The 57671-nt window shown below is 71.6% G+C and carries 46 protein-coding genes, 3 tRNA genes and 1 pseudogene (1 of these 50 running past the window's edge); 20 read left to right on the top strand and 30 right to left on the bottom strand.

Features of this window, described 5'->3' with window-relative positions:
* Nucleotides 1-776 carry the 3' portion of an isoprenyl transferase gene (locus K7G59_RS22250; protein ID WP_225836903.1) on the top strand. 76 nt of this gene lie to the left of the window's left edge, so only the last 776 of its 852 coding nucleotides appear in the window; the start codon falls outside the window, past its left edge; it ends in the stop codon at nt 774-776.
* 21 nt (nt 777-797) lie between these two features.
* Nucleotides 798-1334, top strand: a complete 537-nt coding sequence (locus K7G59_RS22245; RefSeq protein WP_225836901.1) for a YcxB family protein — start codon at nt 798-800, stop codon at nt 1332-1334.
* A gap of 3 nt (nt 1335-1337) precedes the next feature.
* Here K7G59_RS22245 and K7G59_RS22240 read toward each other — a convergent pair whose 3' ends face one another.
* The 4 genes from K7G59_RS22240 to K7G59_RS22225 form a co-directional block, all read right to left on the bottom strand.
* Nucleotides 1338-1754 (bottom strand): Fur family transcriptional regulator, encoded by a 417-nt coding sequence (locus tag K7G59_RS22240; protein ID WP_225836899.1) that lies wholly within the window; start codon nt 1752-1754, stop codon nt 1338-1340.
* 63 nt (nt 1755-1817) lie between these two features.
* Complete coding sequence (locus K7G59_RS22235) at nt 1818-2720, bottom strand: metal ABC transporter permease (protein WP_225836896.1); 903 nt, start codon at nt 2718-2720, stop codon at nt 1818-1820.
* A 16-nt stretch (nt 2721-2736) separates the two neighbouring features.
* Nucleotides 2737-3525 (bottom strand): metal ABC transporter ATP-binding protein, encoded by a 789-nt coding sequence (locus K7G59_RS22230; protein ID WP_225836894.1) that lies wholly within the window; start codon nt 3523-3525, stop codon nt 2737-2739.
* Between the two features lie 11 nt (nt 3526-3536).
* The gene (locus K7G59_RS22225) at nt 3537-4520 is read right to left on the bottom strand and encodes a metal ABC transporter substrate-binding protein (RefSeq protein WP_225836892.1); all 984 of its coding nucleotides are present in this window, start codon (nt 4518-4520) and stop codon (nt 3537-3539) included.
* Between the two features lie 186 nt (nt 4521-4706).
* Between K7G59_RS22225 and K7G59_RS22220 the strand changes: the two genes are divergently transcribed.
* The 3 genes from K7G59_RS22220 to K7G59_RS22210 all read left to right on the top strand — a co-directional run bounded on the left by K7G59_RS22220 (nt 4707) and on the right by K7G59_RS22210 (nt 7853).
* Complete coding sequence (locus K7G59_RS22220) at nt 4707-6089, top strand: glycine--tRNA ligase (protein ID WP_225836890.1); 1383 nt, start codon at nt 4707-4709, stop codon at nt 6087-6089.
* Between the two features lie 133 nt (nt 6090-6222).
* The gene (locus K7G59_RS22215) at nt 6223-7233 is read left to right on the top strand and encodes an aldo/keto reductase (RefSeq protein ID WP_225836876.1); all 1011 of its coding nucleotides are present in this window, start codon (nt 6223-6225) and stop codon (nt 7231-7233) included.
* Nucleotides 7234-7259: 26 nt separating this feature from the next.
* Nucleotides 7260-7853 carry a TetR/AcrR family transcriptional regulator gene (locus tag K7G59_RS22210; RefSeq protein WP_225836874.1) on the top strand — a complete coding sequence of 198 codons (594 nt, stop codon included), beginning with the start codon at nt 7260-7262 and terminating at the stop codon, nt 7851-7853.
* Here K7G59_RS22210 and K7G59_RS22205 read toward each other — a convergent pair.
* Nucleotides 7844-8986 carry a hypothetical protein gene (locus tag K7G59_RS22205; protein WP_225836872.1) on the bottom strand — a complete coding sequence of 381 codons (1143 nt, stop codon included), beginning with the start codon at nt 8984-8986 and terminating at the stop codon, nt 7844-7846. The two genes, K7G59_RS22210 and K7G59_RS22205, sit on opposite strands and share 10 nt — an antisense overlap.
* A 187-nt stretch (nt 8987-9173) precedes the next feature.
* Nucleotides 9174-10610: an MFS transporter gene (locus K7G59_RS22200; RefSeq protein ID WP_225836870.1), complete on the bottom strand. Its 1437-nt coding sequence runs from the start codon at nt 10608-10610 to the stop codon at nt 9174-9176.
* A gap of 101 nt (nt 10611-10711) precedes the next feature.
* Between K7G59_RS22200 and K7G59_RS22195 the strand changes: the two genes are divergently transcribed.
* Complete coding sequence (locus tag K7G59_RS22195) at nt 10712-11581, top strand: helix-turn-helix transcriptional regulator (RefSeq protein ID WP_225836867.1); 870 nt, start codon at nt 10712-10714, stop codon at nt 11579-11581.
* A 37-nt stretch (nt 11582-11618) separates the two neighbouring features.
* Here K7G59_RS22195 and K7G59_RS22190 read toward each other — a convergent pair whose 3' ends face one another.
* Complete coding sequence (locus K7G59_RS22190) at nt 11619-13070, bottom strand: MFS transporter (RefSeq protein WP_225836864.1); 1452 nt, start codon at nt 13068-13070, stop codon at nt 11619-11621.
* Nucleotides 13071-13151: 81 nt separating this feature from the next.
* On the opposite strand from K7G59_RS22190, the gene dusB reads away from it, so the two are divergent.
* On the top strand, nt 13152-14294 hold the full coding sequence (dusB, locus tag K7G59_RS22185) for a tRNA dihydrouridine synthase DusB (RefSeq protein WP_225836862.1): 1143 nt from the start codon (nt 13152-13154) through the stop codon (nt 14292-14294).
* A 13-nt stretch (nt 14295-14307) separates the two neighbouring features.
* Here the strand turns inward: dusB and K7G59_RS22180 are convergent, their stop codons facing one another.
* From K7G59_RS22180 to K7G59_RS22170, 3 genes are all read right to left on the bottom strand, one after another.
* Nucleotides 14308-15888, bottom strand: a complete 1581-nt coding sequence (locus tag K7G59_RS22180) for a sulfatase-like hydrolase/transferase (RefSeq protein WP_308295075.1) — start codon at nt 15886-15888, stop codon at nt 14308-14310.
* 999 nt (nt 15889-16887) lie between these two features.
* Nucleotides 16888-18825, bottom strand: coding sequence for a glycogen debranching N-terminal domain-containing protein (locus K7G59_RS22175; RefSeq protein WP_225836859.1), 1938 nt, complete (start codon nt 18823-18825; stop codon nt 16888-16890).
* Nucleotides 18822-20321 carry a hypothetical protein gene (locus K7G59_RS22170; protein ID WP_225837060.1) on the bottom strand — a complete coding sequence of 500 codons (1500 nt, stop codon included), beginning with the start codon at nt 20319-20321 and terminating at the stop codon, nt 18822-18824. Before K7G59_RS22170 ends, K7G59_RS22175 begins: the two co-directional genes overlap by 4 nt.
* Nucleotides 20322-20441: 120 nt before the next feature.
* Here K7G59_RS22170 and K7G59_RS22165 point away from each other — a divergent pair, with 120 nt between their 5' ends.
* Both K7G59_RS22165 and ppdK read left to right on the top strand, forming a co-directional pair.
* Nucleotides 20442-21662 (top strand): ROK family transcriptional regulator, encoded by a 1221-nt coding sequence (locus K7G59_RS22165; RefSeq protein ID WP_225836857.1) that lies wholly within the window; start codon nt 20442-20444, stop codon nt 21660-21662.
* A gap of 440 nt (nt 21663-22102) precedes the next feature.
* Nucleotides 22103-24823, top strand: coding sequence for a pyruvate, phosphate dikinase (ppdK, locus tag K7G59_RS22160; protein WP_225836856.1), 2721 nt, complete (start codon nt 22103-22105; stop codon nt 24821-24823).
* Between the two features lie 119 nt (nt 24824-24942).
* On the opposite strand, the gene K7G59_RS22155 is transcribed toward ppdK, so the two are convergent.
* The 4 genes from K7G59_RS22155 to K7G59_RS22140 all read right to left on the bottom strand — a co-directional run bounded on the left by K7G59_RS22155 (nt 24943) and on the right by K7G59_RS22140 (nt 30159).
* Nucleotides 24943-25518, bottom strand: a complete 576-nt coding sequence (locus K7G59_RS22155; RefSeq protein ID WP_225836854.1) for a DUF4232 domain-containing protein — start codon at nt 25516-25518, stop codon at nt 24943-24945.
* A gap of 413 nt (nt 25519-25931) precedes the next feature.
* Nucleotides 25932-26291, bottom strand: coding sequence for a nitrite reductase small subunit NirD (gene nirD / locus K7G59_RS22150; protein ID WP_225836853.1), 360 nt, complete (start codon nt 26289-26291; stop codon nt 25932-25934).
* A complete protein-coding gene (gene nirB, locus K7G59_RS22145) occupies nt 26288-28945 on the bottom strand; it encodes a nitrite reductase large subunit NirB (RefSeq protein ID WP_225836851.1) in 2658 nt (885 codons plus the stop codon). Before nirB ends, nirD begins: the two co-directional genes overlap by 4 nt.
* The gene (locus tag K7G59_RS22140) at nt 28945-30159 is read right to left on the bottom strand and encodes an NAD(P)/FAD-dependent oxidoreductase (RefSeq protein WP_225836849.1); all 1215 of its coding nucleotides are present in this window, start codon (nt 30157-30159) and stop codon (nt 28945-28947) included. Before K7G59_RS22140 ends, nirB begins: the two co-directional genes overlap by 1 nt.
* A 185-nt stretch (nt 30160-30344) precedes the next feature.
* Here K7G59_RS22140 and K7G59_RS22135 point away from each other — a divergent pair, with 185 nt between their 5' ends.
* Entirely contained in the window at nt 30345-30488 is a 144-nt protein-coding gene (locus K7G59_RS22135; RefSeq protein ID WP_225836846.1) for a hypothetical protein, read from the top strand.
* A gap of 104 nt (nt 30489-30592) precedes the next feature.
* Here the strand turns inward: K7G59_RS22135 and K7G59_RS22130 are convergent, their stop codons facing one another.
* The 3 genes from K7G59_RS22130 to K7G59_RS22120 all read right to left on the bottom strand — a co-directional run bounded on the left by K7G59_RS22130 (nt 30593) and on the right by K7G59_RS22120 (nt 32896).
* Nucleotides 30593-31213 (bottom strand): class F sortase, encoded by a 621-nt coding sequence (locus K7G59_RS22130; RefSeq protein ID WP_225836845.1) that lies wholly within the window; start codon nt 31211-31213, stop codon nt 30593-30595.
* Between the two features lie 111 nt (nt 31214-31324).
* The gene (locus tag K7G59_RS22125; RefSeq protein WP_225836844.1) at nt 31325-31846 is read right to left on the bottom strand and encodes a hypothetical protein; all 522 of its coding nucleotides are present in this window, start codon (nt 31844-31846) and stop codon (nt 31325-31327) included.
* A gap of 471 nt (nt 31847-32317) precedes the next feature.
* Nucleotides 32318-32896 (bottom strand): rhodanese-like domain-containing protein, encoded by a 579-nt coding sequence (locus K7G59_RS22120; RefSeq protein WP_225836842.1) that lies wholly within the window; start codon nt 32894-32896, stop codon nt 32318-32320.
* 81 nt (nt 32897-32977) lie between these two features.
* Here K7G59_RS22120 and K7G59_RS22115 point away from each other — a divergent pair, with 81 nt between their 5' ends.
* Nucleotides 32978-33265: a metal-sensitive transcriptional regulator gene (locus K7G59_RS22115; RefSeq protein WP_225836841.1), complete on the top strand. Its 288-nt coding sequence runs from the start codon at nt 32978-32980 to the stop codon at nt 33263-33265.
* A 49-nt stretch (nt 33266-33314) separates the two neighbouring features.
* Here K7G59_RS22115 and K7G59_RS22110 read toward each other — a convergent pair whose 3' ends face one another.
* From K7G59_RS22110 to K7G59_RS22085, 6 genes are all read right to left on the bottom strand, one after another.
* Nucleotides 33315-34064 carry a sulfite exporter TauE/SafE family protein gene (locus K7G59_RS22110; protein WP_225836839.1) on the bottom strand — a complete coding sequence of 250 codons (750 nt, stop codon included), beginning with the start codon at nt 34062-34064 and terminating at the stop codon, nt 33315-33317.
* Nucleotides 34061-34426, bottom strand: a complete 366-nt coding sequence (locus K7G59_RS22105) for a rhodanese-like domain-containing protein (RefSeq protein ID WP_225836837.1) — start codon at nt 34424-34426, stop codon at nt 34061-34063. Before K7G59_RS22105 ends, K7G59_RS22110 begins: the two co-directional genes overlap by 4 nt.
* Nucleotides 34427-34470: 44 nt before the next feature.
* On the bottom strand, nt 34471-35829 hold the full coding sequence (locus tag K7G59_RS22100) for an MBL fold metallo-hydrolase (RefSeq protein ID WP_225836836.1): 1359 nt from the start codon (nt 35827-35829) through the stop codon (nt 34471-34473).
* Nucleotides 35830-36176: 347 nt separating this feature from the next.
* A complete protein-coding gene (locus K7G59_RS22095; RefSeq protein WP_225836834.1) occupies nt 36177-36464 on the bottom strand; it encodes a metal-sensitive transcriptional regulator in 288 nt (95 codons plus the stop codon).
* A gap of 158 nt (nt 36465-36622) precedes the next feature.
* Entirely contained in the window at nt 36623-38008 is a 1386-nt protein-coding gene (locus K7G59_RS22090; protein WP_225836831.1) for a rhodanese-like domain-containing protein, read from the bottom strand.
* Nucleotides 38009-38133: 125 nt separating this feature from the next.
* Complete coding sequence (locus K7G59_RS22085) at nt 38134-39363, bottom strand: FAD/NAD(P)-binding oxidoreductase (protein ID WP_225836830.1); 1230 nt, start codon at nt 39361-39363, stop codon at nt 38134-38136.
* Between the two features lie 346 nt (nt 39364-39709).
* Between K7G59_RS22085 and K7G59_RS22080 the strand changes: the two genes are divergently transcribed.
* A complete protein-coding gene (locus K7G59_RS22080; protein WP_263976637.1) occupies nt 39710-40120 on the top strand; it encodes a gamma-glutamylcyclotransferase family protein in 411 nt (136 codons plus the stop codon).
* A gap of 13 nt (nt 40121-40133) precedes the next feature.
* Here the strand turns inward: K7G59_RS22080 and K7G59_RS22075 are convergent, their stop codons facing one another.
* Together K7G59_RS22075 and K7G59_RS22070 are read right to left on the bottom strand one after the other, a co-directional pair.
* Entirely contained in the window at nt 40134-42296 is a 2163-nt protein-coding gene (locus tag K7G59_RS22075) for a molybdopterin oxidoreductase family protein (protein ID WP_225836824.1), read from the bottom strand.
* Nucleotides 42297-42394: 98 nt separating this feature from the next.
* A complete protein-coding gene (locus tag K7G59_RS22070; protein WP_225836822.1) occupies nt 42395-43072 on the bottom strand; it encodes a vancomycin high temperature exclusion protein in 678 nt (225 codons plus the stop codon).
* Nucleotides 43073-43380: 308 nt separating this feature from the next.
* Between K7G59_RS22070 and K7G59_RS22065 the strand changes: the two genes are divergently transcribed.
* From K7G59_RS22065 to K7G59_RS22045, 5 genes are all read left to right on the top strand, one after another.
* Entirely contained in the window at nt 43381-44124 is a 744-nt protein-coding gene (locus K7G59_RS22065; RefSeq protein ID WP_225836821.1) for a sirohydrochlorin chelatase, read from the top strand.
* A 60-nt stretch (nt 44125-44184) separates the two neighbouring features.
* Entirely contained in the window at nt 44185-45471 is a 1287-nt protein-coding gene (locus K7G59_RS22060) for a deoxyguanosinetriphosphate triphosphohydrolase (protein ID WP_225836820.1), read from the top strand.
* A gap of 184 nt (nt 45472-45655) precedes the next feature.
* Nucleotides 45656-46921 carry an FAD-dependent oxidoreductase gene (locus tag K7G59_RS22055; RefSeq protein WP_225836819.1) on the top strand — a complete coding sequence of 422 codons (1266 nt, stop codon included), beginning with the start codon at nt 45656-45658 and terminating at the stop codon, nt 46919-46921.
* A gap of 38 nt (nt 46922-46959) precedes the next feature.
* Complete coding sequence (gene dnaG, locus K7G59_RS22050) at nt 46960-48861, top strand: DNA primase (RefSeq protein WP_225836818.1); 1902 nt, start codon at nt 46960-46962, stop codon at nt 48859-48861.
* Between the two features lie 65 nt (nt 48862-48926).
* Entirely contained in the window at nt 48927-50165 is a 1239-nt protein-coding gene (locus K7G59_RS22045) for an RNA polymerase sigma factor (protein ID WP_225836817.1), read from the top strand.
* 107 nt (nt 50166-50272) lie between these two features.
* Here the strand turns inward: K7G59_RS22045 and K7G59_RS22040 are convergent, their stop codons facing one another.
* The 4 genes from K7G59_RS22040 to K7G59_RS22025 form a co-directional block, all read right to left on the bottom strand.
* A complete protein-coding gene (locus tag K7G59_RS22040; protein WP_225836816.1) occupies nt 50273-52201 on the bottom strand; it encodes an ABC transporter ATP-binding protein in 1929 nt (642 codons plus the stop codon).
* On the bottom strand, nt 52201-53934 hold the full coding sequence (locus tag K7G59_RS22035; RefSeq protein WP_225836814.1) for an ABC transporter ATP-binding protein: 1734 nt from the start codon (nt 53932-53934) through the stop codon (nt 52201-52203). The genes K7G59_RS22040 and K7G59_RS22035 overlap by 1 nt, the downstream gene beginning before the upstream one ends.
* A 299-nt stretch (nt 53935-54233) precedes the next feature.
* On the bottom strand, nt 54234-55673 hold the full coding sequence (locus tag K7G59_RS22030) for an FGGY family carbohydrate kinase (protein WP_225836812.1): 1440 nt from the start codon (nt 55671-55673) through the stop codon (nt 54234-54236).
* An 85-nt stretch (nt 55674-55758) separates the two neighbouring features.
* Nucleotides 55759-56064 carry a YtxH domain-containing protein gene (locus tag K7G59_RS22025; RefSeq protein WP_225836810.1) on the bottom strand — a complete coding sequence of 102 codons (306 nt, stop codon included), beginning with the start codon at nt 56062-56064 and terminating at the stop codon, nt 55759-55761.
* 157 nt (nt 56065-56221) lie between these two features.
* On the opposite strand from K7G59_RS22025, the gene K7G59_RS22020 reads away from it, so the two are divergent.
* The 3 genes from K7G59_RS22020 (at nt 56222) to K7G59_RS22010 (ending at nt 56627) form a co-directional block, all read left to right on the top strand.
* A tRNA-Asn gene (locus tag K7G59_RS22020) sits at nt 56222-56294 on the top strand.
* A gap of 6 nt (nt 56295-56300) precedes the next feature.
* Nucleotides 56301-56373, top strand: a tRNA-Asn gene (locus K7G59_RS22015).
* A 177-nt stretch (nt 56374-56550) separates the two neighbouring features.
* Nucleotides 56551-56627 (top strand) — tRNA-Ile (locus K7G59_RS22010).
* Nucleotides 56628-57301: 674 nt separating this feature from the next.
* Here the strand turns inward: K7G59_RS22010 and K7G59_RS22005 are convergent.
* A pseudogene (locus tag K7G59_RS22005) lies at nt 57302-57671 on the bottom strand (peptidoglycan-binding protein LysM); the annotation flags it as partial.

Raw genomic sequence — 57671 nt, 5'->3', positions numbered from 1 at the left:
CGCCGAAGCTCCCCGGCGAGCTGGTCCCGGAGCACGTCGCGATCGTCATGGACGGCAACGGACGCTGGGCCAAGGAGCGCGGCCTGCCGCGTACGGAGGGGCACAAGGTCGGCGCCGAGAAGGTACTGGACGTGCTCCAGGGCGCGGTCGAGATCGGTGTCCGGAACATCTCCCTCTACGCCTTCTCCACCGAGAACTGGAAGCGCTCGCCCGAAGAGGTCCGCTTCCTGATGAACTTCAACCGCGACTTCATCCGCAAGACCCGTGACCAGCTCGACGAACTCGGCATCCGGGTGCGCTGGGTGGGCCGTATGCCGAAGCTGTGGAAGTCGGTCGCCAAGGAACTCCAGGTCGCCCAGGAGCAGACCAAGGGCAACGACCTGCTCACCCTGTACTTCTGCATGAACTACGGCGGGCGTGCCGAACTCGCCGACGCCGCCAAGGCCCTCGCCGAGGACGTGAAGGCGGGGCGTCTCGACCCCGCGAAGGTCAGCGAGAAGACCATCCAGAAGTACCTGTACTACCCGGACATGCCGGACGTCGACCTGTTCCTGCGCCCCAGCGGTGAACAGCGCACCTCCAACTACCTGCTCTGGCAGAGCGCGTACGCCGAGATGGTCTTCCAGGACGTGCTGTGGCCGGACTTCGACCGCCGCGACCTGTGGCGGGCCTGCATCGAGTTCGCCTCCCGCGACCGGCGGTTCGGCGGGGCCGTCCCGAACGAGGAACTGCTGGCGATGGAGGCGGCGATGAAGGGCGACGACGCCTCCTCGTGAGCGCCTGTACTATCCCGCCTCATGGTCATGGACATGGGGCGGGACGCCGAGCAGGGCGTGGTCGAGCTGGTGTATCAGCCGGTCTTGGGCGATTTCACGGGGGCGCTGCGGGAACGCAACCGGGTGCGGCGCCGGGGGTGGATGCGGAACTGGACCGTCGGTCTCGCGGTGTTCGCCTTCGTGCTGAGGGCCGCGCTCTCGGTGGCGGGGAGGGAGAAGCCTGACTGGTTCCTGCTGATCTGGTTGCCCGTGGCCGCGGTCCTGCTGCTCCTCACGCCCCGACTCCAGGCCCGCGCGTTCCTCAAGCTCGCCGCCCGCAACGGCACCTACCGCGCGACCGTGACGGACGCCGGGCTGACGGTCACCACCGACAACAGCACGACGTCGGTCAAGTGGGCTGCGCAGCCGCGTTATCGGGAGACCAAGGACGCGTTCTTCACCTACGCCGACGACAAGAACGCCAGCTGCTTCACCTTGCTGCCCAAGCGCGGCCTGGCGAATCCCGCCGACGCGGACCGCCTGCGGGAGATCCTCGACCGCAACCTCACCCGCGCCTGAGCGTCAGTTCCCGGCGGCGGCGCACTCCGCGCAGGTCCCGAAGATCTCCACGGTGTGGGCCACGTTGACGTACCCGTGCTCCGCCGCGATGGCCTCGGCCCACTTCTCCACGGCCGGGCCCGCCACCTCGACCGCCTTGCCGCAGGAGCGGCAGACCAGGTGGTGATGGTGCTCGCCGCTGGAGCAGCGGCGGTAGACCGACTCGCCGTCGGAGGTGCGCAGGACGTCGACCTCGCCGGCCTCGGCGAGCGACTGGAGGGTGCGGTAGACGGTGGTGAGGCCGACCGAGTCGCCCTTGTGCTTGAGCATGTCGTGCAGTTCCTGCGCGCTGCGGAACTCGTCGACCTCGTCGAGGGCCGCCGCCACAGCGGCACGCTGCCGGGTCGCGCGCCCCTTCACAGGCGGTCCAGCGGTCGTCACCGTTGTCTCCTCACGTCTCGCGTCTGCCCGGACGGTCATTGTGCCAGTCCGGGCCGCGCACGGTCAGACGCCGACCTCGTCCGCGGCCTTCCGCGTGACCGGAACCGAGCATTCGGCGGGGTCGCCCGGCGGCTGGGCCGATGCCGCCGCGCGGGCGCGTCGCCGGGCCAGGGGTGCGGCCACGGCGGTGAGCGCGATGAACGCGGCGATGGTCAGCAGCACGATCGTCGCGCCGGGCGGGACGTCCTGGTAGTAGGAGGTGACCGTGCCGCTGATCGCCACGGTCACGCCGATGGCGACGGCGATCGCGAACGTCGCGGCGAAGCTGCGGGTGAGCTGCTGGGCGGCGGCGACCGGCACGACCATGAGCGCGGAGACGAGGATCAGGCCGACCACCCGCATGGCGACGGTGACGGTGACCGCCGCCGTGACGGCCGTGAGCAGGTTCAGGGCGCGCACCGGAAGCCCGGTGACCCGCGCGAACTCCTCGTCCTGGCTGACCGCGAACAGCTGGCGGCGCAGCCCGAGGGTCACCAGGGCCGCGAACGCGGCCAGCACCATGATGGCGTTCACATCGGACGGGGAGACCGTCGACAGTGAGCCGAACAGATACGAGAACAGGTTGGCGGTGGAGCCGCCCGGGGTGATGTTGACGAGCATCACGCCGCCGGCCATGCCGCCGTAGAAGAGCATCGCCAGGGCGATGTCGCCGCGTGTCTTGGCGTACCAGCGGACCAGCTCCATCAGCACGGCGCCGAGCGCGGAGACGGCCGTGGCCGTCCACACCGGTGAGGCGTGCAGGAGGAAGCCGAGGCCGACGCCGGTCATCGCGACGTGCCCGATGCCGTCGCCCATCAGGGGCTGGCGGCGCTGGACGAGGTAGATGCCGATCGCGGGGGCGGTGATGCCGACCAGGACGGCCGCGACGAGCGCCCGTTGCATGAAGTCGTAGTGCAGGAATTCCATCAGCTCAAGCGTCCCGTCAGCTCAGCAGTCCCGTGCGGGACGGTTCGGCGCCCGCGGGTGCGTGCGGGTGTACGTGGTCGTGGCCGGGCAGGGCGTGCTGGCCGACCGCCTTCGGGGGCGGGCCGTCGTGCACCACGCAGCCGTCGCGCAGGACGACCGCCCGGTCGATCAGGGGCTCCAGGGGACCGAGTTCGTGCAGGACCAGCAGGACCGTCGTACCGGCGGCGACCTGCTGGCGCAGGGTCCGGGCGAGGACCTCCTGGCTGGCCAGGTCGACGCCGGCCATCGGCTCGTCCATGATCAGCAGCTCGGGTTCGGAGACCAGGGCGCGGGCGATCAGGACGCGCTGGTGCTGGCCCCCGGACAGGGCGGTCACCGAGTCCTTGGCGCGGTCCGCCATGCCGACCAGTTCCAGGGCCCGGGCCACGGCCTCGCGGTCCGCCCTGCGGAAGAGGCCGAAGCGGGTGCGGGACAGGCGGCCCGTGGAGACGATCTCGGCCACCGTGGTGGGGACCCCGCCCGCGGCGGTGGTGCGCTGCGGTACGTAGCCCACGCGCGCCCAGTCGCGGAAGGAGCGGCGCGGGGTTCCGAACAGCTCGATCGTGCCGCCGCTGACGGGTACTTGCCCGATGATGCTGCGTACGGCGGTCGACTTGCCGGAGCCGTTCGCGCCGAGGAGGGCGACGACCTCGCCGCGGTGCACGGTGACGTCGATGCCGCGCAGTACGGGACGCGCGCCGAGTTCGGCGGTCACCGAGCGCATGGCTATGACGGACTCGTCGGTCCTGAGGGACTCGCTGCTCATGTCGGCTCCCGTCACCTTGCGCCCAGAGCCTGCTGGAGCGCCTTGAGGTTGGCTTCCTGGACGGAGAAGTAGTCGGTGCCCCGGGACTTGTCCGTGATGCCCTCGATCGGGTCGAGGACGTCCGTGTGCAGGTCCGCGTCGCCCGCGACGGTCTTCGCGGTCTTGTCGCTGACCAGCGTTTCGTAGAAGACGGTGGTGACGCCGTCGGCCCTGGCCAGCTTCTCCAGGTCCTTCACGCGCGCGGCGCTGGGCTCCGACTCGGGGTCGAGGCCGCTGATGGCCTCCTCGGTGAGGCCGTAGCGCTCGGCGAGGTAGCCGAAGGCGGCGTGCGTGGTGATGAAGACCTTGGTCTTCGTGTGCGCGAGGCCGTCCCTGAACCTGGTGTCCAGGTCGTTCAGCTGCTTGACGAGGGCCGCGGTGTTCTTCCTGTAGTCGGCGGCGTGCTTGGGGTCGGCCTTCGCGAAGGCCTTGCCGACGCCCTCGGCGACCTGGGCGTAGCGCACCGGGTCGAGCCAGAGGTGCGGGTCCTTGGCACCGGAGTCCTGGCCGGAGTTCTCGCCGGGCTCCTCGTGCTGATCGGTGTCGTGGGCTGCCGCGTGGCCGCCGACCTCGTTGCCGTGCTGCTCCAGCGTGGTCAGGGAGGCCGCGTCGATCTTCGTCCTGACCGGGGACTGGGCCACCGCGTCGTCGACGGCGGGCTGGAGGTTCTTCAGGTACAGGACGGCGTCGGAGTCCTCCAGCCGGCCGATCTGCCGGGGGCTCAGCTCCAGGTCGTGCGGTTCCTGGTCGGGGGAGGTGAAGGTGGTGACGTGGACGTGGCTGCCGCCGATCCGCTCGGCGAGGAAGGCCATCGGGTAGAACGACGCGACGACGTCGAACTTGCCGGTGTTGCCGGCCGCCGCGCTCTCGAGGGAGCAGCCGGAGAGGGCGCCGAGGCCCAGCGCGGTGGCGAGCGCGATCGCGGACCCGGATATGAGTCGTCGACGTCTGTTCATGACAGTCATTTTCAACAAACATGGAAACCGTTGTCAACAAGCTGCCTCGCGGCGGAGCCCCGGCCGCCTGCGACAGGGCCACTGTCAGGGGGCCGATTTGGCCGAGGGGGAGCCTGCGCCGGTAACCTGAATCATTCGCTGGAAGCATCTCGCTTCAACGCCCGTCGTCGTAATGAAGAGAGCACCGTGGCCGCCGACAAGATCGACACCATCGTCAGCCTGAGCAAGCGCCGTGGCTTCGTTTTCCCGTGCAGTGAGATCTACGGCGGACAGCGTGCCGCCTGGGACTACGGACCGCTGGGTGTCGAGCTCAAGGAGAACATCAAGCGCCAGTGGTGGCGCTACATGGTGACGTCGCGCGAGGACGTGGTCGGTATCGACTCGTCCGTCATCCTGGCCTCCGAGGTCTGGGTCGCATCCGGCCACGTCGCCACCTTCACCGACCCGCTGACCGAGTGCACCTCGTGTCACAAGCGGTTCCGCGCCGACCACCTCGAAGAGGCCTACGAGGAGAAGAAGGGCCACGCCCCGGCGAACGGCCTGGCCGACATCAACTGCCCGAACTGCGGCAACAAGGGCCAGTTCACCGAGCCCAAGCAGTTCTCCGGTCTCCTCTCCACCCACCTCGGCCCCACCCAGGACACCGGCTCGGTCGCCTACCTGCGCCCCGAGACCGCCCAGGGCATCTTCACCAACTTCGCCCAGGTGCAGACCACCTCGCGCCGCAAGCCGCCGTTCGGCATCGCCCAGATGGGCAAGTCGTTCCGCAACGAGATCACGCCGGGCAACTTCATCTTCCGTACCCGTGAGTTCGAGCAGATGGAGATGGAGTTCTTCGTCAAGCCGGGCGAGGACGAGCAGTGGCACGAGTACTGGATGGAGCAGCGCTGGAACTGGTACCGCGGCCTGGGTCTCCGTGAGGAGAACATGCGCTGGTACGAGCACCCGAAGGAGAAGCTCTCCCACTACTCCAAGCGCACCGCCGACATCGAGTACCGCTTCCAGTTCGGCGGCAGCGAGTGGGGCGAGCTGGAGGGCGTCGCCAACCGGACCGACTACGACCTCGGCGCCCATGCCAAGGCTTCCGGCCAGGACCTGTCGTACTTCGACCAGGAGGCCGGTGAGCGCTGGACGCCGTACGTCATCGAGCCGGCGGCCGGTGTCGGCCGTACGATGCTCGCCTTCCTGCTCGACGCGTACGTCGAGGACGAGGCGCCGAACGCCAAGGGCAAGATGGAGAAGCGCACGGTCCTGCGCCTCGACCACCGTCTGGCCCCGGTGAAGGTCGCGGTTCTGCCGCTGTCGCGCAACCCCGAGCTGTCCCCGAAGGCCAAGGGCCTCGCGCAGGCGCTGCGGCAGAACTGGAACATCGAGTTCGACGACGCCGGTGCCATCGGCCGCCGTTACCGGCGCCAGGACGAGATCGGTACGCCGTACTGCGTGACCGTCGACTTCGACACGCTCGAGGACAACGCGGTCACCGTGCGTGAGCGGGACTCGATGAAGCAGGAGCGGGTGTCCCTCGACCAGATCGAGGGCTACCTCGCCGGGCGTCTGCTCGGCTGCTGAGGTTCGCCGCACCCGGCTTTTCCGCCCGCCCCCCGTCCGACCCGATCGGATGGGGGGCGGGCTTTTTCCGGCTTGCGACAAGTATGGAATGACAGATATTGAAATCTGTCAGCTGTCATGACAGGGTGGAGCCATGACGATGCGAACCCGAACCCTTGGAACCACCGGCCCCCAGGTCTCCGCCCTCGGTCTCGGCTGCATGGGCATGTCCGCCCTGTACGGCGACGCCGACCGCGCGGAGTCCATCGCCACCGTTCACGCGGCGCTGGACGCGGGCGTGACCCTGCTGGACACCGGCGACTTCTACGGCATGGGCCACAACGAGCTGCTGATCGGCGAGGCCCTGCGCACCGCGCCCGCCGCGCACCGGGAGAAGGCGCTGGTCAGCGTCAAGTTCGGCGCCCTGCGCGACCCGGAGGGCAACTGGGTCGGCCACGACGGCCGTCCCGCCGCCGTGAAGAACTTCGCCGCCTACTCCCTCCAGCGCCTGGGCGTGGACCACATCGACGTCTACCGGATCGCCCGCCTCGACCCGGACGTGCCGATCGAGGAGACCGTCGGCGCGATCGCGGAACTGATCGAGAAGGGGTACGTCCGCCACGTCGGCCTCAGCGAGGTCGGCGCCGACACCATCCGCCGGGCCGCCGCCACGGCACCCGTCGCGGACCTCCAGATCGAGTACTCGCTGATCTCCCGTGGCATCGAGGAGGAGATCCTGCCGGTCACCCGTGAGCTGGGCATCGGCATCACCGCGTACGGCGTGCTGTCCCGCGGGCTGATCTCCGGCCACTTCAGCCGGGACCGGCAGCTCGGCGCGGGGGACTTCCGGGCCCACTCGCCGCGCTTCCAGGGCGAGAACCTCCAGCACAACCTGGACCTCGTCGAGGCCCTGCGCAAGATCGCCGGGCAGAAGGGCGTGACGGTCGCGCAGACCGCCATCGCCTGGGTGCTCTCCCGCGGCGAGGACATCGTCCCGCTCGTCGGCGCCCGCACCCGCGAGCGGCTGGCCGAGTCGCTCGGCGCGCTGGACGTCACCCTCGACGAGGCCGACCTGGCCGCCATCGAGGAGGCGGTCCCGGCGGACGCCGCGGCCGGGGAGCGCTACCCGAGCCAGCAGATGGCCAGCCTCGACAGCGAACGCTGACCGCGCCGCCGGGTACGGTCTAGGACATGGCACCACCCACCGAGACCCTGACCGCCGAGCGCATCCTCGAAGCGACCGAGGAGGTGCTGCGCCGCCACGGCCCGGCCAAGGCCACCGTGGTCGACGTCGCCCGCGCGCTCGGCGTCAGCCACGGCAGCGTCTACCGGCACTTCCGCACCAAGGCGGACCTGCGGGCGGCGGTCACCAAGCGGTGGCTGGACCGGACATCGGACCGGCTCGCCGTCATCGTCGCCGAGGAGAGCGCCCCGCAGGACCGGCTGCGGGCATGGCTGGCAGCCCTGTTCGAGGCCAAGCGGCACAAGGCGGGCGACGACCCCGAGCTGTTCGCCACCTACACGGTGCTCACCGATGAACTCGGCGGCGTGGTCTTCGAGCACATAACCGACCTCACCGCACAGCTCACCGACATCATCGAGGCCGGCGTCGGGTCGGGTGCCTTTCACGTGTCCGACCCGGCCGCCGCCGCCCGCGCCGTCTTCCAGGCCACCGGCCGCTTCCACGACCCCTGCTACGCCCGCGAGTGGCAACGGCCCGGTGTGGAGGAGGAGTTCACCGCGGTGGTCGATCTGATCGTGCGGGGCCTGAGCAGTCACGGGTGAGCCGGGGCGGGCACCGCCTCGGTCCAGGTGCCGTCTGCCAGGGCCGCCAGGACGCCTCGCTTGACGGCAGCGCGTCGAGTACCGGACACCAGCGACAGGGGCAGAAAACCGTCCCGCTCTTCGTGGGAGCGCAGCACGGCACGGACATACGCGTACTCCGACGGGTGCTGTTCGGCCAGGAGCCGGCCGGCCTCCGCCTTGGCTTCGGTCAGGGAGACGACCCGCGGCCGTTCGTGTGCCCGCTCGCGCAGCACGTGAGTGATCTGGCGGACGTACCGCTTGCGCTCCAGCCGCCGCTGCTGGATCGCGGCGAGAAACCGCCGGGCGTTGAGCACCCCGATCGCCTCCGTCCCGGGAAGTGACGCGAAGTCGTCCGGGAGGGCTCCGAGTGCGTGCGGGGTCTGGGCGCGAGCCGCTTTCACCGTCATCTCGCCCAGCTCTGTCAGAGCGGCCTCCCAGCGTCCCAGCAGCAGCGGATGCCGCAACGCGGGGGTGCGTGCTTCCTGGTCCTTGGCGTCGTCGGCCGCGGCGATCCGTACCCGCGTGCCGGTGGCGGCGAGCAGGGCGTCGACCTCCGGGGTGCGCGGCGCGCTGATCCAGCCGTGCTCACAGGCGTACGCGATCTGGTCGTGCACATCACGGAACGAGGGATCCTGCGGTGCCTCCCCCACGTTCCGTCGGGCACGCTCTTGGGCCACGAGCTCCGCGTATTCGTCCGGAAAGGCGTTGCGCAGCCAGTTCCGGGCCGTCAGGTGGGAGTTCGTGCCCTTCTTGCGTTCCGTGCTGTGGTGGAGGTCGTTGCGGCGCAGCTGCTTGACGAGGACACCGGCCTCGTTGATGCGGACCCGGACGCGACGCAGGCGGTGTTCGGTGACCTCCAGACGCGGGTCTCCGAAGTAGCGCATCCGTTCAGCGGCGACCTGGAGTTCTCCGCCGGCGCAGAGCAGCGCGTCCTGCCAGTCCAGCCGCCATTCTGCCTTCCGCAGCAGGCGGCGGGTGCGCTGCGGGACGTAGCCGTTGGTGGCTTCGGCGATGGCCACCGTGACGAGGTTGTCGAAGCTTTCGCCGATGAGTGCTTCGAGTTCGTCCGTCGGAAGGTGTTCGACGTCGCTCAGTCGTAGCCGTTCCCCCATGCGTACCTGCTTTCGACCCACTTCGCGGCCCAGGACGGCCCGCGGTGCCACCGTCGCCGACTGCCTAACGAGCGGCACCGGCCATGGTTCCTCCCCGCGTCCGGCGGCACCGACCGCACGGAGCGTGCGGCAGGACCGGCACCGACAGGACGTGAGGACGGGGAGGTCGCCCGGGCGTCGCTCCGGTTCACCGCACCGTGCGGGGCAGACGCAGGCTCAGCAGGCCGGTCACGGTGATCCCGGCCAACTGCACCAGCAGCGTGGTGACCAGCGCGTCCCGCATGCCCAGGTGCGGGATCAGGGTGAGGAAGAGGCTGCCGAGGGTGGCCACGCCCAGGGCGAGCGAGGACTGCTGGGTGGTGACCATCACGCCGCTGCCGACACCGGCGCGGGCGGGCGGCACCTCGGAGAGCACGAGCCGCATCACATTGGGCAGTTGCAGGGCCTGCCCCACACCGGCGACGGCGGCGCCCGGCAGCAACGAACCGAAGCCCAGGTGCGGCCAGTCACGCCAGGCGGTCAGGGCGATCAGGGCCACCCCCACGCCTTGCAGGACCGCTCCGACGGTCACCACACGGGTGCCGTAGCGGCCGATCAGACGCGGCCCGGCCAGGGAGCCGAACAGAAACGTCAGGGCCATCGGCACCAGCGCGAGACCCGCCCGGACCGGGCCGAGCCCAGCCCCCTGCTGCAAGGCCAGGGCGATCACGAACATGAACCCGCTGAAGCCGATACCGAAGGGCATGATCAGCGCCAGCCCCCGCCGCAGCGACGCCAGCTCCAACAGGCTCGGCGGCACCAGGGGGGTCCGGCCCGCCCGGTCGGCCCGCCGCTCCACGGCGTAGAACGCGCCCGTGACGAACGGGAACGCGGCCAGCGACAGCCACGTCCACAGCGGCCAGCCCGCCGCCCGGCCCTCGGTCAGCGGAGCGAGCAGCGTCAGCAGCGACAGCGCGAGCAGGGCCGTGCCGGGCCCGTCGACGGGTTCGGGACGCTGCGACCGGGTCTCCGGCACGTACCGGACGGCCAGCACCAGGCCGAGCACGACGACCGGCACATTGACCAGGAAGATGGCCCGCCAGCCGCTCCCGGCGATGTCCGCGGCGACCAGCACCCCGCCCAGGATCTGCCCCGCGACCATGGCCAGCCCGGCCGTGGCGCCGTACAGGCTCATGGCCTTCGCGCGGCGCGCGCCGCTGGTGGCGGACTGGATGGTCGCGAGCACCTGCGGCAGCATCGCGGCGGCCGACGCGCCCTGCGCGACCCGGGCCGCGACGAGGCTCCAGGCGCCCGGCGCGAGCCCGCAGGCCAGCGAGGTCAGCCCGAACGCCGCCATCCCCCCGAGGAACAGCCTGCGCCGTCCGAACAGATCCCCGAGCCGCCCGCCCAGCACGAGCAGCACGGCGTACGCGACGCCGTACCCCGCGACGACCAGCTCCAGCACGGCCTCGCCCGCGGCGAGATCGGCGCCGATGCGGGGCAGGGCCACGTTGACGATGAAGAAGTCGACCAGCGGCAGGGCCGCGGCCAGCAGAACGGTGAACAACCCCAGCCCGCCCAGCTCGTTCGGCGGCCCCGCCGAACGAGCAACCGGACGTGGACTCCTGGTGACGGTTTCGGTCATGCCATCGAGCCTGCGGCCTTTCGCAGACGGGTACCAGAGTGTCCTCATCCTGGTAGCAGAAGTACCTGGAAACAGGCTCCGCGCGAGGGCACCCTGGAACCATGACGACCATGGCCGAGCAGACCGCGCCCCGGCAGACCCGCGGTTCGGAGATCCGGCGGCACGAACTGGCCACGTTCCTGCGCAGCCGGCGCGAACGCATCGCCCCCGAGCAGGTGGGCCTGCCCCGCGGCACCCGCCGCCGCACCCCCGGCCTGCGCCGGGAGGAGGTCGCGCAGCTGGCCGCGGTCGGCGTCACCTGGTACACCTGGCTCGAGCAGGCCCGCGACATCCAGGTCTCCGTCCAGGTCCTGGACGCCCTCGCCCGCACCCTGATGCTGGACGCCAGCGAGCGCGCCCACCTCTTCCAGCTGGCCGGCGCCACCGACCCGACCCCCGCCGCGACCTGCCCCAGCGTGACCCCGGGGCTGCGCGAGATGCTGCGCCGGCTGGAGCCGGTCCCGGCCTGCATCCAGAACAGCCGGTACGACATCCTCGCCTACAACCGCACCTACGCCCGCCTCCTGGGCGACCTGGACGCCGTCCCGCCCGAGGACCGCAACTGCCTGCTCCTCGTGTACACGAACAAGGACTGGCAGGCGGCGGTCGTGCACCTGGAGGAGAGCCAGCGCCTGATGGCCGCCCGCCTGCGTGCCTCCCACGCCGGACACCTCGGTGAGCCGGCCTGGAAGATGCTGCTGGGGCGCCTGAAGTCCGAGTCCCCCGAGTTCCGCGAGAACTGGGACCGCTACGAGGTGGTCGGCAATCGCTCCAAGACCAAGGAGTTCATCAACCCGTACGTGGGCCATCTGACCCTGGAGCACACGGACCTGTGGCTGGGCCCGCAGCCGGGTGCGCGGATGGTCACGTACACACCGAAGAACGAGGAGACACGGGAGCGGCTGGAGAGGCTGTACGAGATGGCACGGTGATGGCAGGGGGCGCCTGACCCGGCCCGCCGTGCGGCGGCTAGCCGCGCCTGGAAGCCCCGATGGCCTGCCGTACCTCGGGGGACTCCAGTCTCTGCGCCGTACGTTCGGCAGTTCCCCGGGCCCACCGGCCGCTGGTGAGCAGTCCGAGGAACAGGACGGCCAGCCCGCACCCGGTGATGATCCACCAGGCGGGCCGGGCCGCCGCCACGAACGCCTGCCGGTACGGCGACGAGCCGATCCCGGACGACAGCACCGCGCCGATCACCGCGACGCCGAGCGTCTGCCCCACCTGCCTGCTCGTGGAGGCGACGGCCGCAGCGACCCCGGCCTGGGTCCTCGGCATGCCCGACACCGCCGTGTTCGTGATCGGCGTGTTGACGAAGCCGAAGCCGATGCCGAACAAGAGGTAGCCGATGAGCAGCGTGACGTTCGACGTCTCCGCCCGGAAGGCCGCGAACAGCAGCCCGCTCGCGGCCATCCCGGCTCCGGCCACCAGCAGCGGCAGCCGCGTGCCCCGGTTGCCGACCAGCCGGCCGGACAGCGGTGCACACACGAACATCGCCCCGGCCATCGGCAGCATCCACAGGCCGGCGTGCAGTGCGTCCAGGCCTCGTACGTTCTGCAGGTACAGCGTCGACAGGAACAGGAAACCGCCCAGTGCGGCGAACGCGCCGACCGCGATCACGGTCGCCCCGCTGAACGGCGCCGAGCGGAAGAACCGCAGGTCGATCAGGGGTTCGGTGCGCCGGGGTTCGTAGCGCAGCAGGGCGAGCAGGGCCGCGAGCGCGAGCCCGGCGAAGGGTGCGACCGTGCCGGGACCGGTGTCCGGCGCCTCGATGATCGCGTACGTCAGCGAGCCGAACAGGGTGGTCACCAGCAACTGGCCGACCGGGTCGAAGCGGCGGGCCCTGGGCGCGCGGGACTCGGGGACGAAACGCAGGGTGAGGAGCAGGGCCGCGAGGCCGACGGGGAGGTTGATCCAGAAGATCGAGCGCCAGCCGACCGACTCCACCAGCAGCCCGCCGACCACCGGGCCGCCGGCCATGGATATGCCGACGACCGCGCCCCAGGCACCGATCGCGCGGGCCCGCTGGCGGGGGTCGGTGAAGGTGTTGGTGATGATCGACATGGCGACCGGGTTGAGCATGGAGCCGCCGACCGCCTGCACCATGCGGAACACGACGAGCAGTTCCAGGCTCGGCGCGAGGGAGCACAGCAGCGAGCCGAGTGCGAAGACGGTCAGGCCCGCCACGAAGACCTTCTTGCGGCCGATCCGGTCGGCGGTCGAGCCCGAGAGCATCAGCAGCGAGGCGAGGACCACGGTGTAGGCGTCGATCGTCCACTGCATGCCGGAGGTGTCCGCGTGGAACTCCCGCCTGATCGAGGGCAGGGCGACATTGAGGATCGTGATGTCCAGGCTCACGATCAGCAGGCTCATGCAGCAGATCGCGAGGATGAGCAGGCGTCGGCGGTGACTCGGCTCCGGCATGCCTCCATCGTACGCCTGTTTCGATAGTGCGCCTAACTAATGAGTGATACATGATCATTGTCCATGCGCGACAATGGGGCAATGCCCACGCCCGAGCACCCTCTCCAGATCGGCCCGCACACCGTCCGGCCGCCGGTCGTCCTGGCCCCCATGGCCGGGATCACCAACGCGCCCTTCCGCACCCTGTGCAGGGAGTTCAGCGGCGGTAAGGGGCTGTTCGTCAGCGAGATGATCACGACCCGGGCGCTGGTCGAGCGCAACGAGAAGACCATGCAGCTGATCAGGTTCGACGCGAGCGAGCAGCCGCGCTCGATCCAGCTGTACGGCGTCGACCCGGCCACCGTCGGCAAGGCCGTCCGCATGATCGCGGAGGAGGACCTGGCCGACCACATCGACCTGAACTTCGGCTGCCCGGTCCCGAAGGTGACAAGGAAGGGCGGCGGCTCGGCCCTGCCGTACAAGCGGAACCTGCTGCGGGCGATCCTCCGGGAGGCCGTGAGCGGGGCGGGTGACCTCCCGGTCACCATGAAGATGCGCAAGGGCATCGACGACGACCACATCACCTACCTCGACGCCGGCCGCATCGCCGTCGAGGAAGGCGTGACGGCCATCGCCCTGCACGGCCGCACGACCGCCCAGCACTACGGCGGCACCGCGGACTGGGACGCCATCGCCCGGCTGAAGGAGCATGTGCCGGAGATCCCGGTGCTCGGCAACGGCGACATCTGGTCGGCCGGGGACGCGCTGCGGATGGTGCGCGAGACCGGCTGCGACGGGGTGGTCGTGGGCCGCGGGTGCCTGGGGCGGCCGTGGCTGTTCGCGGATCTCGTGGCGGCGTTCGAGGGGCGTACGGACGACATCGCGCGGCCCACCCTCCGGGAGGTGGCCGACGTCATGGTCCGCCATGCCGGCCTTCTCGGCGAGTGGATCGGCGACGAGTCCAAGGGCGTGGTCGACTTCCGCAAGCACGTCGCCTGGTACCTGAAGGGCTTCTCCGTCGGCTCCGAGATGCGCAAGCGGCTCGCGATCACCTCCTCGCTGGAGGAACTGCGGGCCGGGCTCGACGAGCTGGACCTCGACCAGCCCTGGCCGGCCGGCGCCGACGGCCCCCGCGGCCGTACGTCCGGCAACAACCGCGTGGTGCTGCCGGACGGCTGGCTGAAGGACCCGTACGACTGCGCCGGGGTCAGCGAGGACGCGGAGCTGGACACGTCCGGGGGCTGACCCCGCAGGCAGGTCAGCGCTTCTTCGGGTGCGGCGTCGAGCCGTAGGCCGTCAGGAAGCGGTCGCGGAAGGCGCTCATCCTCCACACCGGGGCGTCGTGCGCGGGGCGCAGACCGTCGGTCCAGCCCCAACCCGCGATCCGGTCCAGCACCTTCGGGTCCCTGGCGACGATCGAGATCGGCACGTCACGGCTGGCGTGGTTGCCGCTGACGCGGGCGATGGGCTGGTGGTCGCCGAGGAACACCAGGACGGTGTCGTCGGTGCCGTAGCGGGTCAGCCACTCGGTCAGGGCGGTCACCGAGTACTCGACCGACCTGCCGTACTCCTGGCGGGACCTGGAGGTGTCGGCGATGACGTCGGCCGGCCTGTCGCCCGCCGCCTCGATGCTCTTGAACGCCGACCCGTCGCCCAGCCGGTCCCAGCGGATCATCTTCGGAACGGGCGCCCAGGGCTGGTGGCTGGAGGTCAGGATGACGAACGACATCAGGTCCTTGCCGTCGGCGCGCTTCCTGCCGTGCACCCGCCGCTGGAACTGTTCGAGGGCGTACTGGTCGGGCATCGTGGACCAGCTGAACTTCGGGCCGCGGTAGCCGAGCTGGAAGGCGTTGTAGACCTTGTCCAGGCCGTAGTACTTCTGCTCCGGCCAGGCCTTCTGCACGCCCGGCATCACACCGACGGTGTCCCACGCACCGGTCTTCTTGAACGCCTCGGTCAGGCTCAGGTGGTCGCTGGCCATGACGGTGCGGTAGCGCTGCTGGTTGCTGACCCACAGGCCCGACATGGTGGTGGAGTGGCCGAGCCAGCTGCCGCCGCCGTAGGTCGCCGACGTCAGCCAGCCGCTCTTGGCGTGGTAGCCCGCCTGCGCGAGGGCCTTGGTGCGCTCGTCCAGCAGCCGGTCCACGCCGGGCGCCTCGATCGGGTCCTCGATCGCGCTGCGGCCGTAGCTCTCGACGAACGTGAAGATCACGTCCTTGCCGCGCAGGTCGGGGACCAGCTGGCTGCCCGGGGTGTTCCCGAAGGCGTCGACCCTGGCCACCTTCCGGAACTCCGCCTCGTCCCTGAGCGTGTCCGTCACCCGCTGTACCTGGTCCTGCAGTGCGGTGGTGGTGCGGTGGGAGGCGATCGGCACGCCGGAGATCTCGAGGCCGAGGGAGGAGCAGGTGATCCAGACGACCCCGGCGATCAGTGTGCCCCGGGACGCCGGGCCGGTGTGCCGGGCGAGCAGGTTGCTCAGCCGGACCGTGGACAGGGCCAGCAGCACGAACAGCAGCAGGACGACGACGATCACCCCGGCCGTGGCGGCGAGGGTGGCCGTACGGCCCAGCGAATCCTCCAGGTACGACTGCGCGTCGCCGAGCAGGCTCCAGTCGAGCACGGGGTTGAAGTCCCGGCCGAGGTACTGCCGGAAGCCCATGTCGAGCAGGTTCAGCACGGTCGTCGCGGCGAGTACGGCCCCGGCCACGGCAGCCAGCACCGTCCGCGGCCGGCGCGGCAGTGCGAGCATCACCGCGGCCCCGACGACCGCCTCCGCCGGTATCCTTGCGAACCGCGCCGGGCCGAGGTCGACGACCGTGTTCGGCATCACCATCGCCATGATGACCAGGGCGGCGGCGAGGACGGTCACCGCACGGGACAGCACCCGTGCGACCACCGGGTGCCCCTTCTGCCGGCGCCGGACCGCGGGGAACGGGGCACCCAGGGCGAACAGGGCCGCCCGTCCGCTCCGAGGCCACCGCGGGGCCCCACCGTCACGGGCCTCGACGTCCGGCACCTCGACCTTTGGCACCTGGGATTCCGGTAGTTCGGCTTCCGGCACCTCGGTTTCCGGTAGTGGGGCTTCCGGCACCTCGGCTTGAGTGCCCCCGGCGTCAGGGGCGTCGGCTTCGTACGCGCTGGGTTCGACTGCTCCAGCCTCGGCTCCGGCTCCGGCTCCGGCTCTGGCTCCGGCCTCGGCTCCGGCTCCGGTTGCGGCCTCGGCTCCGGCGCCGGTTGCGGTCTCGGCGTCGATCCTGGCTCCGGCCCTTGTCCCGGCTCCGGTCCCGGCCTTGGCTTCCGTTCCGGCCTCGGCTCCGGCTCCGGCTCCGGCTCCGGTTGCGGCCTCGGCTCCGGCGCTGGTTGCGGTCTCGGCGTCGATCCTGGCTCCGGCCCTTGTCCCGGCTCCGGTCCCGGCCTTGGCTTCCGTTCCGGCCTCGGTCCCGGTCTCAGCTCCGGTGCGGGCTGCGGTCGCTGCCTCGGCCTTGGCCTCGGTCCCTGCCTCGCTTCCGGTCCCGGCGTCGGCCTCGGTACGGGTCTGCGTCCTGGTCCCGGCTCCGGTGCGGGCTCCGGCCCCGGCTCCGGACTGCTCGGCCCTGGCCTCGGCCTCCGCGGGTTTCGTTCTCGTCTTCTCGCCCGTGCCCGGTGACTGGCGCGTGCTCGTGTGCTGAGGCAAGCCGGGGATCCTTCCGTTCCGTACGTGACCGTGACGGTCCGCCTGGCCCGCCTTCATCACGTACGGCCCGTCCCCGGCCACTGTTCACGGCCGTCGGCAAACACCGGGCAAACCTGCCGTCGGGCTCCCGGCAGGCTGTCGGCGGCGGCGTCCGCCGACGCTCCGTCAGGCGCCCCCGACCGCGGTGAGCAGAGCCAGCGGGGCCGCCGCCGAGCGGGACTCGCGGACGCAGGCGTGCGGGTAGGGTACCGGCTCGGGATGGGTGTCGCGGCCGTAGCCCGCCAGCACCTCCGGCAGCCGGTGCCCGGTGGCCCGTGCCGCGTCGACCAGGGCGTGCGCGACCGAACGGGCCTCGTCGTGCAGGCCGTAGCGGGCCAGACCCAACGTGATCAGCGCGTTGTCGTGCGGCCAGACCGAGCCGCGATGGTAGGACAGCGGGTGGTACGCCGGCTGGCCCGAGGCGAGCGTGCGCACGCCCCAGCCCGAGAAGAAGTCGGGTTCGAGCAGGCGCCGGCCCACCACCTCGCCGTACTCCTTGTCCAGGAGCCCCGACCACAGCAGGTGCCCGGCGTCCGACGCCAGCGCGTCGACCTGTCGGCCCTCCCCGTCAAGAGCGAGCGCCGGGAAGGCGTGCCTGGGCATCCAGAAGTCCCGCTGGAAGCGGTCGCGGAGGTCGGCCGCAGCCTGTTCCAGCAGGGCGGCGTACGTGTCATCGGCCCACACCGAGCGCGCCACCCACGCCGTGCGGCGCAGCGCGTCGTACGCGTAGCCCTGGGCGCCCGCCGCCATCACCGCGCCGGTGGGCCGGCTGCCGTCGGCGCCGCAGATCGCGCCGGGGGAGTCCTTCCAGTTCTGGTTGGCGAGACCGCCCTCGTCGGCGCGGTAGACGAGGTAGCCACGCGAGGTGAGCCCACCGTGGTCGAGCATCCAGCCGATCGCCGCGCGGGCGTGCGGCTCCAGGCGGCGGGCCAGGTCCGTGTCGCCGGTCTGCTCGACGTACGCGCCGAGCAGGATCAGGAACAGCGGAGTGGCGTCGACCGAGCCGTAGTAGCGCGCGAACGGCACCTGCCCGAAGTGTGCCAGCTCCCCGTACCGCACCTCGTGCACGATCTTGCCGGGCTGGGCGACCGGGGAGCAGCCGGCGTCCGTGGCCTGCGTGGCGGCGAGCGCGGGGAGCGTGGCGGCGGCCAGCTGCGGGCGGTACGGCAGCGTGAACAGGGAGGCGAGCAGGGCGTCCCGGCCGAGCAGGGTGAGGAACCAGGGCGCGCCCCCCGCCGGGACACGCAGTTCCTCGCCCTCCGGGCCGGTCGCGGGGACCTGGAGCACGGCGAGGTCCGCGAGCCCGCGGGCGCACGCCGCCGCCAGCTCCGGCCAGCCCGTCGGAAAGGCCACGCCCTCCACGAACCTGCCCTCCGCCGCGAGGAGCTGCTCGTGCACGGCGGCCGGGTCGCGGGGCACGCGCAGGGCGCGTTTCTCGCCGTGCGGGCGGGCGATCACGCGCAGCACCAGCTCGGCCGTGCCGTGCGGGGACAGCTCCAGTTGCCAGACCAGGCGGCGGGCGCCGGTGCCGGTCTCCTCGACGGCGTCCGGGGCGGGGTCGGCCGTGATGCTCGTACGGGATCGCCACTCGGCCCGCTGGTACGTGAACTCGATTCCGTCGTCGAGGATTTGACGGGAGCGTACGGCGCCGGGCTTGCCGTAGGTGCGGTGGTCGGAGCGGAGTTCGAACTGGTCGGTGAAGTCGGCGTCGGCGGTGATGGCGAGCTGTACCGTGGTGGGCACCGGGCGGTTGCTGGTGATCCGCAGCGACTCCACGAACGAGCTGTCACCGACGGCCTGTTCGCGGAAGAGCGTGTGCGCGGGTGGCTCCTGCCGGCCTCCGCGCGGCACCAGCACGCAGCGTGCCGCGTCCCCGTCCGCGACCGGTGTGAGCACCTCGGGCAGCGCACCGTCGACGGTGAGCTGCCAGCGGCTGAGATGCCGGGCGTCCCGGACGAAGAATCCGTCCGGGGAAGTGCCGCCCCGCACCCCGCTGATGTCGCCCCGGTCGCCCACGGCGGCGAACGTCGCCCCGTGCACGAGCAGATGATGCCGGTCCGTCATGCCCGGTCGCCTCCCGAGTCACTCGTGCCCATGTCGTTCGTGTCCTTGCCGTTCGTGCCGTTGTCCCTCGTGCCCTTGTCCTTGGTGTCGAACGCGCCGGTGGCCGTGCGGGACACGGTGGCTCCGGGGCGCTCATGGAGCAGGTCCAGCGCGAGCGCGGCGGTCCAGCCGAAGCCGGTGGCGCCGCAGGGCTCGCCGGTGTACGGGTCGACGTACTCGGCGAAGCCGGAGGCGTCGGCGGTACGCAGGACCGCCTCGCGCAGCGCGTCGGCCCGCGCCTGCTCGCCGTGCGTGCGCAGCCCCTGCTGCAGCAGCCAGCTCGTGTTGAACCAGGCCGGGCCGCGCCAGTACCGGTGCGGGTCGAAGGCCTCGCCGAGCAGGTCGTAGCTCGGCACCAGCTCCGTGCTGTCCCCGAGGCCGAAGTGCGGGCCGCACAGCGTGCGGACGAGAGCGGCCGCGGTCTGGCGGGGCAGGTCCGGCAGTATCAGCGGGACCAGGCCGCAGACCCCGCGCTCCTCGATCAGCCCGCCACGCCCGCCGCCGCGCAGGTCCCGGCACAGAAACATTCCGCTCGCCGGGTCCCACAGCCGCTCGACCAGGGCGGCCGTCAGCCGCTCGGCCCGCGCGTGACGAGCGGTGCCGGGCGCGCCCAGCTCCCCGGCGATCCGGGCCAGCGCGTACTCGGAGGCGATCAGCAGGGCGTTGAACGCCGGGTCCTCCACCGCGAACTCGCCGGCCCCGTCGGCGTACCCCGCGTCCCGGTAGTCGGCGGCCAGCCGCACGTACCGCCCGTAGTCCAGGTCCGTCGGGCGGTCCTGTGCCGCGCCGTGGTCCAGGTCGGCACGGCGGAAGGAGCGGGCCGGGGCCGGGGTGATCCGGGCGAGCGGGGCGTCCCAGCACGGGCTGTTGTCCATGCCCTGTTCCCAGGGGTGCACCACGGACACCAGACCGCCCCCGCCCAGGTCCCGCCGGTGCAGCAGATACCGGTGCCAGGCGGCCAGCCGCGGGTACATCCGGGCGAGGAAGCCGCGCGCCCGCGACAGGCCCGGGTCGGCGCGGTGCACCAGCCAGGCCGCGAGCGCGTGCACCGGTGGCTGCACGATGCCGGAGGTCTGTACGGTGCGCGGAGCGCCGGCGGCGCGTCCGGCGGTCGAGGAGCGCCAGAAGTCGGGGCTGGGGAAGTACGCGTCGAGCGGTACGGAGGGGTTGAAGACGATGTGCGGGACGCGCCCGTCGGCCCACTGGGCGCCGAACAGGGTCTCCAGCTCCGTCTGCGCCCGAAGCGGCGACAGGTGCCGCAGCCCGATCGCGATGAACGCCGAGTCCCAGGACCACTGGTGCGGATACAGGCTGCGGGAGGGGACCGTGGACGCGCCCGTCCAGTTGGCGTTCAGTACCCGGGCCGCTCTGACGTGCAGGGGTGTGTCCGGGGCCGGTGGACCGTATGCGCTCTCGCGTTCCACGAGACGGGCGGTGAGCTGGGCGGTGCGGTCCACTCGGGGCTCCCAGAAGACGTCCGGCCGACCGGGTTTGGCTGTCGAGTCCATGAGGTTACGTCTATTTAACACGCAAAACCCAATATGTAAGGGAAGCTTGGGAAACACAAGGGGGTGCGCATGACCGGACGGCCCGGCAGGACAGGAAAGGGCACGACGCAGGCGAGCGCCGGCGAGTTGCTCGAACTGGTGCGCAACGGCCGGGCCGTGACGCGCGGGGCGCTTCAGCAGGCGACCGGACTGTCCCGGGCCACCGTCGGCCAGCGCCTGGACCGGCTGTTCCGGGCCGGCTGGCTGCGCGAGGGCGCGGGCGGCCCGGTGGCCTCGCCGCTCGGCGGACGTCCTTCCATCATCCTGGAGTTCGATGACTCCCACGCGGTGGTCCTCGCGGCCGACCTCGACACCCGGCACGCCCGCGCGGCCGTCCTCACCCTGACCGGCGAGATCCTCGCCGAGCATGCCGGCACGCTGGTGGTGGAGGACGGGCCGGAGGCCGTGCTCGCCGAACTCGGCAGCTGGTTCGCGCAGTTGCTGACCAAGACCGGGCACCGGGGTGAAGAGGTCTGCGGGATCGGGCTCGCCGTGCCGGGGCCGGTGGACAGCGTGACGGGCCGGGTGGTGCAGCCGCCGATCATGCCGGGCTGGGACGGCTACGACATAACGGGCCGCCTCTCCCGCGCCTTCACCGAGCACACCGGCGCCCCGGCCGTCCCGGTCCTGGTGGACAACGACGCCAACCTGATGGCCTACGGCGAGCAGCGCGCCGGGCACCCCGACTGCGCTGCCTTCGTCCTGGTCAAGGTGTCCACCGGTATCGGCGCCGGGGTCGTGGTCGACGGCTCTATCTACCGGGGCGTGGACGGCGGCGCCGGCGACATCGGGCACATCCGGGTGGGCGCGGACGCACTGTGCCGGTGCGGGTCCTACGGCTGTCTCGCCGCCGTCGCCAGCGGTGGTGCCGTGGCCAGGCGGCTGGCCGAGTCCGGGGTGCCGGCCGCCTCCGGCTCGGACGTACGGGACCTGCTGGCCGCCGGACACCCGGAAGCCGCCGCGCTGGCCCGTGAGGCCGGGCGCCGGGTCGGGGACGTCCTGGCGACCGTGGTCACCCTGCTGAACCCCGGTGTGCTGATGATCGCCGGGGATCTGGCCGGAACGCCCTTCTTGACGGGCGTGCGCGAGCTGCTCTACCAGCGGGCGCTGCCCCGGTCCACGGCCCACCTGGACGTCGTCACCTCGCGGCTGGGTGAGCGGGCGGGTCTGCTGGGGGCGGGGGCGCTGGTGGTGGAGCACCTGTACGCGCCGGAGCGGGTGGAGGAGCGGCTGCGGGCGCTGGGGGTGTGACGTTGCCGCCAGGGGTGTGACGTCGGCGTTTCTCCGGCCGTTCCGGCGTCCCGAAGGTCGTCCGCATGGTGAAATCAGACTCCCCGTGGCAGCGTGATTCTCGCCACCCTTGATAAGGGATGCGCTCAGATGAGCGAATCGGGCGCGGCTGCACTTCTCCAAAGAGTGGCACTCGGTGCCACCCTCTGATCGTTCATCGATCGAACTCAGATGTGCTTAGACCCCGCTCATCTGAGCGAAAAACTGCCTCTGTGGCCAGGGGTGCGTTCAAGAAGTGAATACATCCGGTCGTCATTGCTTGCCAAGCTTTGACTTTCGATCTGCTGGCAGAGCCCTGGTTACAGGCTCATGACGCGCAAGTGGACGTACCCATGTGCCTTCGATCTGGGTATGTTCCTCGCCGTCAGGGCAGCCACCGCGGCCTCAAGGAGTCGAGACCCGTGTCGGAAAACAAAGAACCCCACGTAGCGAAGTTCGTTTACGACTTCACCGAGGGCAACAAGGACCTCAAGGACCTCCTCGGCGGCAAGGGTGCCAACCTCGCCGAGATGACCAACCTGGGTCTCCCGGTCCCTCCCGGCTTCACCATCACCACGGAGGCCTGCAAGGTCTACCTGGAGAGCGGCGAGGAGCCGGTGGCACTGCGTGACGAGGTGAGTGCGCACCTCGACTCCCTCGAGCAGCGGATGGGCAAGAAGCTCGGCCAGGCCGACAACCCGCTCCTCGTGTCGGTCCGTTCGGGTGCCAAGTTCTCCATGCCCGGCATGATGGACACCGTCCTGAACATCGGCCTCTCCGACAAGTCGGTCCAGGGCCTGGCCAAGCAGGCCGGCGACGACCGGTTCGCCTGGGACTCCTACCGCCGTCTCATCCAGATGTTCGGCAAGACCGTCCTCGGCGTCGACGGCGACCTCTTCGAGGAGGCCCTCGAAGCGGCCAAGGAGGCCAAGAAGGTCACCGTCGACACGGACCTCGAAGCGGCCGACCTGAAGAAGCTGGTCACCAAGTTCAAGAAGATCGTCAAGGCGGAGGCCGGCCGGGACTTCCCGCAGGACCCGCGCGAGCAGATGGACCTCGCCATCAAGGCGGTCTTCGACTCCTGGAACGGTGACCGCGCCAAGCTCTACCGCCGCCAGGAGCGCATCCCGCACGACCTCGGCACCGCCGTCAACGTCTGCTCGATGGTCTTCGGCAACCTCGGCCCGGACTCCGGCACGGGCGTGGCGTTCACCCGCGACCCCGCCTCCGGCCACCAGGGCGTCTACGGCGACTACCTGCAGAACGCGCAGGGCGAGGACGTCGTCGCCGGTATCCGCAACACGGTCCCGCTCGCGGAGCTGGAGTCGATCGACAAGAAGTCGTACGACCAGCTCATGCAGATCATGGAGACCCTGGAGAACCACTACAAGGATCTCTGCGACATCGAGTTCACCATCGAGCGCGGCCAGCTCTGGATGCTGCAGACCCGCGTCGGCAAGCGCACGGCGGGCGCGGCCTTCCGCATCGCGACCCAGCTGGTGGACCAGGGCCTGATCGACGAGACCGAGGCGCTCCAGCGCGTCACCGGCGCCCAGCTCGCGCAGCTGATGTTCCCGCGCTTCGACGAGGACGCGAAGGTCGAGCAGGTCGGCCGTGGCATCGCCGCCTCGCCGGGCGCGGCCGTCGGCAAGGCCGTCTTCGACTCGTACACCGCCGTGAAGTGGTCCCGCTCGGGCGAGAAGGTCATCCTGGTCCGCCGCGAGACCAACCCCGACGACCTCGACGGCATGATCGCGGCCGAGGGCATCCTGACCTCGCGCGGCGGCAAGACCTCCCACGCGGCCGTGGTCGCGCGCGGCATGGGCAAGACCTGTGTCTGCGGCGCCGAGGAGCTGGAGGTCGACACCAAGCGCCGCCGGATGACGGTGCCGGGCGGTCACGTCGTCGAGGAAGGCGACCTGATCTCCATCGACGGCTCCTCCGGCAAGGTCTACCTGGGCGAGGTCCCGGTCGTCCCCTCCCCGGTCGTGGAGTACTTCGAGGGCCGCATGCACCCGGGTGCGGACGACGCCGACGAGCTGGTCGAGGCCGTGCACCGCATGATGGCCTTCGCCGACCGCAAGCGCCGCCTGCGGGTCCGCGCCAACGCCGACAACGCCGAGGACGCGCTGCGCGCCCGCCGGTTCGGCGCCCAGGGCATCGGACTGTGCCGCACCGAGCACATGTTCCTCGGCGAGCGCCGCGAGATGGTCGAGAAGCTGATCCTCGCGGACACCGAGGACGAGCGCGAGGCCGCCCTGCGGGAGCTGCTGCCGCTGCAGAAGAAGGACTTCGTCGAGCTGTTCGAGGCGATGGACGGCCTGCCGGTCACGATCCGCCTCCTCGACCCGCCGCTGCACGAGTTCCTGCCGGACATCACGGAACTGTCGGTCCGCGTGGCGCTGGCGGAGTCCCGCCAGGAGCCGCACGAGAACGACCTGCGCCTGCTCCAGGCGGTCCACCGCCTGCACGAGCAGAACCCGATGCTGGGTCTGCGCGGTGTCCGCCTCGGTCTGGTGATCCCGGGTCTGTTCACCATGCAGGTCCGCGCGATCGCCGAGGCCGCGGCCGAGCGCAAGAACGCCAAGGGCGACCCGCGCGCCGAGATCATGATCCCGCTCGTCGGCACCGTCCAGGAGCTGGAGATCGTCCGCGAGGAGGCCGACCAGGTCATCGCGGAGGTCGAGGCGGCCACGGGCACGCGGCTGAAGCTGGCGATCGGCACGATGATCGAGCTGCCGCGCGCCGCCCTCACGGCCGGCCAGATCGCCGAGGCCGCGGAGTTCTTCTCCTTCGGCACGAACGACCTGACCCAGACGGTGTGGGGCTTCTCCCGCGACGACGTGGAGGCGAGCTTCTTCACGGCGTACCTGGAGAAGGGCATCTTCGGCGTCAGCCCGTTCGAGACGATCGACAAGGACGGCGTCGGCTCCCTGGTGAAGGCGGCGGCCAAGGCGGGCCGCGAGACCCGTCCCGACCTCAAGCTCGGCGTCTGCGGCGAGCACGGCGGCGACCCGGAGTCGGTGCACTTCTTCCACGAGGTCGGCCTGGACTACGTCTCCTGCTCCCCGTTCCGCATCCCGGTCGCCCGCCTGGAGGCAGGCCGCGCGGCCACCCAGTCGGAGGGCAGCGACCACCGCTGACCTCCCGAAGACCCGGAGTCGCCGTCGGTCCCCGACCCTCAGACCGATCGGCGGCGGCTCCGGCGCAAGATGAAGAAGGGCGGCACCCTGTGCGGGGGTGCCGCCCTTTCGCGCTGTTCTCAGAAGGCGCCTTCGACGTTGACCGGCCCGACCTGGAAACGGCCCGAGCAGATCGTCCAGGGAGCCGGGACGAGCACGGCGTCGTACGAGGCCGGCGGGTAGACGCGCAGATAGGTGCCGGTCCGCAGACAGGGGCCGCCGACCGGGCCGTTCGTGGTGCGGACCACCGCGTAGGCCGAGTGGGCGGGGGTGAGTGTGACCGTGGCGTACGACCGCCCGCTGCGGGTGGCGGCCGGGCCGATCTGCCGGTGGGCGGTGTCCAGCACGCTGACGCCCGGGTAGCCGCGCAGGGCACAGCTGGTCGTACTGGTGTTGGTGAACCGTATCGGCCAGTACAGCGAGCCCGCCGCAGCGTCCTTGCGGCCCATGGACAGGTACAGGTCGTGCACGGTGCAGGCGCGGGGACTGGCCGACGCCCGGGTCACCGTCGCCGCCGACGCGGTCTTCGAGGCCGGCGTGGCCGGCGCTGTCGTCGTCGCGCTCCAGGCGACCCCCGCTGTCGCGAGTGCCGCCGCACAGGCGGTCAGCGCGGCGGCTGTACCGCGCCGGGAGAGGAATCGAGTGTGCAGGGACATGGCGCATCCGCCTCCATCTGGGCGAATGGGTGGATGAAGTCACCTGGTTGGATGCGCCCCGGTGCGGAAAAGTTGTGCGCCCCTCGGAAACGGCGCGTGCCCATGTCCTGCGCTGGGTCGCCTGCGCCCGCGCGTGGACCACGGCGCACGCGAACCGACGGGCCACAGCCGGTCAAGGCCGGTCAGGTGGGCGGGAAGGTGGGCGGGAAGGGGGGCGGGAAGGGGGGCGGTGGCCGATGCGGCGCCGATCAGGCCGCCGACGAGCACCGTCAGCGGCCGGGGCGTGCGCCCACACAGTGGGGCACCCCTTCTCCGGAGAACGAAATCCGAACATCGGGCCTCTGTGACCGTGATTCCGGATCCGGGCGGGGTGCCCCTTGGGCCTGCCCGTACCGTCTGGTCCGGGCGGCGGATCAGACGGTACGCACCCGGTACGTCGCCACCCGTACCGTCTCGTCGTCCAGGCACTCCCCGGTGACCAGGTCGAAGCGCTGCTTGAGCAGCGGGGAGGAGACGAACGGGCGGCCCTGGTGGGTGCCGGTCAGGCCGCGGGAGAGGACGGCCGCGCCGGCGAACGGGTCGCGGTTGTCGATCGCGTACAGCCGGTCCGCCCGGTCACGGAACAGGGCCACCTGGCGGCCGTCCGGCAGCAGGGCCGCGACCCCGCGGCCCGGTGCCAGCCGGTGCAGGTCGCAGACCGTGAACCAGGTGTCCGCCTCCGGGGTCAGCTGGATCTGAACCATCAGGTCGGTCTTCTCGGGTGCCAGGGTCATCGCTGCGCGCTTCCTTCCAGTACGTCTTCCAGTTCGTTTTCCAGTCCGTCCGCCCGCGTCTCGGCGAGACGGCGGTGGCCGATGTCGAGCAGCGGCAGGTCGGGCTTGATCTGGTCCCGCTCGGGGACGAAGGCGACGATCGGGTCCGGGGTGTCCGGTGCGTTCACGAAGGACACGAACCGCGCCAGCCTCTCGGGGTCGTTGACGGTCTGCGCCCACTCGTCCCGGTAGTTCGAGACATGGGCCGCCATCAGCGTCTCCAGCTCGTCGCAGATGCCGAGCCTGTCGTGGACGACGACGTCGCGTACGTGGTCCAGGCCGCCCGGGATCCGCTCCAGCCAGACGCTCGTGCGCTCCAGCCGGTCGGCCGTGCGGATGTAGAACATCAGGAACCGGTCGATCAGGCGGACCAGTTCGGCGTCGGACAGGTCCTGTGCCAGCAGGTCCGCGTGGCGCGGGGTGGCGCCGCCGTTGCCGCCGACGTACAGGTTCCAGCCGTTCGAGGTGGCGATCACCCCGAAGTCCTTCGACTGGGCCTCCGCGCACTCGCGCGCACAGCCGGAGACCGCGGCCTTCAGCTTGTGGGGCGAGCGCAGCCCCCGGTAGCGCAGCTCCAGGTCGATCGCCATCCGGACGGAGTCCTGCACGCCGTAGCGGCACCAGGTCTGCCCGACGCAGGACTTCACCGTGCGCAGCGACTTGCCGTAGGCGTGCCCGGACTCGAAGCCGGCGTCCACCAGCCGCGTCCAGATCATCGGGAGCTGTTCGACGCGGGCGCCGAACAGGTCGATCCGCTGACCGCCGGTGATCTTCGTGTAGAGGCCGAAGTCACGGGCGATCTCGCCGATCACGATCAGCTTCTCGGGGGTGATCTCCCCGCCGGGGATGCGCGGCACCACCGAGTACGAGCCGTTCTTCTGCAGGTTGGCCAGGAAGTGGTCGTTGGTGTCCTGCAGGGCCGCCTGCTCACCGTCCAGGACGTAGCCGCTCGCCCCGATCGCCGGGGCGAGGGAGGCGATGATCGAGGCCACGGCCGGCTTGCAGGTCTCGCAGCCCTCGCCGCCCCGGGCCTCCTCGCGGCCGTGGCGGTCCAGCAGCTCCTGGTACGACGTGATGCGCAGGGCCAGGATGATCTCGTACAGCTCTTCGCGGGTCTGCGCGAAGCAGGCGCACATCCCCTTGTCGACCTCGACGCCGCTGGCCTCCAGCTCGATCTTGAGCAGCTGTCCGAGGACCTTCTCGCAGCTGCCGCAGCCGGTACCGGCCTTGGTGCACTTCTTCACCTCGGGCACGCTGGTGCAGCTGTGCTCGGTGACGGCCCCGCGGATGGTGCCCTTGGTGACGTTGTGGCAGGAGCAGATGATCGCGTCGTCCGGCAGTGCTCCCGGGCCGAGCTGGCTCGGGCCGCCGACCCCGGCGGGCAGCACCAGCGACTCCGGAGCGACCGGCGGCACCGAGCCGGTCAGCGCGCGCAGCGTGCCGTACTCCTCCGCGTCACCGACCAGGACGCCGCCGAGCAGCGTGCCGTCCCGGCCGATGACCAGCTTCTTGTACAGGCCGGAGCGGGAGTCCGAGTAGACCACGTCGAGGCTGTCCTCGGTGGTGCCGTGCGCGTCACCGAAGGAGGCCACGTCCACACCGAGCAGCTTGAGCTTGGTGGACAGGTCGGAGCCGGTGAAGGAGGCCTCGTCCGCGGCGATGGTCGCGGCGGCCGTCACCGCCTGCTCGTTGCCGGGGGCCACCAGGCCGTACACCCGTCCGTCCGCCGCCAGCGCGCACTCGCCGATCGCGAACACGTGCGGGTCGGTGACCGAGCGGCACTGCTCGTCCACCGTGATGCCGCCGCGCTCGCCGACGGCCAGACCCGAGTCGCGGGCCAGCTGGTCGCGCGGGCGGACACCGGCGCTGAACACCACCAGGTCGACGGCGAGTTCGGAGCCGTCTGACAGCTTCATGCCGGTGACGGCGCCGTCGGGCCCGGTGAGGATCTCCTGGGTGCCGGTGCCCGTGTGCACGCTCATCCCCATGCCCTGGATGGTCCGCAGCAGCGCGGCGCCGCCGCCGTCGTCGACCTGCACCGGCATCAGACGCGGCGCGAACTCCACGATGTGGGTGGCCAGTCCGAGACCCTGCAGGGCGCCCGCCGCCTCCAGGCCGAGCAGACCGCCGCCGACCACTGCGCCGGTGGTGGCCCGGCTCTTGGCGTACGCCTCGATGGCGAGGACGTCCTCGATGGTGCGGTACACGAAGCAGCCCTCGGCGTCCTTGCCCGGCACCGGCGGCACGAACGGGTAGGAGCCGGTGGCGAGGACCAGGACGTCGTAGCCGACGGTCAGACCCGAGCGGGCCGTCACCGTGCGAGCCGCGCGGTCGATGCTCTGCGCCGGGTCGCCGATGTGCAGCTCGATGCCGTGCCGCTCGATGAACTCCATGTCGGTCATGGACAGTTCCTCGGGCGTGGTGCCCGAGAAGTAGGAGGTGAGGTGCATCCGGTCGTAGGCCGGGCGGGGCTCCTCGCACAGCACGACCACGCGGTGCGTGCCGGTCAGGCCGCGCTCGGCGAGCGCTTCGAGGAAGCGCTGGCCGACCATGCCGTGGCCGACGAGCACGATCGTGGGGCGGGGGCTGTTCCCCAGGGGTGCGGTCGTGGACATCAGGAGCCTCCGTCAGTGGTGAGCAGGTGGAGCAGCGGTCCGTCGTCGAGGAGCGGCTCTGCTCCCTCCCAGGCGCGGGCGAGTGCGCCGACGGTGCCGAGTTCGCCGACGAGGACTCCGCCGACGAGGCGGTCGCCGCGCACGACGACCTTGCGGTACGTGCCCCGGGTCGCGTCGGCGATCCGCACGACGTCGTCACCGGGGCGGCCCTCCGGCTCGCCGAACGCGGCGAGGTCGAAGGGAGAATCGGGGCCGGTCAGGGTGAGCCGGGTCAGGGCGCGGGTGCCGGTGTAGCGGGCACCGTCCCGGCCGGCCAGCACCTCGGCGAGGACGTCGGCCTGTTCGAGGGCCGGTGCGGCCAGGCCGTACACCGTGCCGTCGTGCTGGGCGCAGTCGCCGATGGCATGGATGTGAGGGTCGGAGGTGCGCAGCTCGTCGTCGACGAGGATTCCCTTGTGGACGGCGAGCCCCGCCTGCTCGGCGAGTCCGGCGCGCGGGCGTACCCCGCAGGCGATGACCACGAGGTCGGCGTCGAGGGCGTATCCGTCGGCCATCTCCACCGAGCGCACCGCGCCGCCGACACAGCGCACGTCCCGCACATGGCACTCGGTGTGCACCTCGACGCCCAGGTCCCGCAGATGCCGCAGCACCAGCCGGGAGGCGTCCGGGTCGAGCTGGCGCTCCATGAGCCGCTCGGCCTGCTGGGCGAGGACCACCTGCGCCCCGCGCACCGCGAGCGCGCGGGCCGCGGACACACCGAGCAGACCGCCGCCGACGACCACCGCCCGCACCCCGGGCCGTACCGCCTTGGCCAGGCCCAGGCAGTCGTCCATGGTGCGGAACGCGTGGACGCCCTCGGGGAACTCGCATCCGTGCGGGAAGAGGCCGCGAAGGGGTGGGAGCACGGGGTTGGATCCGGTGGCCAGGACCAGCCTGTCGTATGCGATCGACGAGCCGTCGGCGCAGGCGAGGGTCCGCGCGGCCCGGTCGATGCCGGTGACCCGGGCGCGTACGGTCCGGGCGGGCGCCGGGAGGGAGATCACCTCCGGGGCGTACCGGCCGGCCAGCACTTCGGCGAGCAGCACCCGGTTGTACGGCGGATGCTCCTCCTCGCCGACGAGCAGTGCGGGTGTGCCCAGCTCGCCGAGCCGGCGGGCGAGCCGTACGCCCGCGAGGCCGGCGCCGATCACCACCACACGCGTATTCGAGGTCATGCATCGCAGCGTGCTTCGCCGAGGTTTCCCGGCCGCATCACCTCTGTTTCCCGCGAGGAACGCTGCCCTCAGCAGTGGCGGGGAGCGGATGTGAGGGGCCTGCGCACGCGCCGGGGGCCGCTGTGAGGAGGGGCGAGGGCGTGCCGGTTTGCCTTCCGGGACCGGCTCCGTCACCGTCGCCGCTGATGGCGGACCTGCAGTCCGACTTCGACGTCTTCGCAGCCGCCGCCGGTGCGTTGCAGGGCGAGTTCCGCAGGTCGGGTGAGATCGGCGCGGATGCGCTTCGCCGGGTCAACGACACGCTGCGGGCCATGTCGGGGAACTACTGAGCCCGCCTGGACGGCCTGCGGGAGGAGTACCGGCTCGCCAGTCGCGCGGTCGTCATGGGGGATGTCGCCGCCATCAGGCGCTGATCCGGCGTGGCCCGGGTGGCTCAGCGGCTGCCCGTCAGGTGGGCGAAGACGACCACGTTGCCCTGGTAGCCGGTGGATCTGGAGTAGCCGCCGCCGCAGGTGATGACCCGGAGTTCGGGGCGGTCGGCGGCGCCGTACACCTTCTTGTCGGGGAAGTCGTCCGCCGCGTAGACCTCGACCGCGTCCACGGTGAAGTACGCCACCGAGCCGTCGCGGCGGTCCACCTCGATGACGGCACCGCGTTTCAGTGCGCCCAGGTCGTAGAAGACGGCGGGGCCCTGCGCGTTGTCCACATGGCCCGCGACGATCGCGGTGCCCGTCTCGCCGGGCGTGGTGCCGGCCTCGTACCAGCCGGCGAGGTTCTTGTTGCCCGGCGGGGGCACGTCCAGGCTGCCGGTGCGGGTGAGGGCCAGGCCCATCAGCGGGGCGTTCACCCCGATCGCGGGTATCCGGATGCGCAGGGGCGGGGAGGGCGGCAGCGCGGGGGCCGAAAGCCGCTGCCCGTTCGGGTCGGGCCGGCCCTCGGCGGCCGGCGGCTGCGGCGGCGCGGGTGCCCCGGCACTTCCGCCGAGCAGCCACACCCCCGAACCGAGGGCGACTACGGTGACGGCGGCTATCGCGGTGTCCCCGATCCTGCGCATGCGAACCCCCTGGTCGAGGCTGACCCCCTGCCCCCTCCGGGCCACGAGGGGCGTCGGACCCGGAGGGGGTGGGATGTGCGGTACCGGCGGACGGACAGCGGAGGGTGTCCGTCAGATGCCGTCGCCTCTCGCCAGGCGATGCAGGAGCCAGGTACCGCCCGCGGCGGCGACGGCCAGAGCCGCCACGCCTGCCGCGGTCCGCACGGGGTCGGTGCCGAGTGTGCCGCCGACCCCCGTCTTCAAGCTTCCCCGCGGCTGCACCTGTTCGTGCGCCACGCTCAGGGCCACCACCAGGTCGCCCGTCAGGCGCCGGTCGCCTTCCGCGCACCTGGCGACGATCTCGTACGTCCCCGGCTGCGCGCTCGGCGGCACCCGGAACTGCCCGATCGCCTCGCCCTGGTGGGTGGTGGGCGCCAGCGTGAAGGTCCCGGCGCCGACCGCGCCCGCGTCCCCGGCCGCCGTGCCCCGGTCCCCGCACCCGGCGGTGTTCACGGTGACCTGACTGCCCGGCACCACGGTGGAGGGGTAGACCTGCAGGCTGCCCGCGTCGCCGCCGTACGCCGGCCCGGCGGCGACACCTGCCGCCGCCGCGGCGAGCGCGGTGGCGGTCAGCAGACGGGCGGTGCGTCGCATGGTGCTCCCCAGAGCTGGTCCGAAGCTTGTCCGACTTCCTCTACCGAGGTAAGTGGCTCCGGACCGGGACCGCTTCCTGAGACTTCGTCAGTAATGCGGTGAACGGGTGTCACCGGCGCCCCCCGCACGGACTAGTGGGCAGGCGGCTTCGGCAGGTCATGGGGCGTGCGGGCGGGCGCGGAAGAACGCGGTGCGAAGAGCACACGAATGGAGCGGCGGCGCCGGTGAACGGGTGAGGGGCGACGTGCCGTCCCGGCGGTGTCCGGTGTCCGGTGTCCGGTATCCGGTGTCCGGGGGCCGGGGCCGGGGCCGGGGCCGGGGCCGGGGCCGGGGCCGGGGCCGAGGGTGGGTGTGGGGCCGGGAGCCGGGAGCCGTGCGGCCGGTCCGTCGAGGACACCGTCCAGCCCTCGTCGGGGGCGCATGGGAACGCCCCGTGCGTCTCCCGCGCACGGGGCGTTCCGGGGCTCCGGGTCAGCTGTTGCGCAGGCGGGCCAGCGCCTCGTCCAGATCGGCCTTGCGGGGCCGGTTGTACGGGAGCTTGGCGAGCATGGCGGCCATCCCGCAGGTGTTGGTCACGGCGGAGAAGACCAGGCCACCGGCGATGCCCGCGGACAGCAGCCGGAAGGCCGGGTGGACCACTTCGCCCAGCGCCAGGCCGAGCACGACCACCGAACCGGCGGTGAGGCGGACCTGGCGCTCCATGGCCCACGTCGCCTTCCCGCCTCCGCCCTCGAGGCGGTGCAGGTCGTGGCCCTGCGCGGCCCAGGCGCCGGTTCCACCGGCCAGGGTGGCGGTGTGGACGCCGTTCTCGGCCAGCGTCCGGCAGGCGTTCTCCGAGCGGGCGCCGGAGGCGCAGACGACGAGGACATCGCCGCGCTCGGCGGCCCTGCGGATGTCTGGCAGGGCCCGGTCCAGTTGGTCGAGGGGGATGTTGAGGGCCCCGGGGATGTGTCCGCCGGCGTACTCACCGGGGGTGCGGACGTCGATGACGGTCAGCTCGTGGAGACGGGAGCGGGCCTGGCGGGGGTCGAGGGTGGTGGGGGTGCTCATGGCAGGTGTCATCCTTGTCTGTCGGCAGTGCCCCGCGAGGGGAAGCGTTCGTACCCCGTGGGGTATCGGTGAGGAGTGGTCGTGGAGCTTGATCTGGCGAGTGCGGAGCTGCGGTCGGTGCTGAACCGGCTGCGCCGGGCGCAGGGGCAGATCGCCGGGGTGATCCGGATGATCGAGGAGGGGCGCGACTGTGAGGAGGTCGTCACCCAGCTCGCGGCCGCGTCCCGTGCCCTGGACCGCGCCGGTTTCGCGATCATCGCCACCGGACTGCAGCGGTGCCTGGCCGACGTGGAGGAGGGCCGTGCGAACGGCGAGGACCGTGCGCAGATGCGCGGCCGGCTGGAGAAGCTGTTCCTCTCCCTGGCCTGACGCCCGTCCGGGTGCCCGAGCCGTGCCGTCATGGTGAGACACCGTGCCGTCATGGCGAGACCAGTACGTCCACGAGCATGAAGGCGGCGACCGCGAGCAGCACGTAGGCGAAGAGACGCTGAAGCGTGTTGCCCTTGATCTTCTTCGACAGTCGCTTGCCGTCCCAGGCGCCCAGGATCGCCGCCGCCGTGAACGGTGCGATGACCGCCCAGTCCAGCCGCATCCCGGTGCCGGCCCGGGCGCCGAGCGCGGCCAGCGAGTTGACCGTGATGACCAACAGGCTGGTGCCGACGGCCCGGCGCATGGGCAGGCTCAGCACGCTCACCAGGGCCGGCACGGCGAGGAAGCCGCCGCCCACGCCCAGGAAGCCGGTCACCGCGCCGAGTCCGGCGCCCGCGGCACCGGCCTTGCCGGGCTGCGCCGTGCCGGACCTCTCGGCGACCGCGGGACGCAGCATGCGCAGCGCGGCGAGTGCCGCTATGAGGGCGAAGGCGACCGTCAGCAGGGTCTGGGGCAGATGCGCGGCGGCGGTCCCGGCGATCATCGCGGGCAGGATGCCCGCCGCCGCGAACAGCATGCCGGTGCGCCAGGCGACGTTGCCGTCGCGGGCGTGGCCGGTGAGTGCCGTGACCGACGTCAGGGTGACGATGATCAGGCTGGCCGTGGTCGCTTCCGCGGGGGTGAAGCCGAGCAGGTAGATCAGGGCGGGCACGGCGAGCACGCTGCCGCCACCGCCCAGCCCGCCGAGGGCCAGGCCGATGACAGCACCGGCGACGAGCGCGAGGATCAGAGCGGTCATGCTATCGAGCCGTTGTTCCCGCGTTCGTCGACGACCGGGTGACCGGCAGCGGCCCACGCCTGCATGCCGCCCTTGACGTCCACGGCCTCGGCGCCGCGTTCGGTCAGCAGCTCGGCGGCCTGCTGCGAGCGGTTCCCGCTGCGGCAGATCACCACCAGTGGCCGCCCCTGGGCGGCGCTCGGCAGCGCCGCGCCGGCGGCCAGACGGGACAGCGGCGCGTGCACGGCGCCGGGCGCGTGTCCGGCGTTCCACTCGCCTTGCTCGCGCACGTCCAGCAGAACGGCCGGGGCGTCGGCGCCCTGGGTGCGCCGACGGGCCTCGCCGGCAGTGACGCGGTCTTCGCCGCGACGGTGGAGGAACATCACACAACCCCTCGGGGACTCGTGAGGAACAGGGCAGGGGGTCTTCAGCCCGTGACGACGGTCAGTCCGGCCTCGGCGGCGGAGTCGAAGCCGTCGTCGACGGCCACGACGTCCCGTCCGGCGGCGTACAGCAGGGAGGCGGCGATACCGGCCCGCATGCCGCCGGCGCAGTGGACCCACACCGTGCCCTCCGGGACCTCCCCGAGCCGCTTGTGCAGCTGGTGGATCGGGATGTGCACGGAGCCGGCGAGGTGTCCGGCGGCCCGCTCGGAGTCGCGGCGCACGTCGAGCACGACGATGTCGTCCGTGCCGTGCTCGGCCAGGCCGGCGAAGGTCGACCGGGGGAAGGAGGCGAGGGGGGTGCCCTCGGTCACCCACTCCTGCGGCGCGCCGGTCGCGGCGGCCGCGGGCCGGTCGATGCCGACGCGGACCAGCTCGCGCTGCGCGGCGGCCAGCTGGTTGGGGGACTCGGCGAGCAGGGTGACCGGCTTGCCCCACGGGATCATCCAGGCCAGGTAGGTGGCGATCTTGCCCTCGGCCTCGAAGTTGAAGGATCCGGCGACGTGGCCCTCGGCGAACGCGACCCGGTTGCGCAGGTCCACGATCCACTCACCGGCCGCGAGGCGGGCGGCGATCTCGGCGGCGTCAGCGACGGCCGGGGGAGTCAGGTCCACCGGGGCGGGGCCGCCGGCGTTGGCGGGACCCATGTGGGCGTAGTAGGCGGGGACGTCCTCGAGTTCGGCGAGCAGCCGGGCGACGAAGGAGTCCACGTCCGTGGTGAGCGCCGTGTTGACGGACCTCTCCTTGCCGATGGTGGTGGCGTCGCCCTCGGCCTGCGCGGAGGAGCAGAAGCTGCCGAAGCCGTGCGTGGGCAGCACGGACGTCTCGTCCGGCAGCTCGGCCGCCAGGCGGTGCGCCGAGGCGTGCTGCGCGCGGGCCAGCTGCTCGGTCAGCCGCGGTTCGACCAGGTCCGGGCGGCCCACCGTGCCGATCAGCAGCGAGCCGCCGGTGAACGCGGCCGCCGGCTGTCCCTGCTCCTGCAGCACGTACGAGGTGTGGTGCGGGGTGTGACCCGGGGTGGCCACGGCCCGCAGCTCGAGCCCGTCGTCGACGGTGACGGTGTCGCCGTCGGCCACCGGCACCCGCGCGAACGACACCAGGGCGCCGGCCGGGACCAGGTAGGCGGCCCCCGTCACCCGCGCAAGCTCCAGGCCGCCGGTGACGTAGTCGTTGTGGATGTGGGTCTCCACCACGTGCGTGATCCGTACCCCGCGCCGGGCCGCCGCCGCCAGTACCTGGTCGAAGTCGCGCGGCGGGTCCACCGCCACGGCCGTCTGCTTGCCGCCGGCCAGGTAGTGGCGGTTGCCGAGGCCCTCGACCTCGATGGTGTCGATGAAGAACACGGAGAATCTTCCCTTCCGAGAAATTACCCCCCCGGGTATATGTGCCACCATAACAGGAGTACCCCCGGGGGTATCCCAGTTCCAAGGGGCGGCCGCGGACTGTTTTGCGACAAGGGGGCGGGCAGCGGTCGCGGCGGCCGTGGGAACCGGGCGTGAACCGGCCGTGTGCCCGCCGCGCGGCTTCGGTGAGGTGACGGGTGTGCGGCGGTCGCCGGTTCACCGCGCGGGCGACCGGCTCGGCGCCGGCCGCCCGGCCGAAGAGTCCGCCGGCGCCGCGGCGGTGCGGTCGCCGGCGGTGCGGGCGTGGGCCATGGCGGCCGTGGTGCCGGATGTGCGACCCGCGGTCCTCACGCCAGCGACAGGAACAGCCTCTCCAGCCGACTGCGCAGCTGCTCGGCGTCCTCGCCGTTCTTCCGGCCGGTCTCCGCATCGGTCACGCACTGCTGCAGACCGCTGGCGATGATCGCAAAACCGGCACGGTCCAGGGCGCGGGAGGCGGCGGCGAGCTGCGTGACGACGTCTGCGCAGTCGCGGCCCTCCTCGATCATCCGGATCACGCCGGAGATCTGGCCCTGTGCGCGACGCAGTCGGTTCAGCACGGACTTGAGGTCCCCGCTTTCAAGCTCCAGTTCCACAGCCACTCCTCGCAAATACCCCCAGGGGTACTCTGGTGTCCCGGTCGGCCCAGGGGCGACGGATCACCGATGTGCCCTTCGTTACTGCCGGCCCGGCCCGCGCCGTACCGCCACCCCTGCTCCGCCGGCCGGATCGACCGCCCGGCCGGCGGTGCGGCTCAGACGTCGGCCGGGACGGACTCCGCCAGCCACGCACCGTAGCCTCCGAGCAGGTCGGAGACGTCCGTCCGGCCCGCGTGCCGGAGCAGGCTGGCGGCGATGGAGGAACGGTGCCCCCCCGCACAGTGGACGACGAGCGGCCGGCCGACCGGGACCTCGTCGATACGGCGGGCGAGTTCCGCCAGCGGGATGTGCAGCGAACCGTCGATGCAGCCCTCTTCGCGCTCGGCGGTGTTGCGCACGTCCAGAACGAGCGGCGGCTCGTCACCGCCGCGCAGGCGGCGCAGTTCGTCCGCGGTGAGGCGGCTCGCCCGGTCCATGTCCCCGGCCAGGGCGGGGAAGGCCCCCTCGGGCTCACGCAGGTAGCCGCCCGTCCTGTCGAAGCCGATCCGGGCCAGCCGGGTGAGGACCTCCTCCTCACGGTCCTGCGGTGTGATCACGATGACCTCCTGCTCCGGGGCGACCACCATGCCCGCCTGTTCGGCGAAGCGCCCGTCGGCGGGCACGTTGACCGATCCGCGCAGATGCCCGGCGGCGAAGTCCTGCGGGGACCGGGCGTCGACGACGACCGCTCCGGCGGCCCGCCGCTGCATGAACTCCTCGGCCGACAGCGGCCGTGCCACGCCGGCCACGTCGAACAGACCGTGCTCCCTGCGGTTGAGGACGGCGTCGTAGGAGAAGTAGCCGGGCGCCGCGGGCTGTCCGGCGGTCACCAGAGCCAGGAACTGCTCCTCGCTCATCGGACGGCAGGCGTAGTTGGTGGCACGCTGCTCGCCGATGGTGGACTGCCGCTGGGTGGAGAGGTTCTTGCCGCAGGCGGAGCCGGCGCCGTGCGCGGGGAAGACCCGCACCTCGTCGGGCAGGGCCATCAGCTTGCGCTGGACGCTGTCGTACAGCATCCGGCCGAGTTCGTCGGCGGTCGCGCCGAGCGAGGCCAGCAGGTCGGGGCGTCCCACGTCGCCGATGAACAGCGCGTCGCCGGTGAGGACGCCGTAGGGGACGGGGTCGTCCCCGTGCTCGTACACGAGGATGCTGATCGACTCGGGGGTGTGGCCGGGCGTTTCCATGATCTGCAGGGTGACGTCGCCGAGGCTGACGCGGTCGCCGTCGGCGAACTTCCGGCTGGGGTACTCCGTCTCGGCGCTGCGTCCGTAGCCGATCCAGGCGCCGGTGCGGTCGGCCATCTCCAGGTGACCGGCGAGGAAGTCGGCGTGGAAGTGGGTGTTGAGGACGCCCTCGACGGTGAAACCGTGGGCGGCGGCGTCGGCGACGTATTCGGAGATGTCGCGGCGGGGGTCGACGACCACGGCCCGGCCGGTGGTCTCGTCGGCGATCATGTAGGACGCCTGCGAGAGGCAGTCGAGGTAGTACTGGGCGAAGAACATGGCTGTTGACCTCCATGTCGGGCAGAAGGGGGCGGATGTGCCGTGAGGGCGGCGGCCGGGAGGTGCCGGCCGTGCCGCTCGGATCCGGGGGGAACGGGTCCGGGCGCAGGGCCCGGACCGGTCGGTCAGAGGCGGCCGGTGAGCATGCCGTGCCAGTACACGGGCGGCAGCACGAACCGCTTGAACACCCACATGTCGCGCCGCTCCTTGAAGGTGTCGATGAGCGGGAAGGTGGGCCGGGGGTTCAGGTCGTAGTCGAACTCGGCGAGCAGCATCCGGTCGCGTGCGGTCACCAGCGGGCAGGAGGTGTAGCCGTCGTACCGGCGGGTCGGGCTCTTGCCCTTCATCACGTCCAGCAGGTTGGCGGCCACGACCGGAGCCTGCTTGCGCACGGCCGCGCCGGTCTTGGACGTCGGCAGGTTCGCCACGTCGCCGAGCGCGAACACGTTCGGGTGCCGGGGGTGCTGCAGCGTGTACTTGTCCGCGGCGACGAAGCCCAGGGGGCTCGCCGGGTCGGCGAGCGGGCCGGTCTTGACCCAGTCGGGCGCGCTCTGCGGCGGTACGGCGTGCAGGAGGTCGTAGTGGACGGTCTCCTTCGTGCCGTCCGCGTGGTCGGTGAGGACGACCTCGCGGCGGTCGCCGTCGACGGCGGTCATCTCGGACCGCAGCCGCACCTCGATACCGTACCGGCGGGCGACCTGTTCCAGGGTGCGGCCCCAGGCGGGGACCTTGAACAGGACGGCATCGGGAATGACGAGGATGATCCGGATCCGGTCGAGGACCTTCTGCTTGCGCCAGTAGTCGGCGGCCAGATACGCGATCTTCTGGGGTGCGCCGCCGCACTTGAGCGGCGTCGCCGGGTGCGTGAAAACGGCCGTGCCCGACCGCATCTGCCGGATCAGCTCCCAGGTGCGCGGGGCGTACTCCGGTGCGTAGTTGCTGCTCACCCGGTCGTGCCCGACCGCTTCGGCGAGCCCGGGTACGGCGCCCCAGTCCAACTGAAGTCCCGGGGCCATCACCAGGTAGTCGTAGGCCAGTTCGTCGCCGCCGGTGAGCGTGACGATGCGGGCGTCGGGGTCGACGGCGAGGGCGCGCCGGCGTATCCAGCGCACTCCGTCGGGAATGACGGACGCCTCGGGACGCCGGGTGCTGCGCAGGGACGCCTGACCGCCGCCCACCAGGGTCCACAGGGGCTGGTACCAGTGCGTGTCGGACGGTTCGACGAGGGTGATGTCGGTGACGCCGGCGCGGCGCAGGCGGGCCGCGACGCTGATCCCGGCGCTGCCGCCACCGATCACGGCCACGCGGCGCCGACCGGCGATCGGCTGGCTGCCGTGCGGGGGATTGCCGACCATGGTTGCCTCCTCAAATACCCCGGGGGGTTTCCTCTGGCGACGGTACGGCGGCCACCAAGAGGCGGTCAAATACCCGAGGGGGTATTTGACTGTGAGGCAATAGGTCGGACTTTTCCTGACCGGTCCGGATGTCGGGGCAGGCTTGACGAAAGCGCGGGCCCGCGAGTGCGCGAGCAGCGACCGGGTGAGTGAGCGGCGGCCTCACCGGCGGTGAGCGGAGACCTCCCCGGCGGCGAGCGGCGAGATGCCGGCCCGCGTCGGTCCGCGACCCCCGGCAGCGTCCCCGGGGAGGCGTGGGACGAGCCCGGGCAGGTCCAGAATCGTTTCCGTGCTCACTCAGGACCCGCTGCCCCTGCCCTTCTTCGTCTACGGCACGCTCCGCCCCGGCGAGCCCAACCACGACGTGTTCCTGCGGGGCCGCACCGCCTCGGAGATACCCGGCCGCCTCCCGGACGCCGTGCTCTACGACGGCCCCGCCTACCCCTACGCCGTGCCGGAACCCGGCGGAGCCGTCACCGGCGACCTGATCACCCCGCTCCCCGAGGAGTACGAACGGCTGCTGGCCGAGCTGGACCGCCTGGAGGAGTACGCGCCGGGCGACCCCCGCAACCTCTACGAACGGCAGGCCCGGGACGTCCTGACCGTCGACGGCACCCCGGTCCGCGCCTGGGTGTACCTGGCCGCCCCGGCCGTCGCCGCCCGGCTGCGGGTCCGCGGCACGCGCATCGACAGCGGCGACTGGCACACCCGCCCCTGACCGCCGCCGGCGGTCAGCCCACCGGCGCCGCCCGCACGTCCGCCCGCACCTCCACCCGTACCGCGCACGACTTGAACTCCGGCATCCGGGACGTCGGGTCGAGGGCCGGGTTGGTGAGGTTGTTGGCGCGGCCCTCGCCCGGCCAGTGGAAGGGCATGAAGACGGTGTCCGGGCGGATGTCCGGGGTGATGCGGGCCGGAGCCACGGCCCGGCCGCGCCGGGAGACCACCGTCACCGGGTCGCCCTCGCTCGCGCCGATGCGGGCCGCGAGCCGGGGGTGCAGTTCCACGAACGGGCCGGGGGCGGCGGCGTTCAGCTCGGCGACCCGCCGGGTCTGCGCACCCGACTGGTACTGCGACACCACCCGGCCGGTGGTCAGCAGCAGCGGGTACTCCTCGTCCGGCTCCTCCGCCGTCGCCCGGTGCGCCACGGCCGCGAACCGGGCCCGGCCGTCCTCCGTGGCGAACCGGTCCAGGAAGAGCCGGGGCGTACCCGGGTGGACCGGCCCGGAGGCACCCCGAGTCCCCCGCTGTGTCTCCTCCGTCTTTTCCGTCTCCCCCGTCTCCTCCGCGGACTCCGGGCACGGCCAGAAGACGCCGTTCTCCTCCGCCAGGCGCCGGTAGGTGATCCCGGAGTAGTCCGCCGGGCCGCCGGCGCTGGCCCGGCGGAGTTCACCGAAGACCTCCTCGGGGTCGGTCGGGAAGCCCTTCTCCACGCCCAGGCGGGCGGCAAGACCGTGCAGGACGTCCAGGTCGCTGCGGACCCCGGGGGGCGGGGCGACCGCCCGGCGGCGCAGCAGCACCCTGCCCTCCAGGCTGGTCGTCGTGCCCGTCTCCTCGGCCCACTGCGTCACCGGCAGAACGACGTCCGCGAGCGCCGCCGTCTCCGACAGGACGACGTCGCACACGGCGAGGAAGTCCAGCGCCCGGATGCGCTCCTCCACGTGCGCGGCGCGCGGCGCCGACACCACCGGGTTGGAACCCATCAGCAGCAGCGCCCGGATGTCCGTGCCGAGCGCGTCCAGCAGCTCGTACGCGCTGCGTCCGGGGCCGGGCAGGCTGTCCGGGTCCACGCCCCACACCTCGGCCACATGGCGCCGGGCCGCCGGGTCGTCCAGCTTGCGGTAGCCGGGCAACTGGTCGGCCTTCTGGCCGTGTTCCCGTCCGCCCTGGCCGTTGCCCTGCCCGGTCAGGCAGCCGTACCCCGACAGCGGGCGGCCCGCCCGGCCCGTCGCCAGGCACAGGTTGATCCAGGCGCCCACCGTGTCCGTCCCCTTGGACTGCTGCTCGGGCCCGCGGGCGGTCAGCACCATCGCGGCCTCCGGCTCGCAGAACAGCCGTACGGCCTCCCGCAGTTCGGGAACGGACACCCCCGTGATCCGCTCCACGTACTCCGGCCAGTGCGCCATCGCCGCCGCGCGGGCCTCCTCCCAGCCCGCCGTACGCTCCCGGATGTACTCCTCGTCCGTGCGTCCCTCGGCCACCACCAGGTGCAACAGGCCGAGCGCCAGGGCGAGATCGGTGCCGGGGCGGGGCGCGAGATGCAGGTCGGCCTGCTCGGCGGTCTTCGTCCGGCGCGGATCGACCACGACCAGCGTGCCGCCGTTCTCCCGCAGTTCGCGGAAGTAGCGCAGCGACGGCGGCATGGTCTCCGCGAGGTTCGAGCCGACCAGGATCACGCACCCGGTCCTCGGGATGTCCTCCAGCGGGAACGGCAGCCCCCGGTCCAGGCCGAAGGCCTTCGTGCCGGCGGCGGCGGCCGACGACATGCAGAAGCGGCCGTTGTAGTCGATCTGCGAGGTGCCCAGCACCACCCGCGCGAACTTGCCGAGCGCGTACGCCTTCTCGTTCGTCAGCCCGCCCCCGCCGAACACCCCGAGCGCGTCTGCCCCGTACCGCGCCCGGGTCGCGCCCAGCCGCTCGGCGATCAGATCGAGCGCCTCCGTCCAGGACGCCGGCACCAGCCCGCCGTCGGACCGCACGAGCGGCGAGGTCAGCCGCGCTCCCGGCGACAGCACCTCGGCGGCCGTACGGCCCTTGCCGCACAGCGCGCCCCGGTTCACCGGGAAGTCCGGCCGCTCGGCCACCTCGACGCCCCCCTGTGGCAGGGACAGGATGTTCATCCCGCATTGCAGGGCGCAGTACGGGCAGTGGGTGGGCGTCGAGGTGGTGTCCATGCAGCCAGCCTGCTTCGGACGTGTTACGGCACCGGACTGCTGCTGTTACGCCGCCGGGACGGCGACCTCCTCGCGCCCCCGCCTCCGCCGTGAGGCCGTCACCGCCCGTCGGCCAGTGCCCGCGCCACTCCCGGCTCCTTCGGCCCCAGGAAGGTCGGACCGGGGTGGAACAGGGCGTCCAGGGCCGCCTTGCCCGCCGCGAAGACCTCCCGGGTGCCGCCGTAGTACCAGGTCGCGTCGTGCTTGTCCTGGACCCCGATCCCGTACGAGTCGATCCCCGCCGCCTCGCACAGCGCGACCGCCCGCCGGATGTGGAAGCCCTGGCTGATCAGCACCGCCCGGTCCACCCCGAAGATCTTCTTGGCCCGCACGCACGAGTCCCAGGTGTCGAAACCGGCGTAGTCGCCGACGATCCGGCGGTCCGGCACCCCGTGCTTCCTCAGGTAGGCGCGCATGGCGTCCGGCTCGTCGTAGTCCTTGCGGCTGTTGTCGCCGGTGACCAGCACCACCTCGATCCGGCCCGCCCGGTACAGCTTCGCCGCCGCGTCCAGCCGGTGTGCCAGGTACGGCGAGGGCTCGCCCTTCCACAGGCCGGCCCCGAAGACCACGGCGACCTCGGTGCGCGGCGCGTCCGCCGTGGTCCGCAGCCGACCGGCCGTCGACACGTACAGCCAGGTGGTCGGCAGCAGCGCCAGCACGCACACGGCCATCACGGCCTGCACCAGTCGCCGCTGCCCGCGGCGGGTGCGCGGCAGCCGCGGTCGACGGATCTTCATACGGTCCCCCATCTGATCCGGTCACGGTGATCGCCGAGCCGGCCCCATGTGATCGCCGATCCGGCCCTATGCGATCGCCGATCCGGCCCTATGCGATCGCCGAGCCGGCTCCATGTGGCCGCTGAGCCGGTCCCGTGCGGCCGCTGATCCGGCCCCTGCGATCGGCCGATCGGTTCCGACCATGGAGGACGCGCGGGACGGCGCCCCGGTTTCGCCTCACACGCCGCCGCCGTACGCCGTGAATCCATGGAAAACACTCGTGACGGCCACGCAACGGCGACGCAACGTCCCGCCGTCAGGATCCTTGCATGACGGCGTTGCACCTTCTCCGCGATGAGCCCACCCTCGTCCTGGTGGCCCACGGCAGCCGTGACCCGCGTGCGCTGGACACCGTGCACACGCTGGTCGAACGGGTACGCGAGCTGCGCCCCGGGCTCTCCGTCCGGCTGGGCCACATCGAGCTGAACGAGCCGCTGCTGCCCGACACCCTCGCCGCCCTCGGCGACACCCCGGCCGTCCTGGTCCCCCTCCTCCTCGGCCGCGGCTACCACGTCAAGCAGGACATCCCCGAGATGGCCGCCGCCGCGTCCGCCGGCGCCCGCGTGGCCGCGCCGCTCGGCCCGCACCCGCTGCTCGTGGAGACCCTCCACGACCGCCTGGTGGAGGCCGGCTGGCACACCCCGGACCACGCCACCTGCCGCTCCAGCGCCGTGGTCCTCGCCGCGGCGGGCTCCCGCGACCCCGACTCGGCGACGGACACCCGCCGCACGGCCCGCCTCCTCGCCGACCGCCTCGGAGTTCCGGTCGTCCCGGCCTACGCCTCGGCGGCGACCCCGACGGTCCGGGCAGCGGTACGCGCGCTGACGGCCAGAGGCCGCCACCGGGTGGCCATCGCCTCCTACTTCACAGCCCCGGGCCGCTTCGCGACCCAGTGCGCGGACCGGGCCCCCTGGATAGCCGCCGAGCCCCTGGGAGCCCATGAGGCGATGGCCCGCCTGATCGTGCACCGCTACGAGGAGAGTCTGGCAACGGGGGCGGCCGCAGCCGCCTGACACGACGTCCGGGCGCACCGACGAGTCCCGATTGTCACTGCCGCCGCTTACTGTCGAGACATGGAAGGCACCGCAGCGGACACGTACGACCCGGCATCAATCGAACGCTGGGCCCCCGAACCAGACAAACGCCCGGGTCGCACCGCCTTCCAACGCGACCGCGCCCGCATCCTGCACAGCGCTGCGCTGCGCCGCCTCGCCGGCAAGACCCAGGTCGTCACGCCGGGCACGCGCAGCCCGGCCTGGGACGCGAGTCCCCGCACCCGCCTGACGCATTCCTTGGAGTGCGCCCAGGTCGGCCGAGAGCTGGGGGCAGCGCTCGGCTGCGACGCCGATCTGGTGGAAGCAGCCTGCCTCTCGCACGACCTGGGTCACCCGCCCTTCGGCCACAACGGCGAAGTCGCACTGAACGAGTTCGCCGACGACTGCGGCGGTTTCGAGGGCAACGCCCAGTCCCTCAGGCTCCTCACCCGTCTGGAGCCCAAACGGTTCACCCCTGAGGGGTCCGTCGGCCTCAACCTCACCCGCGCCGCCCTGGACGCCGCCACCAAGTACCCCTGGCCGCGCGGCGCTCACCCCACCGACCCGGCGTCGACGAAGTTCGGCGTGTACGAGGACGACCGCCCGGTGTTCGACTGGGTCCGGGGCACCGCCCTCGGTACGCGCACCTGCTTCGAGGCGCAGGTCATGGACTGGTCGGACGACGTGGCGTACTCGGTGCACGACGTCGAGGACGGCCTGCACGCCGGCCACATCGACCCCGACTGCCTGCACGCCGAACCCGAACGGCGGGCGGTGTTCGAGGTCGCCGTCGGCCGTTACGTCCCCGCGGACACGGACCCCGCCGAACTCGCCGAGGCCCTGGACCGCCTCCAGGACCAGGAGTGGTGGCCGCACGGCTACGACGGCACCGCGGTCGCCCAGGCCCGGCTGAAGGACGCCACCAGCCAGCTCATCGGCCGGTTCTGCCTGGCCGCCGAGGGCGCCACGCGCGCCGCCTACGGCACCGGCCGGCTCACCCGCTACGGCGCCGAACTCGTCGTACCCCGCGAGACCCGGATGGAGTGCGCGGTGCTCAAGGCGGTCGCGGACCGGTACGTGATGCAGCGCGCCGAGCAGGAGCGGCTGCGCGCCGATCAGCGGGTGGTCGTCGCGGAGCTGGCGCAGGCGCTCACGGCCCGCGCGCCCGAGGGTCTGGATCCGCAGTTCCAGGCACTGTTCGACGGGGCGGGCGACGACCGGGCGCGCAAGCGGGTGATCGTCGACCAGATCGCCTCCCTCACCGACGCCTCCGCCCGCTCGCTGCACGCGAGACTCACGGGGCACAAAGTCCCACTCCCGGAGTAATCCGGCCCCGGGTGGCGCCTGACACCCGCAACCGGTCGGTATACCGGGCAGGACCGGCCCCGTGAACGGGACGTCGGGCGGGGAACATGTCCGCCGAAGGGCCTGATCGGGTCACTTTCTCTTCCCGCAGCACGCCACATGCGGGACGCTCGCAAGAGGGCGGCACCCTACGAGGAGGCATCAAGTGGTCGACGCGGATCAGACATTCGTCATCGTCGGAGGCGGCCTCGCCGGAGCGAAGGCGGCCGAGACGCTCCGTGCGGAGGGCTTCACCGGGCGGGTGATACTGATCTGCGACGAACGCGACCACCCGTACGAGCGTCCGCCGCTGTCCAAGGGCTATCTGCTCGGCAAGGAGGAACGGGACAGCGTCTTCGTGCACGAGCCCTCCTGGTACGCCCAGCACGACATCGAGCTGCACCTCGGCCAGACGGTCGACGCGATCGACCGGACGGCCAGGACCGTGCGCTTCGGGGACGACGGCACCCTCGTCCACTACGACAAGCTGCTCCTCGCCACCGGCGCCGAGCCCCGCCGCCTGGACATCCCCGGCACCGGACTCGCGGGCGTGCACCACCTGCGCCGCCTCGCCCACGCCGACCGGCTCAGGAACACGCTGGCCGCGCTCGGCCGGGACAACGGCAGGCTCGTGATCGCGGGCGCCGGCTGGATCGGCCTGGAGGTGGCGGCTGCGGCCCGCACCTACGGCGCGGAGGTGACCGTCCTCGAGCCGCTGCCGACCCCGCTGCACAACGTCCTGGGCCCCGAGCTGGGCGAGGTCTTCGCCGATCTGCACCGTGAGCACGGCGTCGTCTTCCACTTCGGCGCCCGGCTCACGGAGATCGTCGGCCAGGACGGCATGGTCCTCGCCGTCCGCACCGACGACGGCGAGGAGCACCCGGCGCACGAGGTCCTCGCGGCGATCGGCGCGGCACCGCGCACGAACCTGGCCGAGGCCGCGGGGCTGGAGATCGCCGACCGGGCGTACGGAGGCGGTGTCGCCGTGGACGAACGGCTGCGCACCTCGGACCCGGACATCTACGCGGCCGGTGACGTCGCCGCGTTCCCGCTGCCGCTCTTCGGCACCAGGGTCCGGGTGGAGCACTGGGCCAACGCCCTGAACGGCGGCCCGGTCGCCGCCCGCGCCATGCTCGGCAAGGACATCCGCTACGACCGGGTGCCCTACTTCTTCACCGACCAGTACGACCTGGGCATGGAGTACAGCGGCTGGGCGCCCCCCGGCTCGTACGACCAGGTGGTCGCGCGCGGTGATGTCGGCAGGCGGGAGTTCATCGCGTTCTGGCTCAGCAAGGGACGCGTCCTGGCCGGGATGAACGTGAACGTGTGGGACGTCACAGAGCACATCCAGAAACTCATCCGCTCCGGGGCCCTGGTGGACCCGCAGGCCCTGGCCGACCCGCACGTACCCCTCGACAGCCTGACCTGCTGAGCAGCGGGAGTGTCCGTCCTGCCCCGTAGAATCTCCTCGTGGCAGGACGGATCAACGACGACGACGTGAAGGCGGTACGGGACGCGGTCCCGATCGACGCCGTGGTCTCCGAGTACCTCCAGCTGCGCAACGCGGGCGGCGGCAACCTGAAGGGCCTGTGCCCCTTCCACGACGAGAAGTCGCCGTCCTTCCAGGTCAGCCCGAGCAAGGGACTCTTCCACTGCTTCGGCTGCCAGGAGGGCGGCGACACCATCACCTTCGTGATGAAGGTGGACCACCTCTCCTTCTCGGAGGCGGTCGAGCGCCTGGCCGCCCAGGCCGGTATCACGCTGCGCTACGAGGAGGGCGGCTACAACCCCGCCCACCAGCGCGGCGAGCGCATCCGCCTGATCGAGGCGCACAAGATCGCCGCCCAGTGGTACGCCGAGCAGCTCGCCACCGGCGCAGAGGCCGAGACCGGCCGGATCTTCCTCGCCGAGCGCGGCTTCGACCAGGCCGCCGCCGTCCACTTCGGCGTCGGATACAGCCCCCAGGGCTGGGACCACCTCACCCGCTACCTGCGCGGGAAGGGCTTCACCGACAAGGAGCTGATCCTCTCCGGCCTCTCCCAGGAGGGCCGCCGCGGCCCCATCGACCGCTTCCGGGGCCGCCTGATGTGGCCCATCCGGGACATCGGCGGCGAGGTCGTCGGCTTCGGCGCCCGCAAGCTGTACGAGGCGGACAACGGCCCGAAGTACCTGAACACGCCCGAGACGTCGATCTACAAGAAGAGCCAGGTGCTGTACGGCATCGACCTGGCGAAGAAGGAGATCGCCAAGACGAGCCGCGCGGTGGTCGTCGAGGGCTACACCGACGTGATGGCCTGCCACCTCGCGGGTGTCACGACCGCCATCGCGACCTGCGGTACGGCCTTCGGCGGCGAGCACATCAAGATCCTGCGCCGCCTGCTGATGGACAACGGCAGCGCCCGCGTCATCTTCACCTTCGACGGTGACGCGGCTGGGCAGAAGGCCGCCCTGCGTGCCTTCGAGGACGACCAGAAGTTCGCCGCCGAGACCTACATCGCCATCGCCCCGGACGGCATGGACCCCTGCGATCTGCGCCTGGCCAAGGGCGACGAGGCGGTCGCCGACCTGGTCGAACCCCGTACCCCGCTGTTCGAGTTCGCACTCCGCCAGATCGTGAGCCGCTACGACCTCAACACCCCGGCGGGCCGCGCGGCGGCGCTGGACGAGGCGGCACCCGTCGTCGCCCGGATCAAGAACAGCGGCGCCCAGCACGAGGTCGCCGTCGAGCTGGCCGGCATGCTCGGCATCCTCGACACCCAGTTCGTCGTCAAGCGGGTCGCCCAGCTCGCCCGCTGGGCCCGCGACCGCGGCGGCAAGGCCCCGCAGCAGCCGCCCCGCCCCGCCGGCCGGCAGTGGGAGGCCGCACCCCGTCCCGCGACCTCCGGCCCGGCGCTCAACCTGCGCAACCCGGTCTACGCCACCGAACGCGAACTGCTCAAACTCGCCCTGCAGCGCCCCGAGCTGGTGTCGCCCGCGTTCGACGCGTACGGCGTCGACGAGTTCACCGCCCCTCCCTACGCGGCCGTACGCCAGGCGATCGCCGAGGCGGGCGGCGCCGAGTACGGCGGTCAGGACCCCCAGGAGTACCTGGTCCGCGTCCGTGAGGCGGCTCCCGACGACGCCGTCCGGGCGATGGTGACGGAGCTGGCGGTGGAGGCGATCCTGCGCCGCACGGTCGACGAGGCGTACGCGGGTGAACAGCTCGTCACCGTCCGGCGCAGAGCTGTAACCCGTCGACTCACCGATCTCCAGGGCACGTTGACCCGGCTCGGACACTCGGATCCGGCGCAGTCGGCCGCCGTCCAGAACGAGATGATGATCCTCACCCGGTACGACAGGGCGCTGCAGGAAGAGGGTCCGTCGGCTCTCTGAGGACGACCACCAGCGGGTCACGAGGCGGATGCAAAAAGTCACCGCACGCCCCTCGTGGCGGGGATGTGTCGTACTCCACACTGGGGGCAGCGAGCATCCTGGAGGTCGCCCCCGTGCAGACCCGGACCCTCACCCAGAACGACAGTACGCGTGCCCCCCTCGGCGAGCCGGACGAGGAGACCGGCGCCGTCGCGGCCGTCCCCCCGCAGAGCCGTGGCCTGCTCCACCCGGAGGCGGCGGAGCCGCCCGCCGAGGCGCTCACGGAAGACGCCGTGGACGCCGTGGACGCCGTGGACGCCGCGGAGGCCGTGGACGCCGTGGACGCCGCGGAGGCTGCCGTGGACGCCGTCGAGCCCGCCGAGGCCCCGGCCGCCGCCCGTGCCGAGACCGGCGGCCCCTCCGCCGACCTGTTCCGTCAGTACCTGCGCGAGATCGGCCGCATCCCGCTGCTCACCGCGGCCGAGGAGGTCGAACTCGCCCGCCGGGTGGAGGCCGGCCTGTTCGCCGAGGAGAAGCTGGGCAACGCCCCCGACCTGGACAGCCAGCTCGCCCTGGACCTGGACCGGCTCGTCGTCCGGGGCCGGATGGCCAAGCGGCGGCTCATCGAGGCCAACCTGCGGCTCGTCGTGTCCGTGGCCAAGAGGTACGTCGGCCGCGGGCTGACCATGCTCGACCTCGTCCAGGAGGGCAACCTCGGGCTCATCCGGGCCGTGGAGAAGTTCGACTACGCCCGTGGCTACAAGTTCTCCACGTACGCCACCTGGTGGATCCGGCAGGCCATGTCCCGGGCCCTGGCCGACCAGGCCCGCACCATCCGGGTGCCCGTCCACGTCGTGGAACTCATCAACCGGGTCGTCCGCGTCCAGCGCCGCATGCTCCAGGAGCGCGGCTACGAACCCACCTGCGACGAGGTCGCCGCCCACCTGGACCTGCCGCCCGAGCGGGTCGGCGAAGTCCTGCGGCTCGCCCAGGAGCCGATCTCGCTGCACGCGCCCGTCGGGGAGGAGGACGACGTGGCCCTCGGCGACCTCATCGAGGACGGCGACGCGACCAGCCCCGTCGAGTCCGCCGCGTTCCTGCTGCTGCGCGAGCACCTGGAAGCGGTGCTGTCCACCCTCGGCGAGCGCGAGCGCAAGGTCGTCCAGCTGCGCTACGGACTGATCGACGGCCGCCCCCGCACCCTGGAGGAGATCGGCCGCCTGTTCGGCGTGACCCGGGAACGGATACGCCAGATCGAGTCCAAGACCCTCAACAAGCTCCGCGACCACGCCTTCGCGGACCAGCTGCGGGGTTACCTCGACTGAACGGGGCAAGGGGGCCGCCGGCCGACGGCCCCCCGTGCCCAGAGCGTGTTTCGAAAGTCCCGTCTGGCCCGCCCTTCGGGCGGACGACGCTACTTTCGAAGCGCGCCCTAGTCGACCTCCGCCAGCGCCTGCGCGAACTGCGCCTTGTACAGCCGCGCGTACGCCCCGTCCGCATCCAACAGCTCCGTGTGCGCGCCCTGTTCGACGATCGAGCCGTTCTCCATCACCAGGATCGTGTCGGCGTCCCGGATCGTGGAGAGCCGGTGCGCGATCACGAACGACGTACGGCCGTGCGCGAGTTTGGCCATCGCCTTCTGGATCAGCACCTCCGTGCGGGTGTCGACGGAGCTGGTCGCCTCGTCCAGCACCAGGATCACCGGGTCGGACAGGAACGCCCGTGCGATCGTGATGAGCTGCTTCTCGCCGGCGCTGACGCCGGTGCCCTCGTCGTCGATGACGGTGTCGTAGCCCTCGGGCAGCGTCCGGATGAACCGGTCGGCGTGAGCCGCCCGCGCGGCCTCCTCGATCTCCCCACGGGTGACCTCCCGCGACGCCCCGTACGCGATGTTGTCCGCGATGGTGCCGCCGAACAGCCAGGTGTCCTGGAGCACCATGCCGATGCCGGACCGCAGGTCGTCGCGGGACATCTTGCGGATGTCCACCCCGTCGAGGGTGATCCGGCCGCCCGTGACGTCGTAGAACCGCATCAGCAGGTTGACCAGCGTGGTCTTGCCCGCGCCGGTGGGGCCGACGATGGCCACCGTCTGGCCGGGCCGCACCGTCAGCGACAGGTCCTCGATCAGCGGCTTCTCGGGGTCGTACCGGAACGACACCCGCTCCAGGTCCACGCGCCCGTGCAGCTCGGCCGGCCGCTCGCCCGGCACCGGGTCCGCCTCCTGCTCCTCCGCGTCAAGGAGTTCGAAGACCCGCTCGGCCGAGGCGACACCGGACTGCACCAGGTTCGCCATCGACGCGACCTGCGTCAGCGGCATCGAGAACTGCCGCGAGTACTGGATGAAGGCCTGCACGTCACCGATGGACAGCGAGCCGGAGGCGACCCGCAGACCACCGACGACCGCCACCAGGATGTAGTTCAGGTTCGACACGAACATCATCAGCGGCTGCATGATGCCGCTGTTGAACTGCGCCTTGAACGCGGCCTCGTACAGCGCCTCGTTCTGCTCGGCGAACTGCTGCGCCGACTCATCCTGGCGCCCGAACACCTTCACCAGCGTGTGCCCGGTGTACATCTCCTCGACGTGCGCGTTCAGCTTGCCGGTGGTGCGCCACTGCTGCACGAAGTGCGGCTGCGAACGCTTGCCGACCCGGGTGGCCACGACGACCGACAGCGGTACGGTCACCAGCGCGACCAGCGCGAGGATCCAGGAGACGTAGAACATCATCGCGAGCACACCGACGATGGTCAGCACCGCGTTGATCAGCTGGCCCATCGACTGCTGGAGCGTCTGCCCGATGTTGTCGATGTCGTTGGTCGCGCGGGAGAGCACCTCGCCGCGCTGGCGCTTGTCGAAGTACGACAGCGGCAGCCGGGACAGCTTCGTCTGCACGTCCTCCCGCATCCGGAACATCGTGCGGTTGACGGTCCGGTTGACCAGCCGTGTCGCCACCGCCGTCAGCAGACCGGCCAGCAGGAACGTGCCCGTCGCCAGTAGCAGCACACCGCCGATGGCACCGAAGTCGATGCCCTTGCCGGGCGTGAAGTCCGTGCTCTGCAGCATGTCCGCGACGGAGCCCCTGCCATGGGCCCGCATGGTGTCGAGCACCTGCTCCTTGCTGACGCCGGCCGGCATCTGCCGGCCGATGATCCCGGCGAAGACCAGGTCGGTGGCCTTGCCGAGGATCTTCGGGCCGACGACGTTCAGGGCCACGCTGACGACCACGCACAGCAACAGGGTGTAGAGGGTGAGCCGTTCGGGCTTGAACTGGGTGAGGAGCCGCTTGCCCGACCCCTTGAAGTCCATCGAGCGCTGGTCCGGGCCGCCCCCGGCCATCATGCGTCCCATGGGCCCGGCCATCAGGCAGCCTCCGCTTCCGTCAGCTGGGAGAGCACGATCTCCCGGTAGGTCTCGTTGGTCGCCATCAGCTCGTGGTGCCGGCCGGAGCCGACCACCAAGCCCCCGTCCAGCACGATGATCCGGTCGGCGTCCCGGATGGTCGCCACGCGCTGCGCGACGATCACGACGGTCGCCTCGGCGGTCTCCTCGGTGAGGGCCGCGCGCAGCGCCGCGTCCGTCGCGTAGTCGAGCGCGGAGAAGGAGTCGTCGAAGAGGTAGATCTCCGGGCGCTGCACCAGCGTGCGGGCGATCGCGAGCCGCTGCCGCTGGCCGCCGGAGACGTTGGTGCCGCCCTGCGCGATCGGCGCGTTCAGCCCGCCCTCCAGCTTCCGTACGAAGTCCGCGGCCTGTGCCACCTCCAGCGCGTGCCACAGCTCCGCGTCGGTGGCGTCGGGGTTGCCGTAGCGCAGGTTGGTGGCCACCGTCCCCGCGAACAGGTACGGCTTCTGCGGCACCAGCCCGACGGTCTTGGCCAGCACCTTCGGGTCGATCTCCGTGACGTCGACGCCGTTCACCAGCACCTGGCCCTCGGTGGCGTCGAACAGCCGCGGGACCAGGCCGAGCAGCGTCGACTTGCCGCTGCCGGTGGAGCCGATCACGGCGGTCGTCTCGCCCGGCCGGGCGTCCAGCTCGATGGCCTTCAGCACCGGCTCCTCGGCACCCGGATAGCGGAACCCCGCGCCCCGGATGTCCAGGTGCCCGTGCCCGCGCAGCCGGGTGACCGGCGCGAGCGGCGGCACCACGCTGGAATCGGTGCCCAGGACCTCCTGGATGCGTTCCGCGCACACCTCGGCGCGCGGCACCATCATGAACATGAACGTGGCCATCATCACAGACATGACGATCTGCATCAGATAGGCGAGGAACGCCGTCAGGTCACCGATGTGCATCCCGCCGCTGTCGATGCGGTGCGCGCCGAACCACACCACCGCGACGGACGACAGGTTGACCACCGTCATGACCATCGGGAACATCAGCGCGAGCATCCGTCCGGTGGCCAGCTGCATCTCGGTCAGGTCGGTGTTCGCCCGCCCGAACCGCTTCTGCTCGTACTCGTCGCGGACGAAGGCGCGGATCACCCGGTTGCCGGTGATCTGCTCGCGCAGCACCCGGTTCACGGTGTCCAGGCGGACCTGCATGGACCGGAACAGCGGGCGCAGCCGGCGCACGATCAGCGTCACCGAGATGCCGAGCACGGGGACGACGGCGACGAGCACCGCGGACAGCGGCACGTCCAGGCCGAGCGCCAGCACGATACCGCCCACACACATGATGGGCGCCGACACCATCAGCGTGAACGTCATCAGGGCCAGCATCTGGACCTGCTGTACGTCGTTCGTCGTACGCGTGATGAGAGAGGGGGCCCCGAAGTGACCGACCTCACGTGCGGAGAAGGACTGGACCCGGTCGAAGACGGCGCCACGCACGTCCCGGCCGAGCGCCGACGCGGTCCGCGCGCCGTAGTAGACGGCGCCGACGTTGCAGACGACCTGCGCCAGCGAGATGCCGATCATCAGGGCGCCGAAGGACAGGATGTAACCCGTGTCACCTTTCACGACACCGTTGTCGATGATGTCCGCGTTCAGAGTGGGCAGGTAGAGGGTGGCGCAGGTCTGCAGGAACTGCAGCAGCACCAGGACGGCTATGGGCTTTTTGTAGGGCCTGAGATAGGTCCGCAGAAGTCGTATGAGCACGCTACGTCTCTCGGAGTCGGCGGTAGGGGCTGGTCGACTGCCCCTGGCCCCTATCGTCCGACACTCAGCAGGCGTTACCCCAACCGAATTAACCCAACAGGCGGGTTCCCCGGTCCAGGGGGGCAGGGCGTGTTTGCAAAGTCCCGTCCGGCCCGCGACGCCTGGCACGGCACCTCGCCGCGTTGTCGGGATCGTCCGCGTACGCCCAGTACGCGGACGACCCTCCGCCTTGCGATGCACCGCACCAGACGCCGCGGGCCCCGCCTTTCGGGCGGACGACGCTCCTTTCGAAACCCGCCCTAGGGGCGGAACGCCCCGGGGTGTGTCTGCTCCCGCACCGACACGAACTGCTGCCGCACCGCCTGCCCCACGGCCAGGTCGTCACCCGGTTCCAGGATCTGCGCCGCCGCGCCCTGCCAGGCCGGCGGGGTACGCGGGTCGAGGCTGCCCTGCGACACGCCGAGTGCCCACGCCGCCTGCCGGGCCGCGCCGATCGCCGCGTAGTCGGCGGGCTGCGGTACGACGACCTGTGCACCGAACAGCGAGGGCGCCGCGGCCTGCACGGCGGGCAGTCCGGCGGCCGGACCCAGCAGGAAGATCCGCCGCACCTCCACACCCCGTCCGCGGAGCACGTCCAGCGCGTCCGCGAGCCCGCACAGCATGCCCTCGAACGCGGCCCGCGCCAGATGCTCCGGCCTCATCGACTCGCGCCGCAGCCCGGCGATCGTCCCGGCGGTGTGCGGCAGGTTCGGCGTCCGCTCACCCTCCAGGTAGGGGAGGAGGACGAGTCCGTGGGCGCCCGGCGTGGACTTCATCGCCAGCTCGGAGAGGGTCTCCAGATCGGGCACGCCGAGCAGTTCGGCGGTGCCCCGCAAGGTCCGTACGGCGTTGAGGGTCGTGACGACCGGCAGATGCATGCCGGTGGCGTCCGCGAGGGACGTGATCATCCCGGACTGGTCGGCGAGTGACTCCGGGTGAACGGCCATCACGGAGCCCGAGGCGCCGAGGGACACGACCGCGTCGCCCAGGCCGATCCCGAGCCCGAGCGCGGCGGCCATGGTCTCCCCGGTCCCGGCCGAGATGAGCAGCCCCTCCGGGGTCGTACCGGCCGCCTCCGACGGGCCGATCACCTCCGGCAGCATCGCCTGGTGCCCGAGCGCCAGATCGACCAGGTCGGGCCGGTAGGCGCCGGTACCCGCGGACCAGTACCCGGTGCCGGAGGCGCCCCCGCGGTCGGTGGTCCGGCGCAGGGGCCGCCCGAGCAGCTGCCACACCAGCCAGTCGTGGGCCTGCAGCAGGACCGCGGTGCGCAGCGCGTTCTCCGGCTCGTTCTTGGCGAGCCACCGCAGCTTGGTGACGGGCTGTGCGGCCTGCGGCACGCACCCCACGGCCTGCGCCCAGGCCTCCCGCCCGCCGAGCGCGTCGATCAGGTCGGCCGCGGCGACCTGCGCGCGCTTGTCCCCGCCGGTGAGCGCGGGGCGCACGGTGGCGCCCTGCGCGTCGAGCGGGATCAGCGCGTTCTGCTGCGCGGAGACCCCGATGGCCTGCACGCCCTCGAGGAGCCCGCCGCCCGCGGCCTCGCCCAGGGACAGCAGCCAGGCCTGCGGATCCACGTCGCTCGGGCGACCCTCCACCGGATGCGAGGCGTATCCCTGCCTGAGCACGGCTCCGGTGTCCGTGTCGCAGACCACGATGCGAGTGAAATCGGGCGAGCTGTCCAACCCGGCGACTATCCCCATACCGAGAATTTTGCAGCATCCCCGCGGCTGGTTCGGGCGACGGTGCCCACTCGCCGCCGGGACGCGTGCGGTGGTGCGGGTGCGTCTACGTGTTGCTCGTGCCCCAGTCGTCCTCGGGAGTGCCGTTGATGTTGCGCTCCCGCAGGGACCGGACCCGGTGGGCCACCGAGGCGGGGACCCGCTCCCCGAACTTGTCGCTCACCGTGTGGAAGGCCTTGCCGGCGTAGACGCGGCCCTGCTGTGCGGCTGTCTCGGCGGTGTTGCGGACGGCGGGGTTCTGAGCGATCCGGTCGGCGCACTTCTTCAGTTGCTCGTAGCGTTCGCGTCCAGCCCGCGTGCCGAGCACGTAACCGACGGCGAGTCCGGCGACGAACGTGAGCCGGTAGCGCATGGCGGCCACCCTTCCCTTGCGTAGGTCTCTGGTGCGGCGTCGTGCCGGGGAGAACCGATTGGCGGAGCACCCCCCTGCTTGCGCTAATGTATGTGTCGCAGCGAGCGCACGCCCCCTGGCGAATACCCAGGTAGGTGCTTTCGATGCAACGAGGCGATCCTCCGTAGCTCAATTGGCAGAGCAGCCGGCTGTTAACCGGCAGGTTACTGGTTCGAGTCCAGTCGGGGGAGCTTCGATCCTCCGTAGCTCAATTGGCAGAGCAGCCGGCTGTTAACCGGCAGGTTACTGGTTCGAGTCCAGTCGGGGGAGCGCAGTGAACGAGGACCCCTTGGGGGTCCTTTTTCATGCCCGCGGGAACCGTCGCGTCTGCGCCGGGGTCCCCGAGGTCATGAAGCAGCGCGGAAGCCGACCATCCGAAGCAGGAGATCGTATGAGCGGCTATGCTGCGGCAGACGGCGCGCACACTTGTACGCGACACGCCGCTATGGGGCGGTAGCTCAGCCGGTTAGAGCAGCGGACTCATAATCCGTCGGCCGTGGGTTCGAGTCCCACCCGCCCCACCACACAGTGATGACGCAGAAACGTTCTCACCTGCCGCCTGGCCGGACCCTTCCTGGCACACAGGGTTCTCTGCCGCCCCTGAAGATCGCTGGCTCGGCCGAGGCTCAGCCGAAGTGCAGACGATCAAGACAGGAAGCGGCCCCGGCCGGCGGGGTGCCGACCAGGGCCGCAAGGTGCGTGCTGGGTCATCCGGTCGGCCCCCGAGGTGATGCCGCCAGGAAAATCCGCCGTCCACGGCCGTGGTGACCGTAGACGGGGGCGTAGCGGTTGGCGGGCGAAGAGGACGAAGAGGGCGATGGCGCCTGGCGGCGCCGGCTACTCCGGCTAGGACGGCGATGGTGGGCACCGGCCGGCGGGCGCGTTCGAGGATGCGGATGCGGGACGGTGGTCAGCGACGTCCTTGCCCAGCTCCGGGGCCCCTGGCCGATACCGTCGAGCTTCGTCCCCACCCGGGTCAGACCATCGCTCAGGGATCCCAACTCCTGGTCCATCCGCGCGGGCGGAATGCAGACACCCGGATCCTGGACGCTCACTCGCGGGCCCCCGCCACCTTCCGGTTCGGAACCGCCCACGTCACCCCGAGCGCGCTGGCGGTCGCCGGCGCCACAGCGCCGGCAGCGGCACCCGACACGACCGCCTTCCACATCGTGGCGATCTCCATGGTTGTCCCTCCGGTTCAGGCGACGACGGTGAAGCCGTGCCGCGCGCCGAGCTTCTTCAGCGACGTCATCCCGGGAATGCCGTCCGCGGCGCTCCCCGAGTAGCCGAGACGCTTCTGCCAGCGCGCGTACGCGTTGACCGTCATCGACCCGAAGCTGCCGTCCACATACGGGGAGGCAAGCAGCCCCTCAGCCTTCAGCGCCCGCTCCACGACGAGGACTTCCGCCTTGTACGTGACGTGACCCTGAGCCGCGCCGGGGTCCCTCTTCGCGGCCGCCACGATGTGTGCCAAGGAGACCCTCGGCTTGGGCTGTTCCGCACCCGCCCACTTCAGCAACGCCGACCTGTCCGCGAAGTTGCCGACGTTCCGGTCCGTTCCGCCCGCG

Source organism: Streptomyces sp. NK08204, from assembly GCF_020400585.1.
Taxonomy (GTDB): Bacteria; Actinomycetota; Actinomycetes; order Streptomycetales; family Streptomycetaceae; genus Streptomyces.
The sequence above is the reverse complement of the archived record's forward strand: the minus strand, read 5'-3'. Positions and strand labels throughout refer to the sequence as shown.

Coding starts and splice junctions, on each gene's coding strand:
- K7G59_RS22125 (WP_225836844.1), bottom strand. CDS start 31,846: ATGCGACGCACCGCCCGTCTGCTGACCGCCACCGCGCTCGCCGCGGCG.
- K7G59_RS22075 (WP_225836824.1), bottom strand. CDS start 42,296: ATGGACACCACCTCGACGCCCACCCACTGCCCGTACTGCGCCCTGCAA.
- K7G59_RS22110 (WP_225836839.1), bottom strand. CDS start 34,064: ATGACCGCTCTGATCCTCGCGCTCGTCGCCGGTGCTGTCATCGGCCTG.
- K7G59_RS22090 (WP_225836831.1), bottom strand. CDS start 38,008: ATGTTCTTCGCCCAGTACTACCTCGACTGCCTCTCGCAGGCGTCCTAC.
- K7G59_RS22025 (WP_225836810.1), bottom strand. CDS start 56,064: ATGCGCTACCGGCTCACGTTCGTCGCCGGACTCGCCGTCGGTTACGTG.
- K7G59_RS22165 (WP_225836857.1), top strand. CDS start 20,442: ATGACCGGACGGCCCGGCAGGACAGGAAAGGGCACGACGCAGGCGAGC.
- nirB (WP_225836851.1), bottom strand. CDS start 28,945: ATGTCCACGACCGCACCCCTGGGGAACAGCCCCCGCCCCACGATCGTG.
- K7G59_RS22065 (WP_225836821.1), top strand. CDS start 43,381: ATGACGGCGTTGCACCTTCTCCGCGATGAGCCCACCCTCGTCCTGGTG.
- K7G59_RS22120 (WP_225836842.1), bottom strand. CDS start 32,896: ATGAGCACCCCCACCACCCTCGACCCCCGCCAGGCCCGCTCCCGTCTC.
- K7G59_RS22175 (WP_225836859.1), bottom strand. CDS start 18,825: ATGACGGACCGGCATCATCTGCTCGTGCACGGGGCGACGTTCGCCGCC.
- nirD (WP_225836853.1), bottom strand. CDS start 26,291: ATGACCCTGGCACCCGAGAAGACCGACCTGATGGTTCAGATCCAGCTG.
- K7G59_RS22235 (WP_225836896.1), bottom strand. CDS start 2,720: ATGGAATTCCTGCACTACGACTTCATGCAACGGGCGCTCGTCGCGGCC.
- K7G59_RS22205 (WP_225836872.1), bottom strand. CDS start 8,986: ATGGGGGAACGGCTACGACTGAGCGACGTCGAACACCTTCCGACGGAC.
- K7G59_RS22200 (WP_225836870.1), bottom strand. CDS start 10,610: ATGACCGAAACCGTCACCAGGAGTCCACGTCCGGTTGCTCGTTCGGCG.
- K7G59_RS22030 (WP_225836812.1), bottom strand. CDS start 55,673: ATGGGGATAGTCGCCGGGTTGGACAGCTCGCCCGATTTCACTCGCATC.
- K7G59_RS22225 (WP_225836892.1), bottom strand. CDS start 4,520: ATGAACAGACGTCGACGACTCATATCCGGGTCCGCGATCGCGCTCGCC.
- K7G59_RS22210 (WP_225836874.1), top strand. CDS start 7,260: ATGGCACCACCCACCGAGACCCTGACCGCCGAGCGCATCCTCGAAGCG.
- K7G59_RS22180 (WP_308295075.1), bottom strand. CDS start 15,888: ATGGCGATGGTGATGCCGAACACGGTCGTCGACCTCGGCCCGGCGCGG.
- K7G59_RS22105 (WP_225836837.1), bottom strand. CDS start 34,426: ATGTTCCTCCACCGTCGCGGCGAAGACCGCGTCACTGCCGGCGAGGCC.
- K7G59_RS22230 (WP_225836894.1), bottom strand. CDS start 3,525: ATGAGCAGCGAGTCCCTCAGGACCGACGAGTCCGTCATAGCCATGCGC.
- K7G59_RS22085 (WP_225836830.1), bottom strand. CDS start 39,363: ATGGTCGGCAATCCCCCGCACGGCAGCCAGCCGATCGCCGGTCGGCGC.
- K7G59_RS22195 (WP_225836867.1), top strand. CDS start 10,712: ATGACGACCATGGCCGAGCAGACCGCGCCCCGGCAGACCCGCGGTTCG.
- K7G59_RS22140 (WP_225836849.1), bottom strand. CDS start 30,159: ATGACCTCGAATACGCGTGTGGTGGTGATCGGCGCCGGCCTCGCGGGC.
- K7G59_RS22070 (WP_225836822.1), bottom strand. CDS start 43,072: ATGAAGATCCGTCGACCGCGGCTGCCGCGCACCCGCCGCGGGCAGCGG.
- K7G59_RS22135 (WP_225836846.1), top strand. CDS start 30,345: ATGGCGGACCTGCAGTCCGACTTCGACGTCTTCGCAGCCGCCGCCGGT.
- K7G59_RS22215 (WP_225836876.1), top strand. CDS start 6,223: ATGACGATGCGAACCCGAACCCTTGGAACCACCGGCCCCCAGGTCTCC.
- K7G59_RS22130 (WP_225836845.1), bottom strand. CDS start 31,213: ATGCGCAGGATCGGGGACACCGCGATAGCCGCCGTCACCGTAGTCGCC.
- K7G59_RS22190 (WP_225836864.1), bottom strand. CDS start 13,070: ATGCCGGAGCCGAGTCACCGCCGACGCCTGCTCATCCTCGCGATCTGC.
- K7G59_RS22245 (WP_225836901.1), top strand. CDS start 798: ATGGTCATGGACATGGGGCGGGACGCCGAGCAGGGCGTGGTCGAGCTG.
- K7G59_RS22040 (WP_225836816.1), bottom strand. CDS start 52,201: ATGGCCGGGCCCATGGGACGCATGATGGCCGGGGGCGGCCCGGACCAG.
- K7G59_RS22155 (WP_225836854.1), bottom strand. CDS start 25,518: ATGTCCCTGCACACTCGATTCCTCTCCCGGCGCGGTACAGCCGCCGCG.
- K7G59_RS22060 (WP_225836820.1), top strand. CDS start 44,185: ATGGAAGGCACCGCAGCGGACACGTACGACCCGGCATCAATCGAACGC.
- dusB (WP_225836862.1), top strand. CDS start 13,152: ATGCCCACGCCCGAGCACCCTCTCCAGATCGGCCCGCACACCGTCCGG.